Raw genomic sequence first — 55,587 nt, 5'->3', positions numbered from 1 at the left:
CCGCGCCACCCCGAAAAGGTGAACCGGCCGGATGCCGTGTCGCCGCCGAAGCCGGACTGGATCCGGGTCCGCGCACCGAACACGCGCGGCTATGCGGACACGCGCAAGATCGTGAAGGAGAACGGCCTCGTCACGGTGTGCGAGGAGGCGGGCTGCCCCAACATCGGTGAGTGCTGGGACAAGAAGCACGCCACCTTCATGATCATGGGCGACACCTGCACCCGCGCCTGTGCGTTCTGCAACGTCAAGACCGGCATGCCCGGCGCGCTCGATGCGCATGAGCCCGAACACGTCGCCGAGGCGGTCTCCAAGCTGGGACTGGCCCACGTCGTGATCACCTCGGTCGATCGCGACGATCTCGCTGACGGCGGTGCCGAGCATTTTGCGCAAGTGATCCGCGCCATCCGCGCGCGCTGCCCGACCACCACGATCGAGATCCTGACGCCGGACTTCCTGCGCAAGGACGGCGCGCTCGAGCGCGTGGTCGCGGCCAAGCCCGATGTCTTCAACCACAATCTGGAAACGGTGCCGTCGGGCTATCTGACGGTCCGTCCCGGAGCGCGCTACTTCCATTCGATCCGGCTGCTGCAGCGGGTCAAGGAAATGGACCCGACCATCTTCACCAAGTCAGGCATCATGGTCGGTCTCGGCGAGGAGCGGCACGAGGTGCTGCAGGTGATGGACGATCTGCGCTCGGCCGAGGTCGATTTCCTGACCATCGGCCAGTATTTGCAGCCGACGCGCAAGCATCACGCCGTGATGCGCTACGTGACGCCGGATGAATTCGCCGGCTACGAGCGTGTCGCCTATACCAAGGGATTTCTGATGGTGTCGGCGAGTCCGCTGACGCGCTCGTCGCATCATGCCGGCGAGGATTTTGCGAAGCTGCAGGCGGCACGCACGGCTCGCGGCCGCTAGATTTTGAAACGGCAGGAGGCCGGCGTCACCGCGCGCCGTTGCCTGATCGAGCCTTGACCGAATCTTGGACGGGACCAATGCAACGCGTGCTGGTGATGGGATCGTCGGGGTCCGGCAAGTCGATCTTTGCGCGACGGCTGTCTGCCATAACGGGCATCCCGACTGTGTCGATCGACGCGCTGTTCTGGAAGCCGGGCTGGGTCGAGTCCGACAAGGATGAATTCGAGCGCCGCATGATCGAGGTCACGCGAGGGCCGCGCTGGATCATGGATGGGAACTTCATGAGGAACGGCGCAGGTGAATTGCGCCGGGAGCTTTCCGACACGATCATCTGGTTCGACCTGCCGCGACTGACCTGCATGCTCGGAATCCTGGGGCGGATTGCCGGCAGCTATGGCCAGGTTCGCCCCGAGATGGCGGCAGGGTGCCCGGAGAAGATCGACCTCGAATTCTTCCGTTATGTCTGGACCTATCGCCAGCAGCAGCGGCCGAAGCTGATCGAATATTTTTCGGGCTTGCGCGCCGATCAATCGCTGGTCTGCTTCACCGATCGGGCCCAGGCGGACGATTATCTGCAGCGTCTCGCACGCCAGCAAAACCGTGTGAGTATCCACTGATGCCACGATTCTCAAGCAAGCGGCGGGTCCGCCACACCGCACCTCAAATGTTCGACCTGGTCGCGGACGTCGAGCGCTATCCGGAATTCGTGCCGCTGTGCCAGGCGCTCAAGATCCGCCAGCGGACGCCAAAGGACGACGGCACCGAGGTCGTGGTCGCCGACATGACCGTCTCCTTCAAGCTGGTGCGCGAGACCTTCACCAGCAGGGTGACGCTCGACCGGCCCAACCTGAAGATTCTGGTCGAGTACCTGCGTGGTCCGTTCAGCAATCTGGAGAACCGCTGGAGCTTTGAGCCGAAGTCGGAGACCGAATGCGATGTCGGCTTCTTCCTGAACTACGAACTCAAGAGCCGGATGCTGGCGATGCTGATGGGCTCGATGTTCGACGCCGCGTTCTCGCGCTTTGCCGCCGCATTCGAGAAGCGTGCCGACCAGGTCTACGGCAAGCCCCAGCTCTCGACCTAGTGACGCCGTCTCGTCCGCTGACGAGGCGGTCGTTTCCCCGGAACGCAAATGCCCGGCACAAGGCCGGGCATGACGGATAGTGCGGAGGCGCGTTCGCTGACTTTAAGGGCACGAACGCCGCACGCCGCCCTTTGCGATGTAGGTGCCTGAACCCGGGTCGTAGGAGCGGAAACGCTGCGAGCAATAGGCGTCGTTGTTGGCCTTGGCCTGGCTCGCCGCGATGGCGCCGCCGATGATCGCACCGGCTGCAAGCCCGCCGATGATCGCTGCGCCGTTTCCACCGCCGTCATGGCGATGACCGTAGTAGCCGCCGCGGTAGCCGTAACGCGGGCCGCCATGCCAGTGACGATACTGCACGTGCTCGACGGAGGTCGGCTGGTCCTGCAAACGGGCGGGCGCGAGCGGTGCGGCGAACGAGGGGGCAATAGTCGACAGCGTCATGGCGCCAGAAGTAATTGCGGCCACGACCAAAGTTCCCAACTTCATCATTTTCTCCTTGTTGTGGGATTTTGCTGTTTGGAAAAACGATTCAAACGGCAGAGCGGGAATAATGGAAAACGGCGAAGCGACGTCGCAGTTCCACCTGAGATAGGCGGCACTGGGTCGCAGTTGACTTGAGGGTAGTGTGAGCCTTCGCGCGATCCGACTTGCGTAGGCCTATCCGCGTGGCGGCCTTCGGCGCTTCGCGGCATGGCTTCGCGGCGACCGGGCCACCCGCGTCCGCAACCGGCTGGCGGCCTCGCGGCGCGGCTTTGCGGCCTGCGGCGGGCGCGCGAGCTCCATCAGCATGCGCAGCGCCTCGACCACGGAGCGCTGCCGCACTGTGCTGCGGCCGATCGCGCCAAATCGTTGCTCACGATGAACGATGCGACCGTCACGCGCGGCGACGGCGAAGTGCACCAGGCCGACCGGCTTGCCCGGCGTCGCGCCGCCGGGGCCAGCGATCCCGGTAATCGAGACCGCAAGGTCGACGCCGGCCTTTTCCAGCGCGCCGATCGCCATCGCGGTCGCGGTTTCCTTGCTCACCGCGCCGAACGTCTCCAGCGTCGCCGCCTTGACGCCGAGCATCGCCCGCTTGGCCTCGTTCGAATAGGTGACGAAGCCGCGGTCGATCACGTCGGACGATCCGGGAATATCAGTGAGCGCGCCGGCGACCAGGCCGCCGGTACAGGATTCGGCGGTCGCGATGGTCAGCTTGCGCATCCGGCACAGGTCGAGCAGCGCGCGGGAGAGGGCACGAGCGTCGCTGCCGCCCATGTCAGGCACTCCAGCCGGTTTCATCCCAGGGGAGGCGAACGGTGGCGCTCGCGGTCGCCGCGATGCCTTCCTCGCGGCCGGTGAAGCCGAGCCGCTCGCTGGTGGTGGCCTTGACCGCCACGCGCGAGATGTGGACGCCGGAGATCTCCGCGATCTTCGCCCGCATGGTGTCGCGCAGCGGGCCGATCTTCGGCCGCTCGCAGATCAGCGTCACCTCGAGATTGGCGATCCGCCCGCCGCGCGCGGTGACGCGCTCGACGGCATATTTCAGGAACTGGTCTGACGAGGCGCCTTTCCACTTGGCGTCGCTCGGCGGGAAGTGCGAGCCGATGTCGCCGTCGGCCAGCGCGCCGAGGATGGCGTCGACCAGCGCATGCAGCCCGACATCGCCGTCGGAATGGGCCAAGAATCCCTTTGTGTGCGGCACGCGCACGCCGCAGATCATGACATGGTCGCCGTCGCCAAAGGCGTGCACGTCGTAACCGGTGCCGGTCCTGACGTCGCCGAGCTGGCTTGCGAGCCGCGCTTCCTCGCGCACGAAATCTTCGGGTGTGGTGAGTTTCATGTTGGCAGCATCGCCTTCAAACGTCGCAACGGTCAATCCCGCCCATTCGGCAAGCGCGGCATCGTCGGTGAAATCGCTGCGGCCCTCGCGCGCGGCGCGACGATGCGCCTCCAATATTACGTCGAAACGAAATGCCTGCGGCGTCTGCGCGATCCGCAAGCGGGCGCGCTCGGGCGTCGCCTCGACATCGCCGGTATCGCCGGTGACCTTGATCGTATCGGTGACCGGAATCACGGGGATCGCAGCGCCGGTCCGGCCGGCCGCGGCGATCGCGCGGGAGATCACTGCCGACGTGACGAAGGGGCGCGCGGCATCGTGGATCAGCACGATGTCGGGCTTCGCGCTGGCGAGCGCCTCGAGCCCGGCATGAACCGAGGCCTGCCGGGTCGCGCCGCCCGGCGTCGGCGGTTGATGGCGGAGGCCCGCGACCGCTTCGTCGAACAGTGCGGCATCGTCGGGATTGACCACCGGCTGCACCGCAAACACGTCGGGGTGCCCGGAGAACGCCTCCATGGCGCGGTAGATCACCGTCTGTCCGCCGATCGTCCGGTACTGCTTGGGTTCGCCTGCGCCGGCGCGCAGTCCACGGCCGGCTGCGACAAGGATGGCTGCGGTACGCTCAGGCTTCGGCATGTTGAACCAGTGACAAACAAATCGGGGTGAGGGGAGCGGCGGGGACCGCCGCGCACAGCCCTTAGCATGACCGCTGCGCAAAAACAGAGCGTTTGCCGATGACTGTGGGAAAAGCAGATTTTGTTGCAGTGCACTTGTACAGGTGGTAGGAATGTCTAAACCGTAGGCATGAGCCTTGACTGCACAAGAATTGTGCGCAGAATAGACGACGTCAGCTGCAATGGCGTAGCTGACAGAACGACGAGACGGCTGTGACCGGCGTGCAAAGTACTCCTCGTAACCCATTGAAGATAGGCGATATTGCTGTCGCCAACCGGGTTCTCCTCGCGCCCATGTCAGGCATCACCGACGCGCCCTTCCGGCGACTCGCCGCTAGTTTGGGCGCCGGACTGGTGGTCTCCGAGATGACCGCCAGCGACGATCTGGTGAACGGTAAGCCGATGTCGAAGCTGCGTTGTGAGGCAGCCGGGATCGGGCCGCATGTGGTCCAGCTTGCCGGCTGCCAGACCCACTGGATGGCGGAAGGCGCGCGGATCGCCGAGGGCGCCGGCGCCGACATCATCGATATCAACATGGGCTGCCCGGCGCGCCACGTGACCGGCGGCCAGTCCGGCTCGGCCTTGATGCGCGACCTCGACCACGCGGTGACGCTGATCGAGGCGACGCTGGCGGCGGTCAAGGTGCCGGTGACGCTGAAGATGCGGCTCGGCTGGGACGATCGCTCGCTCAATGCGCCCGAACTGGCGCGCCGCGCCGAGGCATCCGGCGTGCAGATGATCACCGTCCATGGCCGCACCCGCTGCCAGTTCTACAAGGGCGAGGCCAACTGGAACGCGGTGCGCGCGGTCAAGGATGCCGTCACGATCCCGGTCGTGGTCAACGGGGACATCACCTCGTTCGACAAGGCGCTCGACGCGCTGGAGATGTCCGGCGCCGACGCCGTCATGATCGGCCGCGGCGCGCAGGGCCAGCCTTGGCTGCCCGGCCAGATCGGCCGCCGGCTCGAGACCGGGGTCGCCGAGGCCGCGCCGTCGCTCGCCGAGCAGCTCAAGCATGTTCGCGCGCTCTATGACGAGGTCTGCAGCCACTATGGCCTGCGCATCGGGCTCAGGCATGCGCGCAAGCATCTCGGCTGGGCGCTGGAGACTGCGGCGGCCTATAGCTGCGCGCCGGCGGCAACATTGAAGACCTGGCGGCAGGCGATCCTGACTTCAGAGCAGCCGTCCAGCGTGCATCGCGCGCTCGAGGACGCCTACGACGATTTTGCCTGGAGTGCTGCCGCATGACGTCAGCCATGGAATTTCGCCGGCCCGTGCCCACCGACGGCGAGGCCATCCTCAACGCGCTGCCCAATCCGGTGCTGCTGGTCGCCCCCGACGGACGGATCGTCGATGCCAACATCGCCGCCGAATCCTTCTTCGAGATCTCGACGCAGTTCTTGCGCCGGCAGTCGCTGAAGGAGCTGGTGCCGTTCGGCAGCCCGCTGCTCGCGCTGATCGAGCAGGTGCGGGCGAGCGGCTCGCCGGTCAACGAATACAAGGTCGATCTCGGCACGCCGCGGATCGGCGGCGATCGTCAGGTCGACCTGCACGTCGCGCCGCTGACCGAGCGGCCCGGGCATATCGTGGTGATGCTGCAGGAGCGCACCATCGCCGACAAGATGGACCGCCAGCTCACCCATCGCAGCGCGGCGCGCTCGGTGATCGCGCTGGCCGCGATGCTCGCCCATGAGATCAAGAATCCGCTGTCGGGCATCCGCGGCGCGGCGCAGCTCCTCGAGCAGCAGGCTTCCTCAGAGGATAGGCTGCTGACGCGGCTGATCTGCGATGAGGCAGACCGCATCGTGACGCTGGTCGACCGCATGGAAGTGTTCGGCGACGACCGTCCGGTGGCGCGTGGCCCGGTCAATATCCATTCCGTGCTCGATCATGTGAAGCGGCTGGCGCAATCCGGCTTCGCCCGCAACGTCCGCTTCATCGAGGATTACGATCCGTCGCTGCCGCCGGTGCTGGCCAATCAGGACCAGCTGATCCAGGTGTTCCTCAACCTCGTGAAGAACGCGGCCGAAGCGGTCGCCGATCTCGGCACCGATGCGGAGATCCACCTCACGACGGCGTTCCGGCCCGGCGTGCGGCTGTCGGTGCCCGGCAAGAAATCGCGGGTCTCGCTGCCGCTCGAGTTCTGCGTCAAGGACAACGGTTCAGGCGTGCCGGAGGACCTGTTGCCGAACCTGTTCGATCCCTTCGTCACAACCAAGCAGACCGGCAGCGGGCTTGGCCTCGCGCTGGTCGCCAAGATCGTCGGCGATCACGGCGGCATCATCGAATGCGAGTCGCAGCCGCGCAAAACCACCTTCCGCGTGCTGATGCCGATGTACACCGCCGCCAAACAACACGACCAAAGCAACCGCGATGACGTTCCGGGTACGTCCTCGCCTGCCTCTCAGGATACACGATGAGGAACACCAATGCCTGCAGGTAGCATACTTGTCGCTGACGACGACACCGCCATCCGGACCGTCCTGAACCAGGCGCTGTCGCGCGCCGGCTATGAGGTGCGCCTGACCGGCAACGCCGCCACGCTGTGGCGCTGGGTCAGCCAGGGCGAGGGCGATCTCGTCATCACCGACGTGGTGATGCCCGACGAGAACGCGTTCGATCTGCTGCCGCGGATCAAGAAGATGCGGCCGAATTTGCCGGTCATCGTGATGAGCGCGCAGAACACCTTCATGACCGCGATCCGCGCCTCCGAGCGCGGCGCCTACGAATATCTGCCGAAGCCGTTCGACCTGAAGGAGCTGATCACCATCGTCGGCCGCGCGCTGGCCGAGCCGAAGGAGCGGGTCTCCAGTCCCGCCGATGACGGCGAGTTCGACTCGATCCCGCTGGTCGGCCGCTCGCCGGCGATGCAGGAGATCTACCGCGTGCTGGCGCGGCTGATGCAGACCGATCTCACCGTGATGATCTCGGGCGAGTCAGGCACCGGCAAGGAGCTGGTCGCCCGCGCGCTGCACGACTATGGCCGGCGCCGCAACGGCCCGTTCGTCGCGGTCAACATGGCGGCGATCCCGCGCGACCTGATCGAATCCGAATTGTTCGGCCATGAGCGCGGCGCGTTCACCGGCGCCAACACCCGCGCCTCCGGCCGCTTCGAGCAGGCCGAGGGCGGCACGCTGTTCCTCGACGAGATCGGCGACATGCCGATGGAGGCGCAGACCCGTTTGCTCCGCGTGCTGCAGCAGGGCGAATACACCACCGTCGGCGGCCGCACCCCGATCAAGACCGACGTGCGCATCGTCGCGGCGTCCAACAAGGATCTGCGCATCCTGATCCAGCAGGGCCTGTTCCGCGAAGACCTGTTCTTCCGCCTCAACGTGGTGCCGCTGCGGCTGCCGCCGCTGCGCGAGCGCATCGAGGATCTGCCCGATTTGATCCGGCACTTCTTCTCGCTTGCCGAGAAGGACGGCCTCCCGCCGAAGAAGCTCGACACCCAGGCGCTGGAGCGGCTGAAGCAGCACCGCTGGCCGGGCAACGTCCGCGAGCTGGAAAACCTCGCCCGGCGGCTCGCCGCGCTCTATCCGCAGGACGTCATCACCGCCTCTGTGATCGACGGCGAGTTGGCGCCGCCGGCCGTCACCTCCGGCAGCACCGCGACCGTCGGCGTCGACAATCTCGGCGGGGCCGTGGAGGCCTATCTGTCCTCGCACTTCTCCGGCTTCCCGAACGGCGTGCCGCCGCCGGGCCTCTACCACCGCATCCTCAAGGAGATCGAGATCCCGCTCCTGACCGCCGCGCTGGCGGCGACTCGCGGCAACCAGATCCGGGCCGCCGACCTGCTCGGATTGAACCGCAACACGCTGCGCAAGAAGATCCGCGACCTCGATATCCAGGTCTACCGGAGCGGCGGCTAGGACCGACGGGGCGGGGCGCAAGCCCGGCTTCAAGCCTCGCTACCGTTATTGAGTAGTCACAAATGGTTTTGAGGGACACGGCGCCGCACCGCGGTTTGCGCCGCGGAAATGTCGCAATTCGGCAACATTGTGATATGATTGCATCAGTTCGCAATTCCCGCGGGCGATCGCTTTCAGCTCAATTGCCGGTATGACCAGCGCAGACACCACCGCTTCAACGTTACACGCGTCCCCGGCTGAGCCCAATGTAGAGGCGCGGGGCTTCCCGCTGCGGCGCTGGCTGGCACCGTTCGCCGTGGCGATCGCGCTGTTGTCCGGCTTCCTCACCTTCGTGGTGCTGACCGGCCTGACCCCGATCGAGCCGACCTCCGAGGTCGTGCGCTCCTTCCTGATGATCAATGCCGCCACGATCCTGCTGCTGGTCGGCATCATCGTCCGGGAAGTCTGGCAGATGGTGCAGGCGAGGCGGCGGGGCCGGGCAGCGGCACGGCTGCATGTCCAGATCGTCGGCCTGTTCTCGGTGATTGCGGTGCTGCCCGCCGTGCTGGTGTCGATCGTCGCCAACGTCACCATCGAGCGTGGCCTCGACCGGCTGTTCTCTGGCCCCACCAAGCAGGTGATCCAGAACTCGCTGACGATTGCCAGCGCCTACATGCAGGAGCATGCGCAGCTCATCAACGGCGACACGCTGGCGATGGCCAACGATCTCGCCCATGCGCGGCCGCTCTACGACCAGGATCGCATGACGTTCCTGCAGCTGATGACGGCCGGCGCCGAGTCCCGCAACCTGCCGGTCGCGGTGCTGATGGACAAGGACGGCAAGATCGTCGCCAGCGCCGAAACCGGCGTTCGCCTGAACTACGAGGCGCCGCCGCCGGACATCCTCAAGGACATCAACGAGACCGAGCCGAAGATCTCGGTCTTCCCCGAAAACTACGTCGCTTCCGTGGTCCGCCTGCGGGCCTATGACGACATGTTCCTGTACGTGGCGCGTCTGCTCGATCCGGCCGTCGTCGCCCAGCTCAAGCAGACCCAGACCAGCGCCGCCGAATATGCCCAGCTCGAGACCCGAAGGCTTGGCATCCAGGTGGCGTTCGCGCTGATGTTCGCGGTGATCGCGCTGACCATCCTGATGGCCTCGGTGCTGATTGGCCTCAACTTCGCCAACGGGCTGGTGTCGCCGATCCGCCAGCTGATGGGTGCGGCGAGCGAGGTCTCGACCGGCAACCTCAATGTCCAGGTGCCGGTCCACAAGTCGGCAAGCGACCTCGCGCTGCTCGGCGAAATCTTCAACAAGATGACCCAGGAGCTGCGCACCCAGCGCAACGAGCTGGTCGATGCCAGCGAGACCATCGACAGCCGACGCCGCTTCATCGAAGCGGTGCTGTCGTCGGCCAGCGCCGGGATCATCGGGGTCGACGCCTCAGGCACTATCGGCGTCCTTAATCGGTCGGCGGAGAAGCTGATCGGGCATGCCGAGTCGGAGACGCTCGGCCATCCGCTCTCGGACGTGCTGCCCGAGCTCGACGAGATGATGAAGACGGCGCGCGAAGGCACTCAGCGCCTGGTGCAGGGGCAGGTCACGATCCTGCGCGACGGCAATGAGCGCAACCTGTCGGTTCGCGTCTCGGCCGAGCAGACCAGCCAGTCGCGCGACAGCTACATCATCACGCTCGACGACATCACCGAATTGGTGTCGGCGCAGCGCACCTCGGCCTGGGGCGACGTCGCCCGCCGCATCGCCCACGAGATCAAGAACCCGCTGACCCCGATCCAGCTCTCCGCCGAGCGGATCCGCCGCAAGTTCGGCAAGACCATCACTGAGGAGAAGGACAAGTCGATCTTCGAGCAGTGCACCGATACCATCGTGCGCCAGGTCGACGACATCAGGCGCATGGTCGACGAGTTCTCGCGCTTTGCGCGGATGCCCAAGCCCGTGATCGAGGGCGAGGACGTCGCCGACGTGGTCAAGCAGGCGGTGTTCCTGATGAAGGTCGCGCATCCCGATCTCGACATCGAGGCCGAAATCAAGCAGTCGCCGCTGCCGGCACAGTTCGACCGCAGGCTGATCTCACAGGCGCTTACCAACATCATCAAGAACGCGACCGAGGCGATCGAGCAGGTCCCGCGCGAGGAGCTCGGCAAGGGCCGCATCGACGTCGTCGCGCAGCGCGAGGGCGACGACATCCTGATCGATGTCGTCGACAACGGCATCGGCCTGCCCAAGGTCGCCCGTGCGCGCCTGCTCGAGCCCTATGTCACGACGCGGGCGAAGGGCACCGGGCTTGGACTGGCGATCGTCGGCCGCGTTCTGGAGGACCATGGCGGCCGGATCGAGCTCAAGGACGCGTCCGATTTCCGCGAGGGCCAGCGCGGTGCCTGGATGCGGCTGCGCTTTTCGGTCACGGGCCAGGCGGCCAAGCCGGAGAACAAGCCCGAGAGCAAGGAACAAAAGCCGGACGTGAAATCATCCGACCCCGACAGTGAAAAAAATCCGCCGCAAGAGCCGACCAACGGCCCGGCACAGGCGACCAACAATGAACCAAAAATCCAAGAGCCGATCCAAGAACCCGATCAGCAAGAACCAAATAACCAAGAGCCAAATGCGCAAGAGCCAAGAAGCCAACAGCCAAGAATCAAAGCCGCGACGGGCGACTGACAACGCAGGTGTAACCCATGGCAAGTGACATTCTGATTGTCGACGACGAAGCAGACATTCGCGACCTCGTTGCGGGTATCCTGGACGATGAGGGGTTTTCCACGCGCACCGCGCGCGACAGCGATTCGGCGCTTGCCGAGATCGCCAACCGCCGCCCGAACCTGGTCTTCCTCGACATCTGGCTGCAGGGCTCGAAGCTCGACGGCCTGCAACTGCTCGAGCAGATCAAGAAGGACAACGCCGATCTGCCGGTCGTGATGATCTCCGGCCACGGCAACATCGAAACCGCCGTCGCCGCGATCAAGCGCGGCGCCTATGACTTCATCGAGAAGCCGTTCAAGTCGGACCGGCTGATCCTGGTCGCGACGCGGGCGCTGGAGACCTCGCGGCTCAAGCGTGAGGTGAAGGAGCTCAAGCAACTGGCGCCCGCGGCGAGCGTCCTGACCGGCCGCTCGGCCTGCATGAATCAGCTGCGCCAGACCATCGACCGCGCCGCCAAAGCCAACAGCCGCATCCTGATCGTCGGTCCTTCCGGCGCCGGCAAGGAGCTTGCCGCGCGCATGCTGCACCATGCGTCAGGGCGCGCCGAGGGGCCGTTCGTGGTGATCAATGCGGCCGCGATCACGCCGGAACGCATGGAGATCGAGCTGTTCGGCATCGAGGGATCGAACGGCGAGCAGCAGCGCAAGGCCGGCGCGCTCGAGGAGGCGCATGGCGGCACGCTGTTCATCGACGAGATCGCGGATATGCCGCGCGAGACCCAGAACAAGATTCTGCGCGTGCTGGTCGATCAGACCTTCCAGCGCCAGGGTGGCACCGGCAAGGTCCATGTCGACGTCCGCATCATCTCCTCGACCGCGCGCAACCTCGAGGAGGAGATCGCGGCGGGCCGCTTCCGCGAGGATCTCTATCATCGGCTCTCGGTGGTGCCGATCCGGGTGCCGCCGCTGTCGGAGCGCCGCGAGGACATCCCCGAGCTGATCGACTATTTCATGGACCAGATCTCGGCGGCCACCGGCCTGCCGAAGCGGCAGATCGGACAGGACGCGATGGCCGTGCTGCAGTCGCATGTCTGGCCGGGCAACGTCCGCCAGCTCCGCAACAACGTCGAGCGCGTGATGATCCTGGCCGGCGGCGGCCCGGAGGCGATCATCACTGCCGATATGTTGCCGCAGGACGTCGGCTCGATGGTGCCGGCGATGCCGACCTCCAACAATGGCGAGCACATCATGGGCCTGCCGCTGCGCGAGGCGCGCGAAGTGTTCGAGCGCGATTATCTGATCGCCCAGATCAGCCGCTTCTCCGGCAACATCTCGCGCACCGCGGAGTTCGTCGGGATGGAACGCTCGGCGCTGCATCGCAAGCTGAAGGCGCTCGGGGTCGGCTGACCCCGAAACGCCTGACCCATTACGCCTTGGGCCGGCACTCGCCGCTAGCCTGGCGCGAAGCCTCGGCGGTCATCCGCCGGGGAGGCAGGGCTAGGCTCGGGTCCGGGCGGGCCGCGGAGCGAGGCAAGGGCGAGGCAGGTACAACCGGGGGATTTATCCACTCCCTGCGAGAATATTCGTCTCTTTCTCTGCGCTTTCTTAGAATTGCCACCGTGTTCCTACCGACTGCTGCGCGAACCGGCTTGCCTAAAAACCGCGCGTGGCCTCTAATCCTACTGCTACGCCTGCCAGAGGGGGATCTCAGGGCAGGCGGGCAGCCGGAGGAGGCTCCGTCAGAGAGCCGCAACCGGTTCAATAAAAAGAAGCACAAGCTTGCGGGACAAAAACAATGGCGGCAGACCGCGCACAAAATCTACAAGACACCTTCCTTAATCACGTTCGTAAAACAAAGACGCCACTGACGATATTTCTGGTCAACGGGGTGAAGCTGCAGGGCATTGTCACATGGTTCGACAATTTCTGCTTGCTGCTGCGGCGCGACGGTCACTCGCAGCTTGTCTACAAGCACGCGATCTCGACCATCATGCCCGGCGCTCCGATTCAGCTGTTCGAAGGTGGTGAGGACGCACCGGCTTGAGAGTGAACTGATTGGAACCCTTCAATCCTGAAGGGGGCGCCGGCCGGTCCAGGCCCGGGTCGGCGGGGGACTTGAGCACCGGGCGGGTGATCGTCATCGGCCCCTACCTGCGCATGCGCCGTGGCGACGGCGATGCGCAAACGGATTTGTCTGTCCGCGACTACGAAGCGCGAATCGAGGAAGCCGCCGGCCTCGCCGGTGCGATCGACCTCACCGTGGTTGAATCCGTCGTCGCGCCGATCAGCCAGATCCGGCCCGCGACCTATCTCGGCAAGGGCAAGGTCGAGGAGATCAACGGCCTCGTCGCCGGCGACAAGGTCGAGCTCGTGGTGATGGATTGCGCACTGTCGCCGATCCAGCAGCGCAATCTCGAGAAGGCCTGGAGCACCAAGGTGCTCGACCGCACCGGCCTGATCCTGGAAATCTTCGGCCGCCGCGCCAAGACCAAGGAAGGTGCGCTGCAGGTCGAGCTCGCCCATCTCAATTACCAGCGCAGCCGCCTGGTGCGGTCGTGGACGCATCTCGAGCGGCAGCGCGGCGGCTTCGGCTTCATGGGCGGCCCCGGCGAGACCCAGATCGAGGCCGACCGCCGCTTGATTGGCGACCGCATCACGCGGCTTGAGAACGAGCTGAAGAAGGTACAGGCGACACGCCGACTGCATCGCGCCGGACGCCAGCGCGTGCCGTACCGCGTCGTCGCGCTGGTCGGCTACACCAATGCCGGCAAATCGACCCTGTTCAATCGCCTGACGCGCGCCGACGTGCAGGCCGCCGACATGCTGTTTGCGACGCTCGACCCGACCTTGCGCGCGCTCAACCTGCCGCATGGCGGCAAGGCGATGCTGTCGGACACGGTCGGCTTCATCTCCAATCTGCCGACCCAGCTCGTGGCTGCGTTCCGCGCCACGCTGGAGGAGGTGCTGGAAGCCGACATCATCCTGCACGTCCGCGACATCTCCCACGAGGATGCGGAGGAGCAGGAGCGCGACGTCGAGGCGGTGCTGCACCAGCTCGGCATCGATCCTGACGCCGACGGCGGCCAGCGCATCATCGAGGTTTGGAACAAGATCGATCGGTTCGATCCGGAGGAACGGGACAATCTGCGCAACATCGCCGCGCGCCGGCCGCCGGAGCGGCCGTGCTTCCTGGTCTCGGCCGTCACAGGCGAGGGGATCGAGGAGCTCCTGACTGCGATCGAGGATCGCCTCGCGGCCAAGCGCATCACGCTCAATCTTTCGATCGATGCCTCCGACGGCGCCGGCATCAGCTGGCTGCATCGCAATGCCGAGGTCCTGAACAAGGAACTCAATGGCGAGCGCTTCGACATGACGGTGCGGGTCGACGAGACCAAGCGCGACATCGTCATGTCACGATTCGATGCTCTTCCGCACGGGACGTAACGTCCCGGACATCCGTGGCGGCAAGGGGGATCGAAGTGGGATCGATGTTCAATCGTCGAGCATTTCTCGGCGGCGGTCTGGCGAGCGCTGCGGTCGCGGGCATTTCAACGCGTGGGGCCGCCGACAACGCTGCTTTCGTCGATGCCCCTGCGCTCCGGCCGGTCCTCGCGCGTCCGGATCGCATGTTTCGCGTCACGGTGTGCCTGCGTCCGTTCCGCGCTGCCGGTCCGCGCATCGAGGCGGAATGGATCGACAGCAAATATGTCGTGCACAATTACGGCCACGGCGGCAGCGGCTGGTCGCTGTCCTGGGGCGCCGCGCAGGAGGCCGTGCCGCTCGCTTTGCAATTGAGTGCGCGCAACATCGCCGTCCTCGGCGCCGGCGCGATCGGTCTGACGACGGCGATCACCGCCCAGCGGATGGGCGCGACCGTCACGATCTACGCCAAGGAGCGCTTCCCGCAGGTGCGCTCGGCGCGTGCGACCGGGGACTGGTCGCCGGATTCGCGGATCGCGATGGAAGCAGACGTCGCGCCGGACTTTGCCGACCGCTGGGAGCGGATGGCGCGCACGACCTTTGCCACCCATCAAAGCTATCTCGGCCTTGCCGGCAATCCGATCGAATGGACCGATCGCTATTTGCTTTCCGACGATGCGCCGGACGCCGACGGCCGTCCGCACAGACGTCAGCATGCCGCCGGCGACGGCCAGAAGAAATTCCTCGAATTGCGCGGCCGGATCAGGTCGCTGACGCCGCGATGGGACTTGCTGGCCGCCGGATCAAATCCGTTTCCCGCGCCTTACGCCTGGAAGAGCGCCTCGCTCACCTACAACGTCACGGATCTCTACCGTCAACTCGAGGCGGAGTTTCAGCGCGCCGGCGGGCTGTTCGTGCCGATCGAGCTGTACGCGCCGTCCGATCTTTCGAAGATCCGCGATACCGTCATTGTCAACTGCACCGGCTACGGCGCCCGCGCGTTGTTTCGGGACGAGAGCATCGTTCCGGTGCGCGGCCAGATCGCCTGGCTCATTCCGCAGCCGGATGTCAATTACGGCGTCTTCTACCGTAGCCTCAGCGTCCTCGGCCGACGCGACGGCATCGTCGTCCAGCCGCTCGGCGAAAGCGACTATTTCGGCTTCAACGACGACAACGAGACGCCGGATCTCGCCGCCGCGCGCCAGGCAGTGGAAGACGCAGCGAAACTGTTCAGCCGGGCCTGAGCAGCCCTCCGGCACGGCACCTCGCAATCTCCCGAAATGTGACGACGCCGTGACGCGGCCTCACTCGACCGCGCCTGCGACGTGCCGCCGCACTTTCTGTTTGAAATCTGCGCCGCCTTGGTTCATTGCGCTGCTGGACGCAAAGCCGAGGCCGATCGATGCAGGACACCAGCGACACCATTACCCACGACACGCTCGCCGGCCCGAACGGGGATCTTGCCCATGTGCGGGCGCCCGAGATCGTCGATGCGCTCAATGCCCGGGAGCCGGCGGATGCGGCGAAGCTGCTGCAATCGCTGCCGGCGGAGAAGGCGATCGAGGTGCTCGACCTGCCCGGGCTCGACAACACCTGCGAGATCCTGGCCGAACTGCCCAAGGACACCGCGGTGTCGCTGCTATCAGGCGTCTCCGACGACCGCGCCGCCGACATCTTCAAGGAACTGGTCGAGCCGCTGCGCACCACGCTGCTGAACGGCCTCAATCCGGATACACGTAACGTCATCTCCGGGCTGCTGGCCTATCCCGAGCGCAGCGCCGGCAGCATCATGACGACCGAATTCGTCAGCGTGCCCTCGAACTGGACCATCGCCGAGGTCCTGCATCACATCCGGATGGTCGAGCGCACCCGCGAGACCGTCTACTCGATTTTCGTGACCGACCCGGTCAAGAAGACCCTGATCCAGGCCGTACCGCTGCGCCGCCTGATCTCGGCCGACCCGCACGCCAATGTGCTGACCGCGGCACCGGCGCGGAAGCCGCTGATGATCGCGCCTGAGGCTGACCGCATGGAGGCGGCGCGGCTGATCTCGCGCTACGATCTGCTTGCGGTCGCCGTCGTCGACGGACCCGGCCATATTCTCGGCATCGTCACGGTCGACGACGTCATCGACGCCATCGTCGAGGAATCGACCGAGGACGCCCAGAAGTTCGGCGGCATGGAAGCAATCGACGAGCCTTATCTGCGGATCGGCTTCCTTGAAATGATCAAGAAGCGCGGCGGCTGGCTGTGCGCGCTGTTCCTTTCGGAAATGCTGACCGCGACTGCGATGCAGTCGTACCAGAGCGAACTCGAGAAGGCGATCGTCCTGACGCTGTTCATCCCGTTGATCATGAGCTCCGGCGGCAATTCCGGCTCGCAGGCCACCTCGCTCCTGATCCGCTCGCTGGCGCTGCACGAGGTGCGGCTGCGCGACTGGTGGCGCGTCGCCTTGCGCGAGTTGCCGACCGGTATCGTGCTCGGCTCCATCCTCGGCGTGATCGGCATTATCAGGATCACGCTCTGGCAGACGCTTGGCCTGTTCGACTACGGTCCGCATTGGATGCTGGTGGCGATCACCGTCGGCGCCGCGCTGGTCGGCATCGTCACCTTTGGCTCGCTGGCGGGATCGATGCTGCCGTTCATCCTCAAGCGCATCGGCTTCGATCCGGCGAGCGCGTCCGCGCCGTTCGTCGCGACGCTGGTCGACGTCACCGGCCTCGTGATCTATTTCGGAGTAGCGGCGGTCATCCTGCACGGCACGCTGCTGTAGGCCGTGTCAGGTGGCAAATAGCCGGCTCGCGGCAAAATCGATGAACGCCCGCAGCCGCGTCGAACCGTATCTGCCTGAAGGCCACAGCAGCCAGAACGCGGCTTCGATCGTCTCCTGCGGCAGCACGATCTGCAGCTGACCGGCTTCGACCGCGTCGCGCATCAGGAAATCGGGCGCCCAGGCGAGTCCCAGGCCTGCAACCGCTGCCGCACGGACCGCTTCGATGTTCGAGCAGATCACGTGAGGCGTTGCTTCCTCGATCGCGGCCTGTGCGCCGCTGGCCAGTTGCCACGCCTGCAGCACGTCGGTGTCGGGATGGCGGAAGCGGATCAGGCGATGCGCCGACAGCGCCGCCTGATCGGCCGGTTCGCCGCATTCGGCGAGATAAGACGGCGCGACGTAGACCGAGAGCCGGAACGGCGGCAGCCTGCGCGACATCAGGCCGGAATCAGGCTGCACGCCGCTGCGGATCGCAAGATCAAAACCCTCCGTCACCAGATCCCTGATGCGGTCGTCGAAATCCAGATCGAGCCGGATCTTCGGATGCGCTTGCGCGAAGGCCGCCAGATGCGGCGCGAGGAAGCGATAGCCGGCGGCAGGCAGGCTGATGCGCAGCAGGCCTTGCGGTTCGCCCGCCGATGCCGACAGCAGTTCGGTGGTCTCGCGCCAATCGTCCTGCAGCCGTCGTGCGCGGCCGAGCAGTAATTCGCCTTCGGGCGTCAGGCTGACGCGCCGCGTCGTCCGCGTGAACAGGCGCACGCCGAGTTGGGCCTCCAGCGTGGCGATCGCCTTTCCGGTCGCTGATGGTGACAGGCCGAGCTTTCTCGCGGCGGCCGCAAAGCTCAGCGTTTCGGCGACGGTGACGAAGGTGACGAGTGACGGCGGGTCTTCCATGGCGGCAGATTAGCGAATTCCGGTCGCCGATGTCGCGAGTTTCCGCCCGATGATCGGCGGCCGCCGACTTTCTATCCTCGGTTCAGTTGAACTCACCGAGGCGCGAACGATGGCACAAGACATCCACACGGATCATGCGAGCTACCAATTGAGCGGGTTTGTCGACGGCGTATGGCATCCGGAGGACCTGGTCGAACTCCCGGGAACGTCCTGGGTCATCGTCAGCTGCATGCAATCTGCGGACCATGGCGGCGGCCTGTTCAAGGTCGATACGGCGCGGCCGTCACACGCGACGGAGCTGCGTTGGGCACCTGCCGCGCAGCGGGCGCGGCTCGGACCTGAAGTCTTCGACCCGCACGGAATCGCGGCGCGGCGTCTCGCCGATGAGACGTTCGAGCTGCTGGTGGTCGATCACGGCGGCGGCGAGGCCATCGACCGCCTGGTGCTCGAGCTCGGCGAGGAGGGGCCTTTCGTTGCAACCGGCGAGCGCCTGGTGCAGCCGCCGCGGACGTCGGCGAATGCAGTGGCGCATCTGCCGGATGGCGGCTTCGTCATGACCAGCATGTTCGATCCGACCGACGGCGAGTTCGTGTCGCGGTTTGCGCGCGGCGAGCCGACCGGGCAGGTGTGGCGCTGGTCGCCGGCCAATGGCTGGAGCCGGTTCGGCGATCAGGCGATGTCCGGCGCCAACGGCATCGCGGTGTCGCGCGATGGTTTCGTCATCACCTGCGAATGGGCTGCGCGTCGCGTCTGGCAGCTCGATCAGGACGGTCGCGCGATCGCGAGCGCCGAGATGGATTTCCTGCCCGACAATTTGCGCTGGACTGCGGACGGGCGGCTGCTACTCGCGGGACAATCCACGCGGCCGGAGGTTCTATTCGGCTGCGAAGCGCGCGGCGATCGCTGCCCGCTGGCGTTCAAGGTCGTCCGGCTCGATCCGGTCAGCCTCGCGATCGAATCTCTGATCGCGGTGGACGAGGCCGGCGCGGTGGCCAAGGGCTTTGGCGGCGCGACGGGAGCGATGGAGGTCGGCGAGCAGATCTGGGTCGGCAGCTTCACCGGACAGCGGATCGGAATCTTCAGTCCATGGTCAGCGTGAGCGCTCGCCGGCTGTGCCCGCCGGCGGTCGCTGCGCCACATCCACAAACTCACTGTCGTCCCGGCGAAGGCCGGGACCCATCACCACCGAAGCTCGTTGTTGAGCGCAGTCGCAGTTCCGCGTTTGCGTGGGATTGGCAGTCTCGATGAACCGTTAGATCACGCGGTATGGGTCCCGGCCTTCGCCGGGACGACGGCGCTCTTCGCTTCGTTCCACAGCGCGTCCATCTCTTCCAGCGTCGCGCCGTCGAGCGAGCGGCCCTGCGCGGCCAGCGCCTGCTCGATATAGGCAAACCGCCGCTCGAACTTGGCGTTGGTTGCGCGCAGCGCGGTTTCCGGATCGGCGTCGACGTGGCGGGCGAGGTTGACCAGCGCGAACATCAGGTCGCCCGTTTCCTCGGCGATCTCGGCCTTGTCGTTGCGGTCGAGCGCCGCCTCGATCTCGTCGGCCTCCTCGCGGATCTTGGCGAGTACGGCGCGCGGGTCGTTCCAGTCGAAGCCGACGGTAGACGCCTTGCGCTGCAGCTCCATCGCCCGCGTCAGGGCAGGGAGGCCGGCCTTCACGCTGGTCAGCAGGGATGTGTGCGCGGTCTCTTCCGGCGGCCGCCGAGCCGCGCGCTCGGCCTTCTCCTCGGCCTTGATGCGCTCCCAGGCGCTCTTGACGCCGGCGGGCTGGATATTGCCGTCCTTGTCGGCAAAGACATGCGGATGACGGCGGATCATCTTCCTCGTGATCGCCTCGACCACGTCTCCGAACGCAAAGGCGTTCTGCTCTTCGGCCATCCTTGCGTGATAGACCACCTGGAGCAGCAGGTCGCCGAGCTCCTCGCGTAGATCGTCGAGATCGCCGCGCGCGATCGCGTCGGCGACCTCATAGGCCTCTTCGATCGTGTAAGGCGCGATGGTCTCGAAATTCTGCACGAGGTCCCATGGGCAGCCGGTCACCGGCGTGCGCAGTGCAGCCATGATCTCGATCAGGCGGGAAATGTCGCGGGAGGGGGTCATGGGACACCGGCATCAGGGAGGTCCTGGCTTTATGCCAAAACACCCCTCCCGATCCCAGCAAAACACGCCGGAATCGCGACGCCGTCCACGGATTGGCCGCGGCGCCGTCAGGTGCTAAATCGCGTTCCATGACCGATCAGAACAATTCCGACACCGCGCTGGTGCTGTTTTCCGGCGGCCAGGATTCCACCACCTGTCTGGCCTGGGCGTTGGACCGCTTCGCGCGCGTCGAAATGCTCGGTTTCACCTACGGCCAGCGCCATGCGATCGAGCTCGATTGCCGTGACCGCCTGCTGGCCGGCATCAGGGCGCTGCGGCCGGATTGGGCAGCAAAGCTCGGCGACAGCCACACACTGGCGATCCCGACGCTGTCGGAGATATCAGACACCGCGCTGACCCGCGACGTCGCGATCGAAATGGGCGCGGACGGACTGCCGAACACCTTCGTGCCCGGCCGCAACCTTGTGTTCCTCACCTTCGCGGGCGCACTGGCCTATCGGCGCGGCATCCGCCACATCATCGGCGGCATGTGCGAGACTGACTATTCCGGCTATCCGGATTGCCGCGACGAGACCATCAAGGCGCTGCAATCCGCGCTCAGCCTCGGCATGGCGAGGGACTTCGAGCTGCACACGCCGCTGATGTGGCTCGACAAGGCGGCGACCTGGCGGCTTGCGCACGCGCTCGGCGGGGCAGGGCTGGTCGATCTGATCCGCGAGCACTCGCACACCTGCTATCTCGGCGAACGCGGCGCGCAGCACGATTGGGGCTATGGCTGCGGCGAGTGCCCGGCCTGCAGCCTGCGGGCCAAGGGCTGGCGGGAATATGTCGCGCAGGGCGGCCCGTAACCGTGGGCAGATAGCACTCCGCAGGGGCGCACTGCCAAAATATTGAAAACAACCCCATGCAAAGGAGTCGGCTGCTGCCGGCGTTCGACACGGCAACTTGACACGTCGGGCAACTCAGCGGTATTCTTCTATTATTCCGAAATTGTGTAAGGCGCCAAGACGACGGTGTGTGAGGCGCCCACACTGTCATCGCCCGGCTTGACCGGGCGATCTAGTACGCCGCGGCTTCTCCGCTCAAACACTGGCGTCTCTGGAATACTGGATCACCCGCTTTCGCGGGTGATGACACCGAACAAGCTGTTGAGCGAGCGTCGATGTGAAGAGCGCGCCGCTACCCGAAATCCTTAGCCGTCAGCACGATCGGCTGGCCGTGCGGGGTGCGGTCGGCGGCGTGGTCCCAGGCGTCGCGGTAGCGGTGCAGGGTCTCCGCTGTCGTGACGCCCTTGGCGGCCACGAGGTGTTCGAGCGTCGCTAGCCAATGCTGGTAGTAGGTCTCGCCGGTGTCGGGATCGCCGGCCGCCTGCGCGCGCTTGATTTGATCGGCCAGCGCCGCGGCCCATTCGGGCCAGGTGAACACGCCGCGGTCATGCAGCGTCAACGCCATGGCGAAGGCCTGCGCCTCCCACGGCGCGCGGAACACCGGGCCATCCTGATCGCGGGGAATGCTGGACACGACGCTGGTCGCGCGCGCGGCGGCGCCGGTATCCATCAGACCGCCTCCAGATACGGCTCGAACGCGTCGATCGAAACCTTGATGGTCGGATCGGAGTCCGGTCCCCACAATTCGCGTCCATCGAACACGACGGTGTACAGCCATTGCGGATGCTCGCCGGCATCGTTGGCCACCGTATCGGGAAACACGTGACAGCCGTGATCGCGCTCGACCACCCCGACATGCCCGCGCACGTAGCGCGGCAGCCGCGTGTGCGTGGCGGGATGGATGTTCTTCGCCCGCACCCGATCGCCGGCCTTGAATTTCGCCGGCGCCGGTGCGGTGCGGCCGAACTTGCCGCGCACCATGATGCGCTCGACGTCGGCCATCGAGAACTTGCCGTGCTTGAGCGATTTTGCCGGCGCGACGGAATGTCCGGCGGCGACGTCGTCGTTGGAGATATAGCCCTTGTCGAGCAGCAGGGCTTCCAGCCCGAGCAGCCATTTCCTGTAGTAGGAGCTCGACAGATAGACCTGCGGGGGCAGGGTCTCGCGATAGAAGCGCGATGCATCGATGTTGAAGGCGCCGGCGGCGCCCATCGCGCGGACCATGGCTAGCACCCGCGATTCCCATTCCTGATGGAACATCGGCTCGTTCGGTTCGGGCTCGACCTTGCCGAACCCGTCCATGCCGCCCATGTCGTGGACGCCGTTCACGACGGTGCTCCCGGGGTTTTCGGGAAGCCGGTACCGATCATGGAATCGCGCGTCACGAGATCGGCGAGCTGTTCCTCGCTCCAGCCCTCGGTGCCTGCGGGCCGCATCGGCAGCACCAGGAAGCGCGTTTCGGCTGTACTGTCCCAGACCCGGATTTCCGTCTCCTTCGGCAGGCTGACGCCGAAATCGGCGAGCACGCCGCGCGGATCCTTGACCGCGCGCGAGCGGTACGGCGAGGCCTTGTACCAAACCGGCGGCAGCCCGAGCATTTCCCAAGGGTAACACGAGCACAAAGTGCAGACGACCATGTTGTGACGGCCGGGCGTGTTCTCGATCGCAACCAGATGGTCGCCGACCCGGCTGACATGGCCGAGGGTGCCGACCGCCTTGCTGGCGTCCTCGAGCAGCGCCTTCTTGAAGGCGGGATCGGTCCAGGCCTTGGCCACGACCTTGGCGCCGTTATGCGGGCCGATCTTCGTCTCATAGGCCTGCACGATGGCGTCGAGCGCGGCAGCCTCGACGTAGCCCTTTTCGGTCAGGATCGATTCCAGCGCGCGCACGCGCAGCTCGGTCTCCGACAGTTCGGAATTGTCGTGATCGTGGTGGTGATGATCATGTTCGCTCATGCCTACAGAATAGGCGAAATCGCCGTGCTATGTCGAGGCAAGCAGTACACAACAATGCGAGCTGGGAGGTATGCGTGGTTGACGATGTGACGATCGAGAAGGGCCTCGGACCAGAGGGCCGCATCGCCGTGGTGCGGTTCGACCGCGGCGACGGTATCAACGCGCTGTCGCCGGAGGCGCTGCGGCAATTGACCGATGCGGCGCGCAGTTTCGAGGACGATGGCGAAACCTCGGTGGTGGTGCTCACCGGCGGCGCCAAATCGTTCAGCGCCGGCTTCGACCTCAAGGATGCCGAAGGGCGCTCGCGCCAGACCATGGATATGGGCACGCTGCGCCGTCACCTGAAGCTCGGGCCGCGGCTGACGCGCGCCTGGCAGGAGATGGAACAGATCACGATCGGCGCGATCGAGGGCTTTTGCGTCGGCGGCGGCGTGGCGCTCGCGGTCGCGCTGGATTTCCGCGTCATGGCGCGCGATGCGCATCTTCGCGTGCCGGAGATCGCGCTCGGCATGAACATGAGCTGACAGAGCGTGCCGCGCATGCTGCATCTGATGGGGCCAGCGCGCACCAAGCAGGCCGTGATCCTGGCCGACGACCGGATCTCCGCCGAGGAGGCCTACGAATGGGGCTTGGTGGAGCAGGTGACTGATCCGGGCAAATCGTATGATGCTGCGATGGCGCTCGCGGCCAAGGTCGCCGCCCAGCCGCCGATTTCGGTGGCGATGACCAAGCTGACGGTCAACCGCCTGGCGCATGCGCTCGACGATCTCGCCGGCCACATGGATCTCGACCAGTTCGCGCTGGCGAGCCTGACCGACGACCACAAGGAAGGCGTCGCGGCCTTCCTCGGACGGCGCAAGCCGCGCTTCAGGGGACGCTGACCAGTACGCCTAGCGTTTGGTAATGCGGTCGTGGGCGGCGAGGTCGGCCTCCCAACCGAACACCGAGCGGCCGTCAAGGGCCGGCGAACGCGCGCGCTCGTTGGCGACGAAGGCATCGAAGGACGGGCCGGTTGCGGTCAGCTCCAGCCTGCGGGCCTGGTCATCCAGCCGCTTCAGCGCCTGCAACTCCTCGTCGCGGCCGAGCTTGGCCTGCCGTACCGCCGATTTCAGCACGCCGATGGTCTCGTCATAGACCTTGATCGGCACCGGAAACGGATGACGGTCCTTGCCGCCATGCGCGAGCGAGAAACGCGCCGGATCGCGGAAGCGATACGGCGTCCCGTGGACGACCTCGGCGACCATGGCGAGCGACTCCACGGTGCGGGCACCGACGCCGGGCGTCAGCAGCAGTTCGGGGAAATCCAGCGGCCCGCGCTCCGCGGCGGCGGCGAGGGTGCCATGCAGGCGGCGGATGAAGACATCGCTCGACCGCACGTCGTGATGCGCGGGCATAATCAGGTGCAACAGATCGCCCTGCGCCTCCACCTGCTCGGTCAGTTCGGCATATTCATGCGCGATGCCGTCAGGACCGAGCGCGGCGAGCAGATCGAGCTGGGCCTGGCGCGAGGCGTCGGCGCGGTGATCGGTGAGATTGACGATCTCGCCCTGCGCTGGACCATCGATCGCGCTGTGCGGCTCGTCGACGAAGCTGCGCAGCCCCTCGGAATGCCAGTGGTAGCGTCGCGCCTGTCGCTTGTGATCGTTCATGCCTTGCTGGACCACGGTCCATTTGCCTTCCGCGGTGACGAAGAAGCCATGCAGGTAGAGCTCGAAACCGTCCTGGACCGCGGCACTGTCGACCTTGGCGACCAGACGGCTGGCGCGGGTGAGGGCGACGCCGTCAACGCCGGTCCGGTCGCCCAGCGCCGACAATTCGTCCGGCGTGCGCCGCGAATGCTTGCCGCGACCACCGCAGACGTAGATGCCGAGCTCGTCCTGCAGCGGCGCCAGCCCGCGCTTGAGCGCGCCGATGACGCTCGTGGTGATACCCGACGAATGCCAGTCCATGCCCATGACGGCACCGAACGACTGGAACCAGAACGGATGCGAGAGCCGCTGCAGGAACGCGTCGCGGCCGTAATGATGGACCACGGCCTGCGTGATGATCGCACCCAGCGTCGCCATGCGCTCCGCCAGCCACGGCGGCACGCGTCCACCATGGAGCGGAAGATCGGCGCTGCCGGTACGTCGAACCATTGGTCTCCAAGTCTCGAACTGTTGTCGTGGAGTCGGGGGCAGACTATCAGGCAAAGCCTTCGGGGGGGGAATCCCCGCACAAGACCGACACACAGAACGGAATTCCTTAGCTTTTTCTTGAAAGTTTCCCTTCACAAAAAAGCGCGAAATCCTCCATAGGAGTGTCGTAACGGGGTGGTTCCCCGACATAGGATTGTCGCGCCTTCTGGAAACGCTCGGAAAACCCGAAATCATGATCATGGACCGTGGAATTGCCGACGCGATAGGCAAGGGCGATCTGTCTGGGCCTCGTTCGCCGCGTCTCAACCGCCGGGCGTTTCTGTTCGGCTCCGCTGCCGGTCTTGCCGCACTGGGCCTGGCCGGTTGTGCCTCGGACTACATGAGCCTGGCCGAGGCTGAGAAAGTCTACGGGCCCGTGCCCGACGAGAAATTCCCGATCCCAGGGGTCGATGTTAGCAAGGTCAAACCGCAATATTTTCGCAAGACAGTGCGCTACGACAGCGACGAGGCGCCCGGTACGATCATCATCGATCCCAGCAAGTACTATGTTTACCGCATCGAAGGTGAGGGCAACGCGACGCGCTATGGCGCCAATGTCGGCCGCGATGGATTCCGGTGGAGTGGGGAGGCTTATGTCGGGCGCAAAGCCGAATGGCCTACCTGGACGCCACCCAAGGAGATGATCGCGCGCCAGCCGGAGGCGGGCAAATATGCTCGCGGCATGCCGGGAGGTCTCGATAATCCACTCGGTGCCCGCGTGCTCTACCTCTATCAAAACGGGGCGTACACGCTTTACACGATCTATAGCACCAGTGACCCCGAAACGATCGGGAACGGCATTACGAGCGGCTGCACCGGCCTCCTCAGTCAGGACATGATCGACCTCTATTCGCGAACGCCGCTCAAAACGAAAGTGATCGTGCTGCCGGCCTAGGCAACGGCAGGCCGAGGATGCGCTCGCATCGGAGCAGGCGGCCGTCGCAGGGCAACGCAATCACGCACGATGCGGACAAGAAAACCTGACGCGCTTTCCGGATCGAAGGCGCGCGTATCCGGCCAGCGCGATCCGGCTGTTCGCGCAGATGCTTGGCGAAAGCCTTCCGCAGGTCTTTCGATTGCGCCGCCTTCGCCATCTTCGGCAGCGTCTTCACCTGCGGCCATGACCGACACCGGCGCGTCGCGGATGGTCAGCAGGACATACTGGGAGCGACCTTAGAGATCGCAGAGCCGATGATGGCTGCGCCCGAGCGCGACGGATGAAATGCGAACCGTATAGGGGGAGCCACGGCTGGGTCGCCAAACCGGATCGGCTTCCATATCCGTAATTCGCATAAGGTATATTATGGAATATTTATATCTACAATTAGATCAGATATTTAGTGGGAAATCTTCGCACCGGATCGCAGCTTGGCGCCTGTCCGGGCTCGTCCCGGTCATTGGTTCTGCTGGTCCAGGCAGCACAGCGATCCTCGCCCAAGCGTCTCCGTCAGAAAGCCGATATTGCCGCGGCGTACGGACGCTGCAATAAGCGCCAGCTGTGCAGAGATCGCTGGTGACCCCGCGGCATCAGGTCCGTATAGGATGGCATCTCAGAACAACAACAAGCCTCTCGAGGGAGCAAACCCAATGAGCTTTTCACGACGCACGCTGCTGAAGGTTTCCGCCGCTTCCGCCGTTCTGGGCGGAATTGGCGCGCCGTATGTCGCGCGCGCCCAGTCGGCCGAGTTCTCGTACAAGTTCGCCAACAACCTGCCGGAGTCGCATCCGTTCGTGGCGCGCGCCCGGGAGATGGCCGCGGCGATCAAGACCGAGACCAACGGCCGGTTTGACCTGCAGGTGTTTCCGAACAGCCAGCTCGGTTCCGATACGGACATGCTGAGCCAGGTGCGCTCCGGCGGCGTCGAGTTCTTCACGCTGTCCGGCCTGATCCTGGCGACCCTGGTGCCGGCAGCCTCGATCAACGGCATCGGTTTCGCATTCCCGGACTATCCCACGGTCTGGAAGGCCATGGATGGCGAGCTCGGCGCCTATGTGCGCGGCGAGATCAACAAGGCCGGCCTCGAGGTCATGGACAAGATCTGGGACAACGGCTTCCGCCAGACCACGTCGTCGACCAAGCCGATCAACGGTCCCGACGATCTCAAGGGCTTCAAGATCCGCGTGCCGGTGTCGCCGCTGTGGACCTCGATGTTCAAGGCGTTCGATGCATCGCCCGCCTCGATCAATTTCAGCGAGGTCTATTCGGCGCTGCAGACCAAGATCGTCGAAGGCCAGGAGAACCCGCTGGCGCTGATCTCGGCCGCCAAGCTGTACGAGGTGCAGAAATACTGCTCGATGACCAACCACATGTGGGACGGCTTCTGGTTCCTGATGAACCGCCGGGCCTGGGCGGCGCTGCCGGACGATATCAAGACCATCGTCGCCAAGAACGTCAACGCGGCGGCCGTCAAGGAGCGCGAGGACACCGAGAAGCTCAACGCCACCGTGAAGCAGGAGCTCACCGGCAAGGGCCTCGTGTTCAACCAGCCCGAGGTCGGGCCGTTCCGCGACAAGCTGCGCGCCGCCGGCTTCTACGCCGAGTGGAAGGGCAAGTACGGCGAGAAGGCCTGGGATCTGCTCGAGAAGTCCGTCGGCAAACTGTCCTGATCGATCCAGCGGGAGGCATGCCAGGAGGATTGCCATGGCTCATGTCGAGATGACGCCGGCCGTGGCCGGCGAGGCGGCGTCACAGCCCCCCCGCCGCCGCTCTGTTCTCGGTCCCATCGAGGCGGCGCTCGGATGGCTGGTCGAAATCCCGGCGGCGATCCTTGTCGTCGCCGAGGTCGTGATCCTGTTCGCCGGCGTGGTGTCGCGTTACGTGCTGCACGCGCCGCTGATCTGGTCCGACGAACTGGCGTCGATCCTGTTCCTGTGGCTTGCGATGCTTGGGTCCGCGGTGGCGTTCCGCCGCGGTGAGCACATGCGGATGACGGCACTGGTCGCAAGCGCCGGGCCGAGGCTGTGGGCCTATCTCGACGTGGTCGCGACCTGCGCCGCGCTGGCCTTCCTGATCCTGATCGTGCGGCCGGCCTATGAATACGCCTACGAAGAGAGCTTCATCACGACGCCGGCGCTGCAGATCTCCAACACCTGGCGCGCGGCGGCGCTGCCGGTTGGCATCTGCCTGATGGGGCTGTTTGCGCTGCTGCGGCTGGCGCGGGTCGGCGATTTCAAGACCTTCCTGCTGGCCGCATTGACGGTCGTCGCGCTGATTGGCGTGTTCTGGCTGGCGCAGCCGATGCTGCGGCCGCTCGGCAACCTCAATCTGATCATCTTCTTCGTCGGCGTGGTCGGCTTCTGCGTGTTCGCCGGCGTTCCGATCGGCTTTGCCTTCGGCATGGCGATCTTCGGCTATCTGGCGCTGACCACGCGGACGCCGTTGATGGTGCTGGTCGGCCGGATGGACGAGGGCATGAGCCACCTCATTCTGCTGTCGGTGCCGCTGTTCGTCTTCCTTGGCCTGCTGATCGAGATGACCGGCATGGCGCGCGCGATGGTGGCGTTCCTGGCGAGCCTGCTCGGGCATGTCCGCGGCGGCCTGCATTACGTGCTGGTCGGCGCCATGTACCTGGTCTCCGGCATCTCCGGATCGAAGGCCGCCGACATGGCCGCCGTGGCGCCCGTGCTGTTCCCGGAAATGAAGGAGCGCGGCGCCAAGCCGGGCGATCTGGTCGCCCTGCTCGCCGCCACCGGCGCGCAGACCGAAACCATTCCGCCGAGCCTCGTCTTGATCACGATCGGCTCGGTCACCGGCGTCTCGATCTCGGCGCTGTTCACCGGCGGTCTGCTGCCGGGCGTCGTGCTGGCAATCACGCTGTCGGGGCTGGTGTGGTGGCGCTACCGCGGCGAAGACCTCAGCCACGTCCAGCGCGCCACCGGCAGCGAGATCGGCAAGGCGCTGGTGTTCGCCCTGCCCGCATTGGCCCTGCCCTTTGTGATCCGCTACGCCGTGGTCGAAGGCATCGCCACGGCCACCGAAGTCTCGACCATCGGCATCGTCTACGCCATTGTCATCGGCCTGTTGATCTACCGCAAGTTCAACTGGCGGCGGCTGGTGCCGATGCTGATCGACACGGCGTGCCTGTCGGGCGCCATCCTTTTCATCATCGGTACCGCGACCGGCATGGCCTGGGGCCTGACCCAGTCCGGCTTCTCGCGCGCGCTGGCCGCGTCGATGGCCGGGCTGCCCGGTGGTTCGGCGACCTTCATCGCGGTCTCGATCCTGGCCTTCGTGATCCTCGGCAGCGTGCTCGAGGGCATTCCGGCCATCGTGCTGTTCGGGCCGCTGCTGTTTCCGATCGCGCGCCAGGTCGGCGTCCACGAGGTGCACTACGCCATGATCATCATCCTGGCGATGGGCATCGGATTGTTCGCGCCGCCGTTCGGCGTCGGCTATTATGCTGCCTGCGCCATTGGGCGCGTCGATCCGGCCGAGGGTATCCGGCCGATCTGGGGCTACATGCTGGCGCTGTTGATCGGCCTGATCATTGTCGCCATCTTCCCCTGGATATCGATCGGTTTCCTTTAAGGCAGCTTGCGGATGGGATAGAGCCATGAGTGCAGCTCAAAACCAGTACTCGATCGGGCTCGACAAGACGCCCGCCAACTACGTGCCGCTGACGCCGCTGAGCTTCCTGGCGCGCTCGGCCGCGGTCTATCCCGACCATGTCAGCGCGGTCTATGAGGGCCGCAGCTTCACCTGGAAAGAGACCTACGAGCGCTGCAAGCGCTTCGCGTCCTATCTTGCAGGGCGCGGCATCGGCCACGGCGATACGATCGCGGCGATGCTGCCGAACATCCCGGCGATGAACGAGCTGCACTTCGCGGTGCCGATGACCGGAGCGGTACTGAACGCGCTCAACATCCGCCTCGATGCGGAATCGATTGCGTTCCAGCTCGATCATGGCGGCGCCAGGATCGTCTTGGTCGATCCCGAATTCTCCGGCGTGATCGCGGAAGCCTTGACCCTGATGAAGGGCCCGAAACCGTTCGTGATCGACGTCGACGATGCCGCCTTCAGTGGCGGCAAGCGGATCGGCGAGATCGAATATGAGGCGGCTGTCGCGTCAGGCGACCCTGCATTCGTGGAGCGGCCGCCGGCCGACGAATGGGATGCGATCGCGCTGAGCTATACGTCGGGCACAACAGGCAATCCGAAGGGCGTCGTGACCCATCACCGCGGCGCCTACCTGAACGCCGTCAGCAACATCCTCGCCGGCAATCTCGGCCAGCATCCGGTCTATCTCTGGACGCTGCCGATGTTTCACTGCAATGGCTGGTGCTTCCCCTGGACCATCGCGGCGACTGCCGGCGTCAATGTCTGCTTGCGCAAGGTCGATCCCACAAAAATCTTCGAGCTGATCCCGAAGCACGGCGTCACCCACATGTGCGGCGCGCCGATCGTCTACAACACGCTGATCAATGCGCCCGACGCGCCGAAGGGCTGCAAGGCGAAGTCCGTCGTCGGCCTGATCGCCGGCGCGGCGCCGCCGGTTGCCGTGCTCGAGGGCGCCGAGCGGATCGGCATCAAGCTGACCCATGTTTACGGGCTGACCGAAGTCTACGGCCCCGCCTCGGTCTGCGCCGAGCAGCCGGGCTGGGACGAACTGTCCGCCGATGCGCGTGCGCAGCTGAAGCGGCGTCAGGGCGTGGCCTACCCGCTGCAGGAAGACGTCACCGTGCTCAATCCCGAGACCATGCGCGAGGTGCCGCGCGACGGCGAGACCATCGGCGAGGTCATGTTCCGCGGCAACATCGTGATGAAGGGTTATCTGAAGAACGAGAAGGCGACGCAGGAAGCTTTCGCCGGCGGCTGGTTTCACACCGGCGATCTCGGCGTGCTCGACGAGCACGGCTACGTCATCATCAAGGACCGCTCGAAGGACATCATCATCTCCGGCGGCGAGAACGTCTCGTCGGTCGAGGTCGAGGATATCCTCTACAAGCACCCGGCCGTGCTGTTCGCCGCGGTCGTCGCAAAACCCGACCCGAAATGGGGCGAAGTGCCCTGCGCCTTCCTCGAGCTGAAGGACGGCGCCAAGGCGACCGAGGCCGAGATCATCGCCTATTGCCGCGAGCACATGCCGGGGTTCAAGACGCCGAAGTCTGTGGTGTTCGGCGTGATCCCGAAGACATCCACGGGCAAGATCCAGAAATTCCTGCTGCGCAACCAGGTCGGATCAGCCAAGGCGATCTCGGCCTGAGCGGTTACGACGCTCAGCCCTCCGCAAGGCGGCCGAGCAGCCCGTACAGCAGTCGCCTCTCGTCGGCCTTGAGCGGCGCCAGCGTCGTCGCGGTGCATTCGGTCTCGATCGGGATCAGCTGCTCGACGAGCGCCACGCCGGCCGTGGTCAGATCGATCAGGATCAGCCGTTTGTCGGTCGCGTCGCGCCGGGTCGCGACCAGCCGCCGCTTCTTCAGCCGCAGCACGACGTCGCGGATATTGGCCGGCTCCATCGCAACCAGCCGCCCGAGCAGGTTCTGCGACAGCGCTCCGCGCTCGTAGAGCCGGGCCAGCGTGGCATATTGCGGGGCCGTCAGATCGTAGGACCCGATCCGCTCGACCAGGTTGGACGAGGCGCGTTGGTACGCCTTGCGCAGCAGGAAGCCGACCTGGTCCTCCAGCCTGTAGTCCGATGCAACGCGCCTGACGGGCGCCGCTGCTTTAGTCGACGTTCTCGGCATCGCGGTACATCACCTTCTGGCGCGTGGTCGAAACCCATTCGTCGATCTGGGCTTCGGTCATGAAGTGCTGATCATCGAACCTGTTCCAGTTGCTGATATCGGCCAGGCTCTTCTTCCAGCGCTTGTACGGCGGCTTGGCCGGCGGACCGAAGCACATGATGTCGAGCACGGACAATTCATCGGGGATGCCGAGCAGCGGCTTCATCGCCTGCTGCGCCTTCTCCTGCCCGATCGCGGTCACCCACCAGACGTTATAACCGAGCGCTGCCGCTGCGAGATGCGCCGACATCGTCGCCGCCGCCACGCTCTGCAGCAGGATTCGCTCGGCATTCTCCTTGTACATCTTGTCGAGCTCGGAGCCGTCGTTGAGCACCGGAAACGCCTTGACCCAGCGGAAGTCGCTGGCGACGACGATGAAACCGGGGGCCGACGCGAGGCCGCGATAGTCGGGCGTCGGAAACTTCATCTTGAGCCGGGCGCGTGCGACCTGCTCCTCGCGGAAATATTCCGTGATCTTGTTCTTGAGGTCCTGATCGGTGACGGAAATGAAGTGCCAGGGTTGTGCATTGGCGCCCGACGGCGTGTGCCGCGCGGCCTCCAGGATCATGTCGTAATGCTCCGGCGGCATCACGTAGCCGGAATCGAACGCCCGGGTCGTCAGGCGGTTCTTCACGACGTCCATCAGCGCGTCATATCGCGTGCGATCGGTGTAATCGCGCGTTGCCACGGCTTCCGTCATCTGCTCCTCCCGGTCTATCGTTATCGTTATGATCATAACGATATGCCCTTTGCGTGAAAGGTCAAGACAGGACCGTTGGCGATCGTATGCAACCGCCGCCTGCCGAGCGGCGGGTTCATGGCGGTGGTCGCGGGAAAACCCGATCCGAAATGGGGGAAGTCCTCTGTGCCGCTGTCGAACAGAGGGAAGGCGCGCGGGTGACGGAGCCCGCACGTTCCCGAAGACATCGGCCGAAAGATCCAGAAATTTCGGCGGCGCTATCGGTTCGGTTCAGCGAAACGGTTTTGGGGTGAGGCAATCACATGATCGTCGTTCGCCGGTAGACACAGCGAGCGATGCCTCACCGCGTCGATGAAGGCCAGGATTTCTGCAATCGCGGGATCCGCGTCGGCCAATTGCCTTACCTCGTGCAGACGCGCGGCAAACACGCCAGGGCTGCGAAATAGTTTCTGATAGAACGCCCGGATCACCGCGAGGCGTTCGCGGGTAAATTCGCGGCGTCGCATGCCAACCAGGTTGAGCCCGGCGAGACCCGCGTACTGGCCGCTTGCAAGGCCAAACGGGATGACATCGCCACGTACGCAACTTGTCGCCCCGATCATCGCCTGCGCCCCAATTCGAACGAATTGATGGGCGGATGAGAGGCCTCCCATAAAGACAAAATTGCCGATTTCGCAATGGCCGCCCAGCGTCGCGGACGTGGCGAAGATGACGTCGTTCCCTATGACGCAGTCGTGACCGACATGGCTGCAGTTCATGAAATAGCCGCGATCGCCGACGCGGGTAACACCGCCACCCGCGACGGTTCCGGCATTCATGGTGACGTGCTCGCGGATCGTGCAGTCCTGACCGATCTGAAGTTTGGTCAGTTCGCCGCGATAGCTCAGGGCTTGCGGAGGTGTGCCGAGCGAGACGAACGGATAGATCGTGCAGCCGCCACCGATCGTGGTCTCCGCGGTCATGTGGACGTGCGCGATCAGCTTGCAGTTTGCGCCGATAATGACGCGGGAACCAATAACGCAATAGGGACCGATCGACGTGCCGGCGCCGATCACCGCCCCATCCTCAATCCGCGCAGTGGGATCGATGAGCATACAGTTCCCTCAAAAACGGATTATTCGCGACCTTCAGCAGAGGGCAAGCTCAGGCAGAGTGCAAGCTCAAATGCCGTCCGCCGGGCGTGACCGGTCGGATTTATTGCCGCGCGACGCGACCGGTTGCTTCAGCCTGCCCGATCGAGCGTCAGGCGCATGCCGTCATAGGCCGGGATCACGCCGGCCGGCAGGCTCTGCCGCAGCACCTCATAGTCGAGGTCGGAATGCATGTTGGTGATGACCGCGCGCTTCGGCTTGAAGCGCTCGATCCACGACAGCGCGTCGGCAACGCTGAAATGGCTCGGATGCGGCGCATAGCGCAGGCCGTCGACGATCCAGAGATCGAGACCTTCAAGCGTCGGCCAGCTCTCTTCGGGAATGTCGTGCAGATCGGGCGTGTAGGCGGCATCTCCAATGCGGTAGCCGAGCGCGGGAATTTGGCCATGCTTCACCAGGAAGGCCTCGAGCTTCAGCGGACCGCCCTTCCCCTGCACCGAGTGGCTCTCGCCGGCCTCGATCGAATGCCGGGTCAGGATCGGCGGATAGTCGCTGCCTTCCGGCGAGATGAAGCAGTAGGAGAACCGCGCCATGATGTCCTTGGCGGTCGACTGGTTGAAGTAGACCGGGATGCGGCGGCGCTGATGCAGCACCACCGAGCGCAGATCGTCGATGCCGTGGGTCTGGTCGGCATGCTCATGCGTCAGAAACACCGCATCGATATGCTCGACATTGCCGTCGATCAGCTGCTCGCGCAGATCGGGCGAGGTATCGATCACGACCCGCGTGGTGCCGTGCTCCATCGTGCGCTCGGCCATGATCGAGCAACGGCGGCGGCGGTTTTTGGGATTGTTGGGATCGCATGCGCCCCAGCCGAGTGCCGGACGTGGCACGCCGGCGGATGAGCCGCAGCCCAGAATGGTCAGTGTCAGCGTCATGCAGCAACCTTCGGCGCCGGCACCTTGGAGAACAGCCGGAAGAAGTTTTCAGTGGTCTGCCGCGAGATCTCCTCCAGCGAGACGCCGCGGGTTTCAGCGAGCACCTTGGCGACCTCGACAACATAGGACGGCTCGTTGCGCTTGCCGCGGAATTTTCCGGGCGCAAGATACGGCGCGTCGGTCTCGACCATGATGCGATCGGCCGGCAGCTCCGCAGCCAGTGCGCGAAGGGCCTCCGACTTCTTGAACGTCAGGATGCCCGTGAAAGAGATCGACAGCCCGAGCGCGATCGCCTTCATCGCGAGCTCGCGGCCGCCGGTGTAGCAATGCAGGACGGCCTTGAACGCCCCCTTCGCGATTTCGTCCTCCAGGATGCGGCCGCAGTCCTCGTCGGCCTCCCGGGTGTGGATCACGAGCGGCAGGCCGGTTTCGCGGGCCGCGGCGATATGCGCGCGAAAGCCACGCTCCTGGGCCTCGCGCGAACCATGCTCATAGAAGTAATCGAGCCCCGCCTCGCCGAGCGCCACGACCTTCGGATGCCTGGTCAGCTCGATCAGCTCGCTTGCCGGGATGCCGTCCTCTTCGTCGGCATGATGCGGATGGGTGCCGACCGAACAGTAGACGTCGGGAAAGCGCTCAGCGATCGCAAGCAGACCGCCGAGCCGCTTGACCCGGGTCGAGATCGTGACCATGCGGCCGATGCCGGCCGCTTCGGCGCGCCCGACGATCCCGTCGAGATCGTCGGCGAAGTCAGGAAAATCGAGATGGCAGTGACTGTCGACCAGCATGACTTTCGAACCGTTCACTCGGTCTTCGGTTCCACGTAGCGTGGGAATACGCCGACGGGCGCCGGCAAAACCGTGCCCGGCTTGATCCGCTCCGCGACATCAGCGAAACTACGCGCATCCGCTGATATGCCGAGGCTGTCGAGCATCTTGCCGCAGGATTCCGGCATCACGGCCTGCGCCATGATCGCGATCTGGCGCACGACTTCGGCGGTGACATACAGCACCGTCTTCTGGCGTGCCGGATCGGTCTTCGCCAAGGCCCACGGCGCCTCACCGGCAAAGTAGCGGTTGGCTTCGGCGACCACGGCCCAGACGGTGTTGAGCCATTGATGGATCTGCTGCGTCGCTATTGCGGTCCGCGACGTCTCCAGCATGGCGTCGGCCTGCGCCAGGATCGCCTTGTCGTTGTCGCTAAACTCGCCGGGCTCCGGCAGCACGCCGCCGAGTTGCTTGGCGATCATCGACAGCGAACGCTGCGCGAGATTGCCGAAATCATTGGCGAGGTCGGCATTGATGCGCGCGACGATGGCCTCGTGGTTGTAATTGCCGTCCTGGCCGAACGGCACTTCGCGCAGGAAGAAGTAGCGCACCTGGTCGACGCCGTACTGGTTCGCCAGATTGAAGGGATCGACCACGTTGCCGACCGACTTCGACATCTTCTCGCCCCTGTTGAACAGGAAGCCGTGCGCATAGACGCGTCTCTGCAACGGGATGCCGGCCGACATCAGGAAGGCCGGCCAGTACACCGCGTGGAAGCGGATGATGTCCTTGCCGATGATGTGCACGTCGGCCGGCCAGTAGCGCCAATTCTTGTCGTTCTCGTCGGGATAGCCGACGCCGGTGATGTAGTTGGTCAGTGCGTCGACCCAGACATACATCACGTGCTCGGGATCGTTGGGGACCTTGACGCCCCAGTCGAAGGTGGTGCGCGAGATCGAGAGGTCCTTCAGCCCGCCCCGCACGAAGCTCATCACCTCGTTGCGGCGCGAATCCGGGCCGATGAAATCAGGCTGGCTCTCATAGAGGTGCAGCAGCTTGTCCTGATAGGCCGAGAGCTTGAAGAAATAACTCTTCTCCTCGACCCATTCGACCGGCGTGCCCTGCGGGCCGCGGCGGACATTGTCCTCGCCGACCGTGGTCTCGTCCTCGGCGTAATAGGCCTCGTCGCGCACCGAATACCAGCCGGCGTAGGCGTCGATATAGATGTCGCCATTGTCCTGCATGCGGCGCCAGATTTCCTGCACCGACTTGTGGTGCGCGGGCTCCGAGGTGCGGATGAAACGGTCGAACGAGACGTTGAGCCGCTCGTCCATCTCCTTGAAGCGCGCGGCGTTGCGGGTCGCGAGATCGTAGGGTGTCATCCCCTCGCCGGCCGCGGTCTGGATCATCTTCTGTCCGTGCTCGTCGGTGCCGGTCAGGAAGAACACGTCCTTGCCGTCGAGCCGCTGGAAGCGCGCCAATGCGTCGGTCGCGATCGCCTCATAGGCGTGGCCGATATGCGGCTGGCCGTTCGGATAAGCGATCGCGGTGGTGATGTAGTAGACGTTGCCGCGGTCCGCGGCAGGTGCGGAGACCGACGCGGGCGCAGCAGCCGTTGCTGCGGGTTTGGGTTGCCTGTGTGCGCGGACAATTTCCACCTTCGGCGCCTTCTCTGCGGCTGAAGCTTTCGGCGCAGCGGGCTTCCTTGCAGCCGGAGCCACAGTCGTCGCGGCTGCCCTCTTCGGCGGAGCCTTGGTGGGCTTCGTGGCAGCCTTCCTGGCCGTCTTCTTCGCAGCCTTCTTGACGGCCTTCTTGGCGACCTTCTTCGCAGCCGACTTCTTGGCTCCTGTCTTGGCCTTTGCAGCCTTCTTCGTCTTCTTGGTGACGCGCCCACCCTTCTTGGTCTTGGCAGCGCGTGACTTCGCCGTGGCCTTCCTGGTCGCGCGAGCGGGCGATGCCTTCTTCGTCTTCTTGGCCTTTTTCGACGATTTCTTCTTAGCGGTCGCCACCACGGAATCCTTTGCAGATCGAAACGAGATTGTCGGGAGTGTTGTCAGACGGATGTGTCTTCGGACGAGTGTGTTTTCGGACGAGAGCGCATTCAGACAGATTGTTTTCAGACTTGGCGTCTATCGGGTCGCGTCCGCGAGCATCGAAAACACCGAGAAAACCAGCGGCTTGCGCTCCAGATTGTAGGCTTCGGTATCGCGCGCGGCGCGGACGATCTTTTCCCATACCTCCGCAAGCCGTGCAAGGCGCGGCAGATTGGCATTGGCGTCGCCGGTGCGCATGCGCTCGCTCATCCAGCGATCGATGCCGTCGATGAAGGCGGCAAGCGCGACGCGGTCGCTGGTGCCGAGCGCATCGCCAAGCGCGTGGAGCTCGCGCGGATCGACGCTCGGAAGCGTTGCCAGCAGCGCGGCCGTGCGCTGTTGCAGCTTGAGCGCGTCGCCGCCGAGCAGTGATAGCGCCCGCCCGACGCTGCCCTCGGACGCTGCCGCGGCTTCCGCCAGCGCGGGATCGTCGGCCGCGATGTCGGTTGCGGCCGTGGCCGCGCGCACCACATCGCTGGTCTCCAGCGGCCGCAGCAGCAATTTGCGGCAGCGGGACAGGATGGTGGGCAGCACCCGTGACGGTGCGTGGCTGACCAGCAGGAACAGCGACTGCTGCGGCGGCTCCTCGAGGATCTTCAGCAGCGCATTCGCAGCATTGGGGTTGAGCTCATCGACGGTGTCGACGATGCAGACGCGCCAGCCGTCGACGGCTGCGGTCGAGCCGAAGAACGAGATCGTCTCGCGGGTCTCGTCGACCGTGATCACGGTGCGCATCACGCCGCGGTCGTTGAGACCGCGCTCCAGCACCAGCAGCCCGCCATGGGCGCCCGCCGTGATCTGGCGCGCCACCGGATCGAACGGATCGACCCGCAGCGTCGGCGCCGCCTGCACCTGGGACGACTTCGGATTACGGAACGCCAGCACGAACCGCGCCATGCGATATGCCAGCGTCGCCTTGCCGATCCCCTGCGCGCCGCCGATCAGCCAGGCATGCGGAATTCGACCGCTGCGATAGGCATCGAGCAAGGCAGTCTCCGCCTCGCGATGCCCGAACAGATCGGGGGTTTCGCGCGGGTGGCGAGCGGGGCTCTCCTGTTCGACCTTGCGTGCGCTCATGCGGGACTGTCTGCGGTGAGCGTTGCGCGCAGATGCTCGCGCAGCGCGGCCCAGATTCGCGCCGCGACCGTGACCGGATCGGCAGTCGCGTCGATCAGCACGCAACGCTGTGGATCGTCCGCCGCGATCTTGCGGTAGGCATCGCGTAAATCCTGATGGAACTTGATGCCCTCGGCCTCGAAGCGATCCGCCGTGGCATTGCCGCGGCGCAGGGCGGCGCGTTGCAGTCCGACTTCGACCGGCACATCGAGGATGAAGGTCAGGTCGGGCTTCAGATCGCCGATGGTGACGCGCTGCATGGCATTGACGAGGCCGGGCGACACCTGCCCGAGCTGGCCCTGATAGGCGCGCGTGGAATCGAAGAAGCGATCGCACAGCACCCAGATGCCCTGGTTGAGTGCCGGCAGGATCACGGTGCGAACATGGTCGTCACGCGCGGCGGCAAACAGCAGCGTCTCGGCTTCCGGCCCAAGCAGCTTGCCCATCCCCGACAGCACCAGGTGACGGATGATCTCGGCCCCGGGCGAGCCGCCGGGCTCGCGGGTCACGATCGCGCGCAGCTTGGCGACATCGAGCCGTTCGGCGAGCTTGCGGATCTGGGTCGATTTCCCCGATCCCTCGCCGCCCTCAAAGGTGATGAAGCGACCGCGCAAGCTCGGCCGTTGGACTGCTGCTTCCGCCATGTCAGAGCTTCTCGACCCCAGCGCGGAACATTCCGATCACAAGCTCCTGGGCGCCGTCGAGCGCGCGGCGCATCGTCGATCCCGTACCGACGGCATCGGCCGCGAACACCGGCGTCTCCATCGCAACATTGCCGCCGCGCCAGACCCGGACGACGCCGATCTGTTGGCCGGCGGTGACCGGCGCCTTGACCGGGCCGCTATAGATGACGCGCGCGAGCAGCTTGTCGTTGCCGTTCTTGGACACCATGACCTTGATCGGATCGGGGCTCACCAGCTTCACCGAGCGGCTCTCGCCGCCGAACACCCGGGCGTAGCCGACCGGCTGGTTGGCCGCGATCAGGACCCGGGTCTCGAAGCTGCGGAACCCCCACTCCAGCATCTTCTTGGCTTCGGTGGCGCGGTCTTCGGAATCCTCGAGGCCGTTGACCACGACGATCAGCCTTGTGTCGTTCTGCACGGCCGAGCCGACCATGCCGTAGCCGCCTTCCTTGGTGTAGCCGGTCTTCAGGCCGTCGGCGCCGGGTAGAGCGTTCAGCAGCGGATTGCGGTTCTGCTGGCGGATCTTGTTCCAGGTGAATTCCTTCTCGCCGAACAGCTTGTAGCGCTCCGGGTAGGTCAGGATGATGTGGCGCGCCAGCACCGCGAGTTCCCGTACCGTCATCTTGTTGGTCGGGTCGGGCAGCCCGTTGGAATTGCCGAAGGTCGACTTGGTCATGCCGAGCTCGCGGGCGCGCTTGGTCATGAAGTCGGTCGCAAAGGTATGCTCGTTGCCGGCGATGCCTTCGGCCAGCGCGATGCAGGCGTCGTTGCCACTTGGGATGATCGCGCCGTGCAGCAGATCGTCGACCGAGACCTTGCTGTTGATCGCTGCGAACATCGTCGAGGTCCCGGACGGCGCCCCGCCCCGCCGCCAGGCGTTCTCGCTGACCCGGTATTCGTCGGTCAGCTTGATGTCGCCCTTCTTGATGGCGTCGAATACCACCTCGGCGGTCATCAGCTTCATCATGCTGGAGGGCGCGCGCAGCTCGTCGGCGTTCTTCTCGAACAGCACGCTGCCCGAGGAGGCTTCGACCAGGATCGCGGTCGGCGCATCGCCGTCGAACCCGCCCTCTTCCTTCTTGGCGCCCTGGACGCTGTTGTTGGCGGCATAGACCATTCCGCCGCAGCCGATCGCCAGCACGACCGCGGCCGCGACCAGGCCACGCCAGCCACGCCCGGCGCGAGCGAACAACGTGCGGGGAACTGCGGTCTGGGCTGCCATCGGCGATGTCCTGAAAGACTGCGTTCTAACAGCTGGAAGTATCGCAAACAACTGAGGTTTCGCCGCTTGTACACGGCCGGCTGGATTGCCGGCTGCACTGAACGCCCGTATCCTTGGAACCAGCTAACGACAGCAGAACCGGCAAACAAGGCGGAAACGCGAATGTCATCCTCCCGCACCATCTCCGCCAACGGCATCGACATGTTCGTGCGCGAGGCCGGGCAAGGCCAACTGGTCGTGCTCTGCCATGGCTGGCCGGAGCTGTCCTACTCGTGGCGGCACCAGATCGCAGCGCTCGCCGCGGCAGGCTTCCGGGTCGTCGCCCCCGACATGCGCGGCTTCGGCCGGACCACTGCGCCAGCCGACGTCAGCGCCTACACGATCTTCGATACCGTCGGCGACATGGTCGCGCTGGTCGCCGCGCTCGGAGAGCAGAAGGCGATGGTCGTCGGTCACGATTGGGGCGCGCCGGTTGCCTGGCACGCGGCGCTGTTCCGCCCTGACATCTTCACCAAGGTCGCGGGCCTCAGTGTGCCGCCGCCGTTCCGTGGCCGCGGCCGTCCGTTGGAAACCCTGCGCGAGAGCGGTATCACCAATTTCTACTGGCAGTATTTCCAGCCGCCCGGCGTGGCAGAGGCTGAGTTCGAACGCGACGTCGCCCACACCATGCGGCTGGTGCTCGGGCGCGGCGTCTCCGATCCGAGCTCGATGTTCGTCGACGAAGCCAAGGGCTTCCTCGGCAAGCTCCCGGCTGGAATGCCGCTGCCGGCCTGGCTGACCGAGGCTGATGTCGCCGAATTCGCCGAAGGCTACCGGCAGTCCGGCTTCCGCGGCGGTCTGAACTGGTACCGCAACCTCGACCGCAACTGGGAGCTGACCGCGCCCTGGCAGGACGCGCAGATCCATCAACCGTCGCTGTTCATCGCCGGCTCGAACGATTCGGTGATTACCGGGCTGATTGGTGCCAAGCGGGTCGCGGACATGGAACGCGTGCTGCCGAACCTGCGGCAGAAGCTGATCATCGAGGGCGCCGGCCACTGGATCCAGCAGGAGCGCCCGGACGAGGTCAACGCCGCGCTGATCGCGTTTTTGAAGTGATCAGGCCAAAAGCTTGATTCGCAACGGCTTGGTTCAGTAGAGCCCGCGCCCGCTCAGGACTTCGGCGGGTCCGCGCGCGTCGATCGGCACGTAGGTGGCCGCCGCCGGGCTCGGGGCGGCGGCATAGCGGGCGTCACCCTCGTAGGAGACTTCGCGCGGATTGTTCGGCACGCGGCGGTGCGACCGGCTCGAGGCCGACATTTCCGAGGTGGCGTTGACCGAGGCGTAGTCGGCCTGGGTGTTGCCGAGGCTGTAGGGCCGCCCCTCCGGCAACGGAACGTCGCCGCGGACCCGGCCCGACGAAGACGACATTTCCGGCACGAACGGCCGCGCGGAGGCGACCCGGACCATCGACGGCGCCGGCGCCGGCGTACCGGTGCGCAGGGTCGCCATCAGCTGGCGGTCGTCGGAGCCTTCGAGCGGCGCCCGCCCGACATATTCGACGCGGACGCGCGCGACGCCATTGCCTTTGAAATCAAGCAGTTCAGCGGCTTTGTTCGAGACGTCTATGAGGCGGTTGCCGTGGTACGGGCCGCGGTCGTTGACGCGAACAACGAGCGATTTGCCGTTGCTCAGATTGGTGACGCGCGCGTAGCTCGGCATCGGCAGGGTCGGATGGGCGGCCGTAAGCGAGCCCATGTCGAACACCTCGCCATTGGCGGTCAGGCGGCCGTGGAAATCATCGCCATACCAGGACGCCATGCCCTCGGCGCGATAGTTCTCGTTCTCTTCCGGCACATAGGTGCGGCCGGCGACGACATAGGGCTTGCCGATGCGGTAGGTGCCGCCGCCCTTCGGCACGGGGTCCCCGAGCGCCACGACCCGCGGGCTCGAGGACACGCCGTACTTGGGATCGATCCGGCTGGTGAGCTGGTTCGAGGAGGCGCAATTGGCGAGGACGAGGCACGAGGCCACCGCAACGGCGCCGCGCGCCGTCCGGATTATCGAATCTGGCCGTCTAATCCCCATCTGCCCCAAGTACCATTCTGCAGGACCCGCGCCTACTTCGAGGCGTCGGGATCGATTCTGTCACTGTGCGGCCCACCTCCGCAGCAGATGGTGAAGATATCGCAACCGGAACACGGCGGAAATGGGGAGAGCCATGAGGCGGTGGCGTCTTGGTGAATGGTCTGTTGCGCCTCCTCCGTCCTTCTACGGACCTCCGTGCGCGCAAAATGCCCGCGCCTGTCCCGCGATCAGACACACTGTTGCAGCAAATCATCAGTCGGGGGGCATCTTCAATTCCAACAATTGAATCTTTTTGACTGTGCAAGGCTGCAATCGTTTTCTCTCCCGCGTGGGGCGCAAAGGAAGTTTGCGATGATCGAGACGGTTACAGCGGTGATGGGCCTGGTGAGTGCGGCGATCTTCTTGGCGCACGCCGTGGAAGGCTATCGGTACCGGGCCTGACAGCCCGTCGAAGGCGGAAAGACGCGTCACATCTTTCCAGGAGAGAAGTTCGGAAAGCTTTAATCAATTCGGATGAGCATCGGTAGAAGGCAGGTGTATCATGCGTAGTCACGATTTGGTCTCCGACGGATTTCTGACCCTGACCGCAGCAAGCCTCGTGCTGCTGTGCTCGAGCCTGCTGGCTTTCGCGTTCGGTTGAACCAATGATGCCGTGGGCGCCGTCTGCGCCATGCGACGAGCCTCGACCACCCTCACCTCATCCCTCGCTCATCGAACCTTGGCTTCAGCTTCAGTCTTCGAGTGCTGGCGATTCTGACCCGGCGCGCGCTGGGTGATCCGATCTGCAAAGCCCAGATCGGCCGTCCTTTCCTAGCCTCAGTCCTGACGCACCCTTCACCTCCCAGCGAGAGCATTCGCGAATGACCGGCTCGGCAAGAGAGGGAACGTCTGCGCTGCTCGTCAGCACGGATGGCCGGTTGCTGATGCAGCTGCGCGACGACCTTCCCCACGTTTCCGATCCGGGCAAGATCAGCCTGTTTGGCGGGCGGCGGGAGGGCAGCGAGACCTTCCTGGAATGCGTGGTGCGCGAAATTCACGAGGAGATTGGCCATTACCTGCCGCCCGAGCGTTTTGAGCTGATCGGTCGTTACTTCGGACCGGATCATTCGACGCCGGGCGGCACCCTTCACGGCGAGGTGTTCCTCGCGCGGGACGTGCCGATCGATCGGTTGAAGGTCACCGAAGGTCGCCTCGAGATCGTGGCCGTGGACGACATCGAACGCATCAGCGGCAGGCTCGCACGCCCGGCAGAATATGCGCTGGCGATCTTTCGGAAGCGCGAACCGACTACCTGAGCGATGAAACCAGCGCGCGTACGAGATCGTCGATCATCGGCAGCGCAACCGTAGGCTGGGCAACATCGATATCGTGCACATGCCAGTAAGTCACGTTGTCGGCGACCTCGGGGAACCGCCGCTCGATGAGCGGACGATGCTCGGCCTCCTTGAGCGCAATCACCAGGTCCACGCCGTCGAAATCAGCCAATGAACACGGTTGCGGATAGCGCGCCGCGCCCTCCGGAACAATGCCGCTCGCGCGGAGACGGTCATCAGCGAACACCGACATGGCGCCGACATTGTCGGGCGAGCCCCGTTCGGCGGCGCCTCTCGATGAGGCGCGCCACGGCAGGTTTTCGCGGCGGGCAAGATGATTGAACAGCTCCTCTGCGTATCGACTGCGGTAGTAGTTGCCGGTGCAAAGGAACAGGACGCGCTTCATGGACACCATGATGGCCAACGGCGGTGGTCGCGGTCAACCGTGGTGCGTGCATGCGACGATGACCCGCGGCCTATTGCTGCCGGTGGATCAAGCGACCGGCCCACTTCGCTCCGGTGTTCTCGCCAAGTTCGCGTGCCGTAACGAAAAACGGCCCCAGCGTGGGGATTGCTGAGGCCGTCATTCCGTCTGCCTGGGGCGCGGGCGCCAGTAAGTAGGCCGCCTCGATTCAGCAGAGCGCCGGTACATCCGCGGCAGCCCGAATTGTACTCGACGTCGGAGCGTGCTTGCCGAGGTTTCACGGGGTACCCCACAGGGCGCATCCGAGGGTCTGCCTGCTTCGCGCTACTACCGCAACGTAAGCCCCCAGAAGGCGATGAGCAGCAAGGCGCAAGCGCCCAATCCCATCAGCGGCACGACGGCTTCCAGCATCATGGCCGAATCAACTCCGCCCTTGGCCGAAGCATGCGCGCGAGCGCAGCGTTTGTCGTCGCCCACCTCTAACGCCACCCAATAAAAACGACCTCGACGCAGGGGGCGTCGAGGCCGCATTCAATCTCCCGCAGTCGGGGTTGGGCAACTGAGACGACGGGAGCAGAGGACTACTCCCGACACTTCCACTTGTTCCCGGGGCGTCAACCCACCCTTAAATTTTCAGCGGATGTTTTGCCGCGATTTTCCTGGACTTCGTAGCTTACCTTCGCCCCCTCATCGAGGCTGCTCAGTCCCGCTTTCGAGACCGCTGAGATGTGCACGAAGACGTCTTTGCCGCCGCCGTCCGGCTGAATGAAACCATAGCCCTTCGTCGAGTTGAACCACTTCACAGTACCTGTCGCCACTAGACAAATCTCCCTTGATCTAATGGTGGCCAGCGTAGGTCGATAGCAAAGCAGGCCGCAAGGATAACCGGCCCGTGTGCGTCGGTGGCGGCCTCTACTCGCCGAAAAACGATATCTATTCTTCGTCAGGCCAAGCGAGGCCGTTAGCAAATCAGCAAGCCGGTCGGCGATCCGCATTTTCCACACGAAAGACCGGTGGAAGGCCATTTTCGAGGGACGCACGAAACCGGCCTGAAACAATGGACCTATACCACAGCTTGCCGAATTGATCGGGGGCAAGCGTCATGATGGAAGCCGCTATCGTCGTATTGCTGTGCCTAAGCGCCGTGATCCTGGGTGCCCACGCCTACGACGCCTTCCGCTTTCGCGCTGATTGACCAGTCAACGTGCCCAGGGCCAGAAGCGATAGAAATCCATTCCGTATGACTTGCAGGTAACAACTCCTCGCAGCGGCTTGTCGTCAAATCGACCGGCGATCTCCCTGTGGCGCACCTAGAGCGCCCCATTCCATGTAAGCAATCTTGCCGTCTGCATCGAATTCCATAATCGCAGTCGTTGCACCACGCGGTGTAACGAAGGATATCGATGTCCCATTCAAGACCGGCTTTAGATCGCTGATCTCGGACGGAACGCAGTCGTCCAAACGCTCTTTCCAGAAGGCCATCAATCGCGCTTTGCTGGCGACGGTTTCCCTAACGCAGCATCGACAATCCACGACAGCAGAGTCGGCGTGCATCTGTACAATCGCGTTAAGGTCGCGCGCGCGATAGGCGTTCAGCCAATCAATCGCTGCGGCCATTGGGTCAAAGGACATATTTCCTCACCTACATCCGTATCGTAGCTGAGGAATAGAGCGCTTCTGGGAGGAGCCGATACTAGGAAAAATACTGCCCGGGTGAAAGCCACCTCAGTTGGCGGCGTCGTTCAAAAGAAGGCGCTGCTGCAAATCAATTTGGTCGCGGGCCTGCGATGCCGGACCCAAGCCACCGTCGGCGGCATCGCAGTTTCGCGAGAAATCCCCGATGTACACATACTCCGAATTTGACGGTCGTCGCGAACTGACAGTCATCGTGGCGTCGATTCTTGCATCTAGAGTGACGACGGTAACCGGCGCGAAAGCGCCTCCGAGACATAGGGGGCGTAAATGGAAGAACGAAAGATTGCGAAGTTGCGCGTGCACGAGCAAAACATCGAGCATTACCGAGGGTTGCTTCGCACCAGACTTAGCGAAGTCGAGACTCACTTCATCGAGCGGCGCTTGTCCGAAGAGCGTTTCGCAATCGAGATGCTGAAGTTTATGAACCGTCGGGAAACATCACCCAAGACGGATCTGTTCGCATAAGGCGACACTGCATACCCCTTCGGTAGTACCCCGTTTTCGAGATGAACCTTCGCACGCCTTGTGCTGACCCCTCACATGTCGGGATTTCGCACACCCTTCCCGAGGCTAGGATCAACGCCGCCAGCGAGCATTTTAAGCCTGGCGGCGTCGTTGCGCGTAAGCTCAGGTCTTGCCCTTCACGCGAATGCCGATCGCGATCCAGCCCGAACTCGCCCGCCAGTTCGCAGCCGGCACACGCGCCTATCAAGAAACGCCACAGCAAAGGCCTGGAGCGACCTCCAGCCCAACTCGGGGTTCCACAATCTCCGGCACGCCCTTGCGTCCCGGCTGATCGATGCCGGCGTGGATATCGTCACTCTCTCAGGGCGCCTTGGGCACGCGAGGCCGGACATCACCTTGCGCGTCTACGCCCACTTGTTTACGAACGGCGACGGCAACGCGGCGGCGATCAATGCGGCGCTGGCGTGTGAGCTGCCAATCGGGTGCCAATTTCGCGGTTCGTTCTCTTCGAGTCCGCCGCTAAGCACTTGAAACTGTTGGTTTGGAAGGGTGGCCGAGTGGTTTAAGGCACCGGTCTTGAAAACCGGCGTGCTCGCAAGGGTACCGTGGGTTCGAATCCCACCCCTTCCGCCAGCATAGTCCCGATGTTCGGAATCCCCAGTAAAATCAGCGCTTTCGTCCGCCAGCTGTTGCCCCTACGTGGCATCCGCGGGGTGCGGGGCGTTCGGCGCGCGAAGTGCACCCGGATTGGCAAGCGGCCGATCGTCGGGTTGTAGCTTATCGCTAGCTCAAGGTCGGAGCATGGAGCCTGAGATTACCTTAGCGAAATTGTCAGCCCGCCCAGATTTGCCGCAAACTCCAGGCCTGCTTTCGGCCCTTTGAGCAAGAGCAGAACGCCATGCTCATTTCGCATACTCACACCGCCGACGCCGGCGGCCCATGCGCCGCCTCCGCCGACCAGCGTATAGCTGCCGGCGAAATCGTTGACTTCCCTGATGCCGGAGGCGGTGCCTTCCAGCCACGTCACCGATGCGCCCGCGCTGACGCCGAGGCTGAAGCCGGACACGATGAACCGATGGTGCCGCCCACGGTAGGTGAGCGTGCCGGTCCCGCCGCCGCCACCCACGACGAGCGCCGCCTTCACGAACTTGACTTGGACGTGGCCGGTCGCCTGCGCAAAGCACGGCGCGACCAGCAGAACCATCGCGACAAGCGCCAGTATGACGGGACGGATGCCTCGCATCATTGCAGCCCCTCTTCGCTCAAGGATTTGTAGGGTCGACTTTCTTCCAGGTCTGATCCGGATCGAAGGCGATCATGCGCTTGGCGAGGAAATCGGTGCGTGAGCCCAGGTCCTTTTGGTAGACAGTGCCGGCGTGGTTGACCAGGAAGGTCATGACGCCGGAATTGCCGTACTCGGCGGGCCAGGCGACCAGTGCAAATCCGCCGATCATCTTGCCCTTCACGACATAGTTCAGCGCACCGCCCGGAGCATCGGAGCCCTGCGCTTTCAGGATCCGATAGTAGTATCCGTGGTACGGCTCGGCCTGCTCGCCGACCTTGTAGCCTTCCGCCGCGGCCTGTGCCGCCAGCTCACCGAGCGGGCTCGGGTCCTTGTCGTCGCGCCAGAACAATCCGTCGGTCTTGCCTGGGCTGCTGACGATGCGCTGGGCATAGGTGCCCACCCCCTCGCCGCGATCCTTCTCGGCATATTCATTCTGCGCGTCGACATAGGCGAGACTGGTCTGGATCGCAGCAAGCTCGTTGCGGCCGATCCTGCGGTAGAGGACTTCGCGACGTCCCGCGGCCGCGTCAAAACTCCAGCCGTCCTGGTTGTTGACGAGGGGAATCGGGAACGGGAAATCGTCTGGTCCCAGAATCAGGGTGGCCTTCTTGTTGCCGTCGGCCTTGATCGAATGCCTGGCGTCGTAGGCCGAAAGAAAGCGCTCTCGCGCATTGGCGTCGGCGACATCGTCGCCGGACTCGATGATATCAGCAGCATCGCGGCCCAGCACCTTCAGCATGGCCCGGCTCGTGCCGGTTTTGACGGCGGTTGCCAGCGCGGACGCCGCGTCCTCCGGATTGGGGAAGCCCTGCTGGGCGCGAACCGGAGAGAGGAGCAAGGCGAATGCTGCTGCCGCCGCGATGCCGATCCAAGCGAGGCGATCCAATCGCAAGTACGAAGTGCCTGTCATCGTGATGCCTCCGACGAGGATGGAATCTTCGCACCGGCGGCAAGCCAGTCGTGGTAGCTGCGGAACTTGAGGCCGAGCCTGTCGTAGTAGACCCTGAGATAGCCATCGGCGCCGCGTGTCACCGCCGCCGGCATCACTTGCTCGACTTCCTGCGCCATCACGCCGACATAAGCCCTGTTGCTGCCGAGATAGCTGAAGCGATAATAGCCGAGGCCGTTGGCGAGATATCCAAGCAGTTCGATGTCGTGCTTGAGCGCGATGTCGGAACGCCGTCCACCGCCGCCACCGCCGCGGAAGCCGCCACCTCCCCCGCCACCTCGGAAGCCACCTCCGCCGCCTCCGCCGCCACCGCGGCCGGCGAAGCTTGCGCCGCCGCCGCGCGGCATGCTGGCCATGCTCGATCGCCCGCGCGCCGATGCCGCCGCGGCTGCCCGTCCGGACGACACGTTCATGGCGCCGCCGCGACTGCCACCGCCACCGCGATTAGCCGCAGCGGCGCGGTTACCGGCACTGCCACGATTGGCGGCCTTTGCACGATCGCCGCCGCCCTTGGCCTTGTTGCCGGCACCGGCGCGGTCGCCACCTTTGGCTCGATCGCCTGCACTGGCACGGTCGCCACCTCTGGCGCGATCTCCGGCGCGGTCACCTCCACGATCTCCAGCGCGATCACCCGCACGGTCTCCGGCGCGATCGCCGCCGCGATCTCCTGCCCGGTCTCCTGCCCGATCTGCGCCACCCGCGCGATCGCCGCCCGGGTTGAGAACCTGCTGACCGTCGCGGCCGCGATAGTTCATCCGGTCGCTGACGCCGGCACGATTGTTGTTGCCGCCGAAGCGCTGCTGGACGCTGCTGTTGTTGTAGCGCACGCCCTGGCGATGCGCGGAATTGTGCTGCCAGCCGTTCGCGATATTGTTGGTTCTGTTGAAATGGTTCACATAGACGTTGCGATTGCCCCAGTTGCAGCCGCCGCCCCAATAATTGCCCCACCGTCCGATCGCCCATCCGGCGCCGAAGGCAAGGCCGGTCGCGATCACACCTGCGCCGATATAGGACGGATAGCCGAAATAATACGGCGGGTATGCAGCATAGGGCCACGCGCCGTAGACCGTGGCGGGATCGTAATAGGGTACGTAGACCGTGTCCGGATCGGTCTGCTCGATGACGATGACCTGCTTGTTCTCCTGGGTCTGGACGCTGACTTTCTGCTGCTTGGTCGTCACCAGCTTGTTGTTCGCCTGCGCCTTGCTGCGCAGCCGCTGGATCGCATCCATGACGTCGGCCTGTTGGGCCAGCACGGCGTCACCCAGATTCTTCGTCCAGTCGATCTTGTCGCTCATCATCGAGAGCACGTCGGCGGTACTCGCGAGTGCCTTCACGCTGTCATCCCAGGCCTGCTTGTCGACCTCGGCTTTCAGCGCGTCGCCTTTCAGGCTCTTGCGCTCCTTCAGCCAGCGATCAGCCTGCACGACTTCGAGCGGATAGGTCGAGGCCGCCAGCACATTGGCCAGCAGCGAGTCCGGATAAAGCGCGATCGGAGCCACCAGGGCTTCCAGCTGCTCGGGCTTCAGGAGCTGATCGGCCGGCTGCGCTGTTGCCGCGGCCGGCTGGCCGGCCGGAGCCGGCGGTTTGTCAGCCGTCTGCGCGAATCCGGCAGCTGATGTCACCGACACCAGCGCAACCACAAGCAGAGTCTTGCCCCAACGGACCATCGCGACCTCCATCGACACCGACGGTCGGCAGCATCCGCCACAGCCACGTCTTCCCTTTGATCGAGATCAAGGAAAGCATCCTTCCGCTCAGCTTGCGGTTCAGCTTTGGACTTGGCTCGGCTGCCGCGATGCAAGATGAACGCGGCGATCGTGGATCAGGTTCTCGAGCCGGTGAGCCGCAACATTCACCGCGGTGACGGCACGCTCTGCCTTGTCGTCTGCGACCGGCTCCTTGCGTTGCGTCCGCAGCACCTGGTCGATTTCACGCTCGATCTCCTCCAGTTCCGATTCGAGACCGGCCGCCCGGACCCGAGGCCCGAGCGCATAGAGCGCGTCGAGCGCCTCCTGGCGGCTCGGTGTCTCGACCGGCCGAAGGAATTTCCACGCCGCCGCGAGCACGGACGCGAGCCCGCCTGCGATCATCGGCGCCAGGAAGATCGCGTTGCCCCACTGGTCGAGAAAGCTCTCCCGGGTCCCCTCAAAGACAGCTGCCGCCCCGGGATGCACCGGCAAGTAGGCGCCCGCGTCGGTGTCGGGCGTGGCGATCTGGGAAAGCCCCGGCAGCTCTGCAAGCAGGTCCCGCCGCGCATTCATGATCGATTGCGTCAGGTCGCCGATCAGGTCATTCCCGAGCTTCTTCTGCGCCACCAGATAGAACGATGTCTGCAGCGTCGTCAGGTCGTCGGCAGGAATCGGCGGCGAGCCGCGCAAGGTACCCTTCGGCACATCGAAGCTCTCATAGGCGCGCTCCTTTTCCGCGATCGCACCGGCGGACTCGATGGCGATCATCACCGGGCCGGCTCGCGCAGTGTGCGGGAAGACGTTGCGCAGCAGCGCCAGATATTTCTCGGTCAGGGGCATCACGAGCAGGATTGCCCGGACCTCCTTGATGTCGAGGGCCCGGCGCGCGTCCGCAGGCGCCAGCGGCTTGAACGTCACGCCGGCCCGCGCCAGGTCGTACTCATCGGTCAGCACCTTGATCAGCTTCTGATTGGCTTCGGCGCCGATCACGCCGATGGTGGCGCGCTTCAGCTCCGCCACGTCGGATATCGCAGCGCCGGGCGGCGCAATCATCAGCACGGTGGCGTGGGCCAGTACGATGACGGCCTGAGCCTGAGAGAGATCGCCGACATCCCCACGTACGACGGCGAGATCGACCTTTCCGGACGCGAATGCCTGGGCGGACTCAAGCGGCCCCGGGGTCTGGACCAGGCTGAGCCTGACCGGCGCTTTCGACTGGGTGAGCTTTCCGGCGATCGCCGAGATCAGCCTGCCGGCCTCGCCATCCAGCGAGCCAACTGCAATCGTCAAGGTCGTCGGCCGCTCATACCAGCGGTAGGCCAACAAGCCGGCGCCCGCTGCCAGAAGGACAATACCCACCACCAGGGCGATGCGGAATGACCTTGGCAACCTGCCCGGATCCACGGCGCGCTACCCAATCGGTCCGGCGTCAGCACGCAACAGTGCGGCGGCGCTGAGCCAGCGCGGGGAGCGGACACCTCTAGAGCTTGCAACGATGATAGTTGACCTCCATCCCCTCGATGCCCGGGAACTGGCGCGTAATGGTATCGTCGTCGACGGCCTTAAGGAAGAACTGCACGTTCGATACCATGATTCCCGACGCGCAACCGACGATGATATTGATGTTCTGGCCGTCGTCCTTGCGCGATTTGATCTTGCAGTTCTCGAACTTGCCCCGGAGGCGATCGGCCTCGGCGATGAATCCACCGCCATAGACGCCCGAGAAATTCGTGAAGGTGAGCTGGCTCGCCCGGCCCTTGTGCGCAAACACTTTTCGGCACTGTTCGGCGCTCGTGGCCCAGGCGCCGGTGAGATCGAATGCGCGCGCGTAATCCGGCGATCCGAAGATCATGCCCGCGACCACGATTGCGCGAAATTTGCGATCCGGTTTCATATGCTGTCTCCCTGTTCGCGCCCGTCAGTGACCACTGAGCACCAGCGTCTGGATCGGCAGCAGCAGAGCCTGGATCCGCAGCAGCAGTGCATGAACGAGTGCGGTCGCGTCGACGGCGTGCAGGGCAAAACCTTTCAACGCGCCGGTTTTCGGATCGGCAATCACGTCATGGTTGCTGGTATAGGCATTGACGATGCAACTGCTGCCCGGTGTCACGCCGTCGAGGCCGTCCTTGTAAAGCGGCTCAAGGAACACGAGGATCGAACCCGGCTTCTGCAGGCTCTGCGGGTCGATCAACAACTCGGTGGCCCGAAACTGACCGGCGGCGATGAAATCCTGCACGCTGGTGACGACGAGCGGGATGATCACCCAGGGTTTCGACATACACGTGGCTTCCGCAACCATGCCGGGCTTCATCACCTGGGCCTCGATCTGCCCGAAGCCCGCCTGCAACCTGTTGCGGCCCGCTTCGTCCGGTATCAGGACTCCCGCCGGCCGCATGATCTGAGCGACGAGGTCTCCTGGGCGAACCAGGAATTGCTCGACGCGGCCATCGACGCCGGCACGGACGAAGGTCTTGTCGAGATCCACTTGGGCCTGCGCCTGCGCGGCCTCGGCGCTCGCCCGCTCGGCCGGCAGGAGCGTGGAGACCCGCAACGTCGCCGATTCCTTGACGGCGCTAGCGGCATCGACGCCGGACTGCCGCTGATCCACCAGCACCTGCAGCTTCTCGATGTCGCGTTGCGGCACGATACCGGGATTACGGCGCTGCAATTCGCTCTTCACATCGAGTTCGTCCTTGGCCTGCTGCAACGAGGCTTTCGCCTCCCCGATCTGAGCGTCCGCCTTGACGACATCGGCCTGCGCCGAGATCAGCGACGCATCGACCTCGGCGATCTTTCGTTTGGCGGTCTCCAACGCAGCCTCCTGCTTCGAACTATCGAGCCGGAACAGAACGTCGCCTTTCTTCACCGGTGCGGTGAAGTCGACATTGACCTCGACGACGCGGCCGGACCCTTCGGGCAGGATCGGCACGGTCCTGAAGTAGATCGCCGCGGAGCTTGTCGAGGGATGGAAGTAGAAGATCATCGTGATCAGAGAGATCGTGAGCATCAGGCAGCCGGTGATGCCCCATCTCAGTTCGTACCAGACAGAGAAGAACGTGATCTCCTTGCCGAACCGCTTGCCTTGCCGATAGCGGCGGTAGAGGTAATCCGGCAGGATCGTCACCAGCGAGCAGATCATCAGCTCAAGCATGGTTGTGCACCTCTTGCTTCGCGGGCGTCCGCACGTCGGGACTGCTGCCAGGTACGGATTCGGCCTCCGGCTCAGCAGCGGGCGCGCCTGGCGTGGCGTCGGCTATGCGCTCGACGGAATCGGCAATGCTGCGCATCGGCGTGCCGAAATCCGGCAGGTCGATAAGCGCCAGCAGCAGGCCGGCGATCCAGAAGATATGCATGTGGGTGAAAAGCGAGATCAGTCCAAGGACCGCGACGATCTCAAACTGAAGCTTCTGGCTCTTGTGCGCCATGCGTTCCGGCAGGCTGTGCAGCTTCCAGTAGAGAGTGCCAACCCACAAGACTGTGGCTACGAGGAAAATACCCATCACCACCATCAGGGTGTCCGACCCGTCGGCGCCGGGAATGAAAAACGGCAGATGATGGGGCGCTGCCGGATGGATCTGCTCGTTCAAGCCAAGTCTCCCAAGCCAAGTCTCCCGGCTGCAATAAAACCGCAAGCAATCTTGATCGACACTGCTGATCATCCTATCGCGCTTGCTTGATCTGGATCAAGGAGGCCCGTTGGCCCGACCCTACCGTTCGGAGGCACGGTGAGAGATCGGGCTTAGGAGTCCCCAGCCATGCGAGACAAGATCGATGACTTGATCCCGAATGCGCACGAGATCCAGAAGCAGGCAGCGCTCCAGGAAGCGGGGAAGGCCGAGGAACATGCCAAGCGTGCGGCTGCCGTGGAGGCCGAGAAGCGCGCCTTGATCGAGCGGTTGAGCAAACCCTCCGGGCTCAGCGAGGACGAGAAGGTCAAGCTGGCATCGACGGTGATTCAGCGCGCAGTGCGCAACGGACTGACCGAAGTGCAGGTCTACCGCTTCCCCAACACGCTGTGCACCGACAAGGGGCGCGCCATCAATCAGATGGAGGCCGGCTGGGAAAAGACGCTGACAGGCATACCGAAGGAAATATACCAGCTCTGGGCGGACTATCTGCAGCCGCGCGGCTACCGCATCCGATACCAGGTCGTTGAATACCCCGGGGGCATGCCCGGCGACATCGGCATCGTCATTGCCTGGGGTTAACAGCTCGAACGATGGACGGGTATCCATGGCGAAAGACAAGTCCGCAGAAAAGATGACGCGCAAACAGTACGAAGAAGAGATGCACAAGCTGCAGGTCCAGCTCTGCCATCTCCAGGACTGGGTGGTAGCGAACAAGCTCAGGGTCATCATCCTGTTCGAGGGGCGCGATGCAGCCGGCAAGGGCGGAACCATCAAGGCCTTGACCGAGAAGGTCAGCCCGCGCGTGTTTCGCGTGGTCGCCCTGCCCGCACCGTCCGATCGCGAGAAGTCCCAGCTCTTCATCCAGCGCTACATGCAGCAGTTTCCCGCCGCCGGCGAGATCGTGATCTTCGATCGCAGCTGGTACAATCGCGCAGGCGTCGAGTATGTGATGGGATTCTGTACACCTGAGGACCACAAGCGGTTCCTCGCGCTCTGCCCGCAGATGGAGCAATACATCATCGAGGGCGGCATCATCCTGATCAAGCTGTGGCTCGAGGTTGGGATGGATGAGCAGGAACAGCGCTTCAGGGCTCGGATCGACGATCCGTTGCGGCAGTGGAAGCTGAGCCCGATGGACACCGAATCCTATCGCCGCTGGTATGACTACTCACGCGCGCGCGACCTGATGTTCAAGGCGACGAGCTCGAAGCATGCGCCCTGGAACATCATCCGATCCGATGACAAGCGGCGGGCGCGACTGAACTGCATCTCATTCCTGCTCAAGACAATTCCTCACGGACGCGTCAAGCGCGTCAAGGTCAAGCTGCCCAAGCGCTCGAACAAGGGCCGCTACAACGACCAGACCGGCTTGCGCGGGATGAAGTTCGTCGAGGAACGCTACTGAAGGGCAAGGCCGCGCCGGGCGCGGCCTTGGTCCCTCAGATCTATTTCAAGCGGATCGTGACACCGCCCACGGCGGCCGAGACCTCGGCGCCGACTTTCGGGCCGCTGAGCTGCAG

General features: G+C 64.6%; 56 protein-coding genes, 1 tRNA gene and 1 pseudogene (2 of these 58 running past the window's edge). 27 read left to right on the top strand and 31 right to left on the bottom strand.

What is annotated here, in order from left to right:
* The 3 genes from lipA to ACE103_RS21795 form a co-directional block, all read left to right on the top strand.
* Positions 1–918: the 3' portion of a lipoyl synthase gene (lipA, locus tag ACE103_RS21805; RefSeq protein ID WP_375774841.1), read on the top strand. It extends 42 nt beyond the left edge of the window; 918 of the gene's 960 nt are visible here — the last part of the coding sequence; the start codon falls outside the window, past its left edge; it ends in the stop codon at positions 916–918.
* Positions 919–995: 77 nt separating this feature from the next.
* Positions 996–1,535, top strand: a complete 540-nt coding sequence (locus ACE103_RS21800) for a DNA topology modulation protein (RefSeq protein ID WP_375774840.1) — start codon at positions 996–998, stop codon at positions 1,533–1,535.
* Entirely contained in the window at positions 1,535–2,002 is a 468-nt protein-coding gene (locus tag ACE103_RS21795; protein ID WP_375774839.1) for a type II toxin-antitoxin system RatA family toxin, read from the top strand. Before ACE103_RS21800 ends, ACE103_RS21795 begins: the two co-directional genes overlap by 1 nt.
* 102 nt (positions 2,003–2,104) lie before the next feature.
* Here ACE103_RS21795 and ACE103_RS21790 read toward each other — a convergent pair whose 3' ends face one another.
* The 3 genes from ACE103_RS21790 to ACE103_RS21780 form a co-directional block, all read right to left on the bottom strand.
* Positions 2,105–2,491: a BA14K family protein gene (locus ACE103_RS21790; protein WP_375774838.1), complete on the bottom strand. Its 387-nt coding sequence runs from the start codon at positions 2,489–2,491 to the stop codon at positions 2,105–2,107.
* 168 nt (positions 2,492–2,659) lie between these two features.
* A complete protein-coding gene (locus ACE103_RS21785) occupies positions 2,660–3,259 on the bottom strand; it encodes a CinA family protein (protein WP_375774837.1) in 600 nt (199 codons plus the stop codon).
* A gap of 1 nt (position 3,260) precedes the next feature.
* Positions 3,261–4,457 (bottom strand): bifunctional 2-C-methyl-D-erythritol 4-phosphate cytidylyltransferase/2-C-methyl-D-erythritol 2,4-cyclodiphosphate synthase, encoded by a 1,197-nt coding sequence (locus ACE103_RS21780; RefSeq protein ID WP_375774836.1) that lies wholly within the window; start codon positions 4,455–4,457, stop codon positions 3,261–3,263.
* 284 nt (positions 4,458–4,741) lie between these two features.
* Between ACE103_RS21780 and dusB the strand changes: the two genes are divergently transcribed.
* The 9 genes from dusB to mgtE all read left to right on the top strand — a co-directional run bounded on the left by dusB (position 4,742) and on the right by mgtE (position 17,200).
* Positions 4,742–5,743: a tRNA dihydrouridine synthase DusB gene (dusB, locus tag ACE103_RS21775; RefSeq protein ID WP_223966446.1), complete on the top strand. Its 1,002-nt coding sequence runs from the start codon at positions 4,742–4,744 to the stop codon at positions 5,741–5,743.
* A complete protein-coding gene (locus ACE103_RS21770; protein WP_223966447.1) occupies positions 5,740–6,915 on the top strand; it encodes a nitrogen regulation protein NR(II) in 1,176 nt (391 codons plus the stop codon). The genes dusB and ACE103_RS21770 overlap by 4 nt, the downstream gene beginning before the upstream one ends.
* Before the next feature lie 9 nt (positions 6,916–6,924).
* Entirely contained in the window at positions 6,925–8,367 is a 1,443-nt protein-coding gene (gene ntrC, locus ACE103_RS21765; protein ID WP_029084144.1) for a nitrogen regulation protein NR(I), read from the top strand.
* Positions 8,368–8,557: 190 nt separating this feature from the next.
* Positions 8,558–11,026 carry an ATP-binding protein gene (locus tag ACE103_RS21760; protein WP_375774835.1) on the top strand — a complete coding sequence of 823 codons (2,469 nt, stop codon included), beginning with the start codon at positions 8,558–8,560 and terminating at the stop codon, positions 11,024–11,026.
* A 17-nt stretch (positions 11,027–11,043) separates the two neighbouring features.
* A complete protein-coding gene (locus ACE103_RS21755; RefSeq protein ID WP_223966450.1) occupies positions 11,044–12,414 on the top strand; it encodes a sigma-54 dependent transcriptional regulator in 1,371 nt (456 codons plus the stop codon).
* Between the two features lie 388 nt (positions 12,415–12,802).
* On the top strand, positions 12,803–13,051 hold the full coding sequence (hfq, locus tag ACE103_RS21750) for an RNA chaperone Hfq (protein ID WP_006020546.1): 249 nt from the start codon (positions 12,803–12,805) through the stop codon (positions 13,049–13,051).
* Positions 13,052–13,062: 11 nt separating this feature from the next.
* Entirely contained in the window at positions 13,063–14,451 is a 1,389-nt protein-coding gene (gene hflX, locus ACE103_RS21745; protein WP_375774834.1) for a GTPase HflX, read from the top strand.
* A 44-nt stretch (positions 14,452–14,495) separates the two neighbouring features.
* Positions 14,496–15,671: an FAD-dependent oxidoreductase gene (locus tag ACE103_RS21740; RefSeq protein WP_375774833.1), complete on the top strand. Its 1,176-nt coding sequence runs from the start codon at positions 14,496–14,498 to the stop codon at positions 15,669–15,671.
* Positions 15,672–15,829: 158 nt separating this feature from the next.
* Positions 15,830–17,200, top strand: coding sequence for a magnesium transporter (gene mgtE, locus ACE103_RS21735; protein WP_375774832.1), 1,371 nt, complete (start codon positions 15,830–15,832; stop codon positions 17,198–17,200).
* Between the two features lie 6 nt (positions 17,201–17,206).
* On the opposite strand, the gene ACE103_RS21730 is transcribed toward mgtE, so the two are convergent.
* Positions 17,207–18,094 (bottom strand): LysR family transcriptional regulator, encoded by an 888-nt coding sequence (locus ACE103_RS21730; protein WP_375774831.1) that lies wholly within the window; start codon positions 18,092–18,094, stop codon positions 17,207–17,209.
* Positions 18,095–18,203: 109 nt separating this feature from the next.
* On the opposite strand from ACE103_RS21730, the gene ACE103_RS21725 reads away from it, so the two are divergent.
* Positions 18,204–19,193, top strand: coding sequence for a hypothetical protein (locus ACE103_RS21725; RefSeq protein ID WP_375774830.1), 990 nt, complete (start codon positions 18,204–18,206; stop codon positions 19,191–19,193).
* Positions 19,194–19,351: 158 nt separating this feature from the next.
* Here the strand turns inward: ACE103_RS21725 and mazG are convergent, their stop codons facing one another.
* Positions 19,352–20,197 carry a nucleoside triphosphate pyrophosphohydrolase gene (gene mazG / locus ACE103_RS21720; RefSeq protein WP_375774829.1) on the bottom strand — a complete coding sequence of 282 codons (846 nt, stop codon included), beginning with the start codon at positions 20,195–20,197 and terminating at the stop codon, positions 19,352–19,354.
* A 128-nt stretch (positions 20,198–20,325) separates the two neighbouring features.
* Between mazG and queC the strand changes: the two genes are divergently transcribed.
* On the top strand, positions 20,326–21,045 hold the full coding sequence (gene queC, locus ACE103_RS21715) for a 7-cyano-7-deazaguanine synthase QueC (RefSeq protein WP_375774828.1): 720 nt from the start codon (positions 20,326–20,328) through the stop codon (positions 21,043–21,045).
* Positions 21,046–21,376: 331 nt separating this feature from the next.
* Here the strand turns inward: queC and ACE103_RS21710 are convergent, their stop codons facing one another.
* The 3 genes from ACE103_RS21710 to nthA are packed head-to-tail and all read right to left on the bottom strand — an operon-like array spanning position 21,377 to position 23,039.
* On the bottom strand, positions 21,377–21,754 hold the full coding sequence (locus ACE103_RS21710; RefSeq protein ID WP_375774827.1) for a nitrile hydratase accessory protein: 378 nt from the start codon (positions 21,752–21,754) through the stop codon (positions 21,377–21,379).
* Complete coding sequence (gene nthB, locus ACE103_RS21705) at positions 21,754–22,413, bottom strand: nitrile hydratase subunit beta (protein WP_375774826.1); 660 nt, start codon at positions 22,411–22,413, stop codon at positions 21,754–21,756. Before nthB ends, ACE103_RS21710 begins: the two co-directional genes overlap by 1 nt.
* A complete protein-coding gene (nthA, locus tag ACE103_RS21700; RefSeq protein WP_375774825.1) occupies positions 22,410–23,039 on the bottom strand; it encodes a nitrile hydratase subunit alpha in 630 nt (209 codons plus the stop codon). The genes nthB and nthA overlap by 4 nt, the downstream gene beginning before the upstream one ends.
* A gap of 74 nt (positions 23,040–23,113) precedes the next feature.
* Between nthA and ACE103_RS21695 the strand changes: the two are divergent.
* Positions 23,114–23,920 (top strand): annotated as a pseudogene (locus ACE103_RS21695) (enoyl-CoA hydratase/isomerase family protein).
* 9 nt (positions 23,921–23,929) lie between these two features.
* Here the strand turns inward: ACE103_RS21695 and ACE103_RS21690 are convergent.
* Positions 23,930–25,177: a DUF763 domain-containing protein gene (locus ACE103_RS21690; RefSeq protein WP_375774824.1), complete on the bottom strand. Its 1,248-nt coding sequence runs from the start codon at positions 25,175–25,177 to the stop codon at positions 23,930–23,932.
* 232 nt (positions 25,178–25,409) lie between these two features.
* Here ACE103_RS21690 and ACE103_RS21685 point away from each other — a divergent pair, with 232 nt between their 5' ends.
* The 5 genes from ACE103_RS21685 to ACE103_RS21665 all read left to right on the top strand — a co-directional run bounded on the left by ACE103_RS21685 (position 25,410) and on the right by ACE103_RS21665 (position 31,419).
* A complete protein-coding gene (locus tag ACE103_RS21685; RefSeq protein WP_223966511.1) occupies positions 25,410–26,111 on the top strand; it encodes a L,D-transpeptidase in 702 nt (233 codons plus the stop codon).
* 152 nt (positions 26,112–26,263) lie between these two features.
* Entirely contained in the window at positions 26,264–26,437 is a 174-nt protein-coding gene (locus ACE103_RS21680) for a hypothetical protein (protein ID WP_223966514.1), read from the top strand.
* A gap of 366 nt (positions 26,438–26,803) precedes the next feature.
* Positions 26,804–27,823 (top strand): TRAP transporter substrate-binding protein, encoded by a 1,020-nt coding sequence (locus ACE103_RS21675; protein WP_176531343.1) that lies wholly within the window; start codon positions 26,804–26,806, stop codon positions 27,821–27,823.
* Between the two features lie 34 nt (positions 27,824–27,857).
* Positions 27,858–29,744 (top strand): TRAP transporter large permease subunit, encoded by a 1,887-nt coding sequence (locus ACE103_RS21670; RefSeq protein WP_375774823.1) that lies wholly within the window; start codon positions 27,858–27,860, stop codon positions 29,742–29,744.
* A gap of 25 nt (positions 29,745–29,769) precedes the next feature.
* The gene (locus ACE103_RS21665) at positions 29,770–31,419 is read left to right on the top strand and encodes an acyl-CoA synthetase (protein ID WP_375774822.1); all 1,650 of its coding nucleotides are present in this window, start codon (positions 29,770–29,772) and stop codon (positions 31,417–31,419) included.
* A gap of 13 nt (positions 31,420–31,432) precedes the next feature.
* Here ACE103_RS21665 and ACE103_RS21660 read toward each other — a convergent pair whose 3' ends face one another.
* From ACE103_RS21660 to ACE103_RS21620, 9 genes are all read right to left on the bottom strand, one after another.
* A complete protein-coding gene (locus ACE103_RS21660) occupies positions 31,433–31,900 on the bottom strand; it encodes a MarR family winged helix-turn-helix transcriptional regulator (protein ID WP_375774821.1) in 468 nt (155 codons plus the stop codon).
* Positions 31,881–32,639: a nitroreductase family protein gene (locus ACE103_RS21655; protein ID WP_375774820.1), complete on the bottom strand. Its 759-nt coding sequence runs from the start codon at positions 32,637–32,639 to the stop codon at positions 31,881–31,883. Before ACE103_RS21655 ends, ACE103_RS21660 begins: the two co-directional genes overlap by 20 nt.
* Before the next feature lie 257 nt (positions 32,640–32,896).
* A complete protein-coding gene (lpxA, locus tag ACE103_RS21650) occupies positions 32,897–33,733 on the bottom strand; it encodes an acyl-ACP--UDP-N-acetylglucosamine O-acyltransferase (protein WP_375774819.1) in 837 nt (278 codons plus the stop codon).
* A 128-nt stretch (positions 33,734–33,861) separates the two neighbouring features.
* Positions 33,862–34,668: an MBL fold metallo-hydrolase gene (locus ACE103_RS21645; RefSeq protein ID WP_375774818.1), complete on the bottom strand. Its 807-nt coding sequence runs from the start codon at positions 34,666–34,668 to the stop codon at positions 33,862–33,864.
* Positions 34,665–35,456, bottom strand: coding sequence for a TatD family hydrolase (locus tag ACE103_RS21640; RefSeq protein WP_375781160.1), 792 nt, complete (start codon positions 35,454–35,456; stop codon positions 34,665–34,667). The genes ACE103_RS21645 and ACE103_RS21640 overlap by 4 nt, the downstream gene beginning before the upstream one ends.
* A gap of 14 nt (positions 35,457–35,470) precedes the next feature.
* Positions 35,471–37,444, bottom strand: coding sequence for a methionine--tRNA ligase (gene metG, locus ACE103_RS21635; RefSeq protein ID WP_375774817.1), 1,974 nt, complete (start codon positions 37,442–37,444; stop codon positions 35,471–35,473).
* A gap of 120 nt (positions 37,445–37,564) precedes the next feature.
* Positions 37,565–38,605, bottom strand: a complete 1,041-nt coding sequence (locus ACE103_RS21630) for a DNA polymerase III subunit delta' (RefSeq protein WP_375774816.1) — start codon at positions 38,603–38,605, stop codon at positions 37,565–37,567.
* On the bottom strand, positions 38,602–39,288 hold the full coding sequence (gene tmk, locus ACE103_RS21625; RefSeq protein WP_375774815.1) for a dTMP kinase: 687 nt from the start codon (positions 39,286–39,288) through the stop codon (positions 38,602–38,604). The genes ACE103_RS21630 and tmk overlap by 4 nt, the downstream gene beginning before the upstream one ends.
* A gap of 1 nt (position 39,289) precedes the next feature.
* Positions 39,290–40,444 (bottom strand): D-alanyl-D-alanine carboxypeptidase family protein, encoded by a 1,155-nt coding sequence (locus ACE103_RS21620; RefSeq protein WP_375781159.1) that lies wholly within the window; start codon positions 40,442–40,444, stop codon positions 39,290–39,292.
* Between the two features lie 267 nt (positions 40,445–40,711).
* On the opposite strand from ACE103_RS21620, the gene ACE103_RS21615 reads away from it, so the two are divergent.
* On the top strand, positions 40,712–41,647 hold the full coding sequence (locus tag ACE103_RS21615; protein WP_375774814.1) for an alpha/beta fold hydrolase: 936 nt from the start codon (positions 40,712–40,714) through the stop codon (positions 41,645–41,647).
* A gap of 33 nt (positions 41,648–41,680) precedes the next feature.
* Here the strand turns inward: ACE103_RS21615 and ACE103_RS21610 are convergent, their stop codons facing one another.
* Positions 41,681–42,616 carry a septal ring lytic transglycosylase RlpA family protein gene (locus ACE103_RS21610; protein ID WP_375774813.1) on the bottom strand — a complete coding sequence of 312 codons (936 nt, stop codon included), beginning with the start codon at positions 42,614–42,616 and terminating at the stop codon, positions 41,681–41,683.
* An 860-nt stretch (positions 42,617–43,476) separates the two neighbouring features.
* Between ACE103_RS21610 and ACE103_RS21605 the strand changes: the two genes are divergently transcribed.
* Positions 43,477–43,911, top strand: coding sequence for an NUDIX domain-containing protein (locus ACE103_RS21605; protein WP_375774812.1), 435 nt, complete (start codon positions 43,477–43,479; stop codon positions 43,909–43,911).
* Here the strand turns inward: ACE103_RS21605 and ACE103_RS21600 are convergent.
* The 4 genes from ACE103_RS21600 to ACE103_RS21585 all read right to left on the bottom strand — a co-directional run bounded on the left by ACE103_RS21600 (position 43,904) and on the right by ACE103_RS21585 (position 45,985).
* Positions 43,904–44,344, bottom strand: a complete 441-nt coding sequence (locus ACE103_RS21600; protein ID WP_375781158.1) for a low molecular weight phosphatase family protein — start codon at positions 44,342–44,344, stop codon at positions 43,904–43,906. The genes ACE103_RS21605 and ACE103_RS21600 overlap by 8 nt on opposite strands.
* 336 nt (positions 44,345–44,680) lie before the next feature.
* A complete protein-coding gene (locus ACE103_RS21595; protein WP_375774811.1) occupies positions 44,681–44,830 on the bottom strand; it encodes a hypothetical protein in 150 nt (49 codons plus the stop codon).
* A gap of 137 nt (positions 44,831–44,967) precedes the next feature.
* Positions 44,968–45,171: a cold-shock protein gene (locus ACE103_RS21590; RefSeq protein WP_223966486.1), complete on the bottom strand. Its 204-nt coding sequence runs from the start codon at positions 45,169–45,171 to the stop codon at positions 44,968–44,970.
* 460 nt (positions 45,172–45,631) lie between these two features.
* Positions 45,632–45,985, bottom strand: coding sequence for a nuclear transport factor 2 family protein (locus ACE103_RS21585; protein WP_375774810.1), 354 nt, complete (start codon positions 45,983–45,985; stop codon positions 45,632–45,634).
* Between the two features lie 330 nt (positions 45,986–46,315).
* Here ACE103_RS21585 and ACE103_RS21580 point away from each other — a divergent pair, with 330 nt between their 5' ends.
* The 3 genes from ACE103_RS21580 (at position 46,316) to ACE103_RS21570 (ending at position 47,146) form a co-directional block, all read left to right on the top strand.
* Positions 46,316–46,513: a hypothetical protein gene (locus ACE103_RS21580; RefSeq protein WP_223966488.1), complete on the top strand. Its 198-nt coding sequence runs from the start codon at positions 46,316–46,318 to the stop codon at positions 46,511–46,513.
* Between the two features lie 75 nt (positions 46,514–46,588).
* A complete protein-coding gene (locus ACE103_RS21575; protein ID WP_375774809.1) occupies positions 46,589–47,044 on the top strand; it encodes a tyrosine-type recombinase/integrase in 456 nt (151 codons plus the stop codon).
* Between the two features lie 12 nt (positions 47,045–47,056).
* A tRNA-Ser gene (locus tag ACE103_RS21570) sits at positions 47,057–47,146 on the top strand.
* A gap of 181 nt (positions 47,147–47,327) precedes the next feature.
* Here ACE103_RS21570 and ACE103_RS21565 read toward each other — a convergent pair.
* The 7 genes from ACE103_RS21565 to ACE103_RS21535 all read right to left on the bottom strand — a co-directional run bounded on the left by ACE103_RS21565 (position 47,328) and on the right by ACE103_RS21535 (position 54,025).
* Positions 47,328–47,759, bottom strand: a complete 432-nt coding sequence (locus ACE103_RS21565) for a hypothetical protein (protein ID WP_375774808.1) — start codon at positions 47,757–47,759, stop codon at positions 47,328–47,330.
* A 16-nt stretch (positions 47,760–47,775) separates the two neighbouring features.
* Positions 47,776–48,708: a DUF2950 domain-containing protein gene (locus ACE103_RS21560; RefSeq protein WP_223975005.1), complete on the bottom strand. Its 933-nt coding sequence runs from the start codon at positions 48,706–48,708 to the stop codon at positions 47,776–47,778.
* Positions 48,705–50,417, bottom strand: coding sequence for a DUF3300 domain-containing protein (locus ACE103_RS21555; protein WP_375774807.1), 1,713 nt, complete (start codon positions 50,415–50,417; stop codon positions 48,705–48,707). Before ACE103_RS21555 ends, ACE103_RS21560 begins: the two co-directional genes overlap by 4 nt.
* A gap of 99 nt (positions 50,418–50,516) precedes the next feature.
* Positions 50,517–51,827 (bottom strand): TAXI family TRAP transporter solute-binding subunit, encoded by a 1,311-nt coding sequence (locus ACE103_RS21550; RefSeq protein WP_375774806.1) that lies wholly within the window; start codon positions 51,825–51,827, stop codon positions 50,517–50,519.
* 91 nt (positions 51,828–51,918) lie between these two features.
* The gene (locus ACE103_RS21545) at positions 51,919–52,332 is read right to left on the bottom strand and encodes a hypothetical protein (RefSeq protein WP_223975013.1); all 414 of its coding nucleotides are present in this window, start codon (positions 52,330–52,332) and stop codon (positions 51,919–51,921) included.
* Positions 52,333–52,356: 24 nt separating this feature from the next.
* Complete coding sequence (locus ACE103_RS21540) at positions 52,357–53,589, bottom strand: HlyD family secretion protein (RefSeq protein WP_375774805.1); 1,233 nt, start codon at positions 53,587–53,589, stop codon at positions 52,357–52,359.
* The gene (locus tag ACE103_RS21535) at positions 53,582–54,025 is read right to left on the bottom strand and encodes a hypothetical protein (protein WP_375774804.1); all 444 of its coding nucleotides are present in this window, start codon (positions 54,023–54,025) and stop codon (positions 53,582–53,584) included. The genes ACE103_RS21540 and ACE103_RS21535 overlap by 8 nt, the downstream gene beginning before the upstream one ends.
* A 168-nt stretch (positions 54,026–54,193) precedes the next feature.
* On the opposite strand from ACE103_RS21535, the gene ACE103_RS21530 reads away from it, so the two are divergent.
* The gene (locus ACE103_RS21530) at positions 54,194–54,646 is read left to right on the top strand and encodes a hypothetical protein (RefSeq protein WP_375774803.1); all 453 of its coding nucleotides are present in this window, start codon (positions 54,194–54,196) and stop codon (positions 54,644–54,646) included.
* A 25-nt stretch (positions 54,647–54,671) separates the two neighbouring features.
* Complete coding sequence (gene ppk2 / locus ACE103_RS21525) at positions 54,672–55,472, top strand: polyphosphate kinase 2 (protein WP_375774802.1); 801 nt, start codon at positions 54,672–54,674, stop codon at positions 55,470–55,472.
* Between the two features lie 40 nt (positions 55,473–55,512).
* On the opposite strand, the gene ACE103_RS21520 is transcribed toward ppk2, so the two are convergent.
* A protein-coding gene (locus ACE103_RS21520) for a hypothetical protein (RefSeq protein WP_375774801.1) crosses the window boundary here: on the bottom strand, positions 55,513–55,587 show its final stretch. Its footprint extends 360 nt past the window's final position; only the last 75 of its 435 coding nucleotides appear in the window; the start codon falls outside the window, past its right edge; the stop codon is at positions 55,513–55,515.

It is taken from the genome of Bradyrhizobium sp. ma5, assembly GCF_042258955.1.
In the GTDB taxonomy this organism is placed as follows: Bacteria; Pseudomonadota; Alphaproteobacteria; order Rhizobiales; family Xanthobacteraceae; genus Bradyrhizobium.
This window is presented reverse-complemented; position numbering and strand designations above follow the sequence as displayed.

Bases quoted from the DNA above. Each gene is read 5' to 3' on its own strand.
- ACE103_RS21790 (WP_375774838.1), bottom strand. From the start codon at position 2,491: ATGATGAAGTTGGGAACTTTGGTCGTGGCCGCAATTACTTCTGGCGCC.
- ACE103_RS21770 (WP_223966447.1), top strand. From the start codon at position 5,740: ATGACGTCAGCCATGGAATTTCGCCGGCCCGTGCCCACCGACGGCGAG.
- ACE103_RS21685 (WP_223966511.1), top strand. From the start codon at position 25,410: ATGATCATGGACCGTGGAATTGCCGACGCGATAGGCAAGGGCGATCTG.
- ACE103_RS21740 (WP_375774833.1), top strand. From the start codon at position 14,496: ATGTTCAATCGTCGAGCATTTCTCGGCGGCGGTCTGGCGAGCGCTGCG.
- ACE103_RS21755 (WP_223966450.1), top strand. From the start codon at position 11,044: ATGGCAAGTGACATTCTGATTGTCGACGACGAAGCAGACATTCGCGAC.
- ACE103_RS21645 (WP_375774818.1), bottom strand. From the start codon at position 34,668: ATGACGCTGACACTGACCATTCTGGGCTGCGGCTCATCCGCCGGCGTG.
- lpxA (WP_375774819.1), bottom strand. From the start codon at position 33,733: ATGCTCATCGATCCCACTGCGCGGATTGAGGATGGGGCGGTGATCGGC.
- ACE103_RS21640 (WP_375781160.1), bottom strand. From the start codon at position 35,456: ATGCTGGTCGACAGTCACTGCCATCTCGATTTTCCTGACTTCGCCGAC.
- ACE103_RS21545 (WP_223975013.1), bottom strand. From the start codon at position 52,332: ATGAAACCGGATCGCAAATTTCGCGCAATCGTGGTCGCGGGCATGATC.
- ACE103_RS21710 (WP_375774827.1), bottom strand. From the start codon at position 21,754: ATGGATACCGGCGCCGCCGCGCGCGCGACCAGCGTCGTGTCCAGCATT.
- tmk (WP_375774815.1), bottom strand. From the start codon at position 39,288: ATGGCGGAAGCAGCAGTCCAACGGCCGAGCTTGCGCGGTCGCTTCATC.
- ACE103_RS21575 (WP_375774809.1), top strand. From the start codon at position 46,589: ATGTCGGGATTTCGCACACCCTTCCCGAGGCTAGGATCAACGCCGCCA.
- mgtE (WP_375774832.1), top strand. From the start codon at position 15,830: ATGCAGGACACCAGCGACACCATTACCCACGACACGCTCGCCGGCCCG.
- ACE103_RS21630 (WP_375774816.1), bottom strand. From the start codon at position 38,605: ATGAGCGCACGCAAGGTCGAACAGGAGAGCCCCGCTCGCCACCCGCGC.
- ACE103_RS21795 (WP_375774839.1), top strand. From the start codon at position 1,535: ATGCCACGATTCTCAAGCAAGCGGCGGGTCCGCCACACCGCACCTCAA.
- mazG (WP_375774829.1), bottom strand. From the start codon at position 20,197: ATGACCCCCTCCCGCGACATTTCCCGCCTGATCGAGATCATGGCTGCA.
- ACE103_RS21565 (WP_375774808.1), bottom strand. From the start codon at position 47,759: ATGATGCGAGGCATCCGTCCCGTCATACTGGCGCTTGTCGCGATGGTT.
- ACE103_RS21655 (WP_375774820.1), bottom strand. From the start codon at position 32,639: ATGACGGAAGCCGTGGCAACGCGCGATTACACCGATCGCACGCGATAT.
- ACE103_RS21660 (WP_375774821.1), bottom strand. From the start codon at position 31,900: ATGCCGAGAACGTCGACTAAAGCAGCGGCGCCCGTCAGGCGCGTTGCA.
- ACE103_RS21600 (WP_375781158.1), bottom strand. From the start codon at position 44,344: ATGGTGTCCATGAAGCGCGTCCTGTTCCTTTGCACCGGCAACTACTAC.
- ACE103_RS21560 (WP_223975005.1), bottom strand. From the start codon at position 48,708: ATGACAGGCACTTCGTACTTGCGATTGGATCGCCTCGCTTGGATCGGC.
- ACE103_RS21610 (WP_375774813.1), bottom strand. From the start codon at position 42,616: ATGGGGATTAGACGGCCAGATTCGATAATCCGGACGGCGCGCGGCGCC.
- ACE103_RS21620 (WP_375781159.1), bottom strand. From the start codon at position 40,444: ATGGTCTATGCCGCCAACAACAGCGTCCAGGGCGCCAAGAAGGAAGAG.
- ACE103_RS21605 (WP_375774812.1), top strand. From the start codon at position 43,477: ATGACCGGCTCGGCAAGAGAGGGAACGTCTGCGCTGCTCGTCAGCACG.
- ACE103_RS21725 (WP_375774830.1), top strand. From the start codon at position 18,204: ATGGCACAAGACATCCACACGGATCATGCGAGCTACCAATTGAGCGGG.
- ACE103_RS21730 (WP_375774831.1), bottom strand. From the start codon at position 18,094: ATGGAAGACCCGCCGTCACTCGTCACCTTCGTCACCGTCGCCGAAACG.
- ACE103_RS21785 (WP_375774837.1), bottom strand. From the start codon at position 3,259: ATGGGCGGCAGCGACGCTCGTGCCCTCTCCCGCGCGCTGCTCGACCTG.
- ACE103_RS21690 (WP_375774824.1), bottom strand. From the start codon at position 25,177: ATGGTTCGACGTACCGGCAGCGCCGATCTTCCGCTCCATGGTGGACGC.
- ACE103_RS21580 (WP_223966488.1), top strand. From the start codon at position 46,316: ATGGAAGAACGAAAGATTGCGAAGTTGCGCGTGCACGAGCAAAACATC.
- queC (WP_375774828.1), top strand. From the start codon at position 20,326: ATGACCGATCAGAACAATTCCGACACCGCGCTGGTGCTGTTTTCCGGC.
- ACE103_RS21760 (WP_375774835.1), top strand. From the start codon at position 8,558: ATGACCAGCGCAGACACCACCGCTTCAACGTTACACGCGTCCCCGGCT.
- nthA (WP_375774825.1), bottom strand. From the start codon at position 23,039: ATGAGCGAACATGATCATCACCACCACGATCACGACAATTCCGAACTG.
- ACE103_RS21555 (WP_375774807.1), bottom strand. From the start codon at position 50,417: ATGGTCCGTTGGGGCAAGACTCTGCTTGTGGTTGCGCTGGTGTCGGTG.
- ppk2 (WP_375774802.1), top strand. From the start codon at position 54,672: ATGGCGAAAGACAAGTCCGCAGAAAAGATGACGCGCAAACAGTACGAA.
- ACE103_RS21800 (WP_375774840.1), top strand. From the start codon at position 996: ATGCAACGCGTGCTGGTGATGGGATCGTCGGGGTCCGGCAAGTCGATC.
- ACE103_RS21670 (WP_375774823.1), top strand. From the start codon at position 27,858: ATGGCTCATGTCGAGATGACGCCGGCCGTGGCCGGCGAGGCGGCGTCA.
- ACE103_RS21530 (WP_375774803.1), top strand. From the start codon at position 54,194: ATGCGAGACAAGATCGATGACTTGATCCCGAATGCGCACGAGATCCAG.
- ACE103_RS21585 (WP_375774810.1), bottom strand. From the start codon at position 45,985: ATGTCCTTTGACCCAATGGCCGCAGCGATTGATTGGCTGAACGCCTAT.
- ACE103_RS21615 (WP_375774814.1), top strand. From the start codon at position 40,712: ATGTCATCCTCCCGCACCATCTCCGCCAACGGCATCGACATGTTCGTG.
- ACE103_RS21665 (WP_375774822.1), top strand. From the start codon at position 29,770: ATGAGTGCAGCTCAAAACCAGTACTCGATCGGGCTCGACAAGACGCCC.
- ACE103_RS21540 (WP_375774805.1), bottom strand. From the start codon at position 53,589: ATGCTTGAGCTGATGATCTGCTCGCTGGTGACGATCCTGCCGGATTAC.
- hfq (WP_006020546.1), top strand. From the start codon at position 12,803: ATGGCGGCAGACCGCGCACAAAATCTACAAGACACCTTCCTTAATCAC.
- ACE103_RS21675 (WP_176531343.1), top strand. From the start codon at position 26,804: ATGAGCTTTTCACGACGCACGCTGCTGAAGGTTTCCGCCGCTTCCGCC.
- ntrC (WP_029084144.1), top strand. From the start codon at position 6,925: ATGCCTGCAGGTAGCATACTTGTCGCTGACGACGACACCGCCATCCGG.
- ACE103_RS21780 (WP_375774836.1), bottom strand. From the start codon at position 4,457: ATGCCGAAGCCTGAGCGTACCGCAGCCATCCTTGTCGCAGCCGGCCGT.